Here is a 57,671-nt window from a genome sequence, read left to right on the forward strand (position 1 = left end):
GGCCTCGTCGCCGCCGGCTTCGGCGGCCACAGCGAGTTCGCGGCGGAGGTTGTCGACATACGGCGTGAGGTCCATGACGTCATAGTGGCACCATCATGGCGCCATATGCAAGTCCGGATGGCACCTCGCATGGGGCGAGCTCAGGAACGGCCGCCCTACCTGCGGAAACGCGAAGAGGGCACCCCGAGTCAGAATGGCACCACGCGTGTTCATGCCCTTCCGGGAGCGCGGAATAGCACTGAGCAGCACCGGGCGACACCGGATGGCGCCGAGCGACACCAGATAGCGCCAAGTGGTGCCGCCCGGCGTCATGTGACGCCATGCGATGTCGCGAGGAGGTGACCCGGCCTCGCCTCACGGTCCGCCTCCGGACCCAGCCCACCCGAGGCGGCACCGTCACCCGGACACACACGGCCGGTCGGGGGGCAGAGCGGGGCTCGCGGGAAAAAGCGCAGCCGGCCGGAGCTGGGCGCTCCGGCCGGTGCGGGGGGCCTCTCGCGGAGGGGGACCGAGGGTCAAGCCCTCCGCTTCAGGGGCCTGTTCAGTTGAGGACGACCACATCCGTGCGGATACGGAGCGGGCTGTTCCAGGCAATGTTGATCTTGACCGTCACGATTCCGGAGCCGGGGGCGATCCCCGTCACCGTGATGGGGGCGGCCCCGATGAACCGGACACCGTTGGCGTCGACCTCGGAGGCCGTGATGACGACCGTCGAGTTCGGGTTGATGACATTCCAGGTGACGGGGAAGTTGACCCAGCCGTTGTACGCGCCCCAGACGACCCAGCCTCGCCACAGATCGGCGACATTGCCGCCGGTCACCGCGAGCCCGTCGGTCTGGGCCGCCAGCTCTACATTGGTTTCCGGCGCGTTGGATGTGGACACAGCGGTCCCCTCTCTCATTCTGAGCGGGCCCGGGATGTCGATCGGATCGTCCGACCGAGAGAGTCCGTCGCTCTCAGTGTCCGGTCGGTCACATGCCGCTACAACCCCTCGTAAGGGTGAACTCGCCCAGCTCGCACGCGTCCTGACGGACAGTCCCGTCGCAGGGTGATAACGGTCTCCGGCCCCGGTGGACGTTGGAGGAACGCCCACCGAGGCCGGAGCCTTCACCGTACCGTTCTACTCGGTGGCGATCGCGTTCAGCACATTCATCCGACCGGCCCGGAAGGCCGGGACCAGCGCGGCGAAGAGTCCGACGAAAGCCGAGGCCACGAAGACCGTCAGGATCGTCGGCCACGGTATCTCCAGGACGCCGAGCCCCTCCAGGGCCAGCAGCTTCTGGGCCGACGTGCCCCAGCCCATGCCGAGCCCGAGTCCGAGCAGGGCGCCGAAGAGGGCGATGACCACCGACTCCAGCCGGATCATGCGGCGCAGTTGGCGACGGGAGAGCCCGATCGCCCGCAGCAGACCGATCTCACGGGTCCGCTCCACCACCGACAGCGCCAGAGTGTTCACCACGCCCAGCACCGCGACGATGATCGCGAGGGCCAGCAGGCCGTAGACGATATTGAGGAGTTGGCCTATCTGGTCCTTCAAGTCCTGCTTGAAGTCGGTCTGGTTCTGCACCTTGTACTGCGGGTAGGCCGCGAGCGAGTCCTTGAGGGCCGCGTACGCCTCCTTCTCCTTGCCCTCCTCGGCCGCCGCGAACATGATCAAGTTCTTGGGCATCTTGTCGGCCGGCACATACCGCTGGGCGGTGGTGATGTTGGTGTACATCGCGCCCTTGTCGACATTCGTGTCGTCCGAGGTGATCGCCGCGACCGTCAGCTCGGCGCTCTTCCCGCCCGGGAAAACGACCGACATCCGGTCACCGACCTTGACGCCGTGCTTCGTGGCGTAGTCGTCGCCCACCGACATCGCGTCCTTGCCATACGCGGCGGACAGCTCCCCCGCGACGGTCTCGCGGCGCAGATCCTCGGCATAGGTCGGGTCGGCGGCGACGATGCCGTCGGACTCCGTCTTTCCGTCCGGGGCGGTCAGCTTGACATCGACCCACTTGTACTCGGTGACATGCGCGATGTCCGGCGCCTTCTCCAGGGCCGCCTGGGCCTGCGGCATGATCGGCTGGCCGTTGTCGGACTGGACGATGAAGTCCGCGCCGACCGACTTGTCCAACTCGTCGGTCGCGGAGGCGACCATCGAGGACCCGACCACCGACAGACAGGCCACCAGCGCGAGCCCGATCATCAGCGCGGCGCCCGTCGCTCCCGTACGCCGTGGATTGCGCAGCGCGTTGCGCTCGGCCATCCGGCCGACCGGGCCGAACATCCGCAGCACGACCGCGCTGAGCACCCGGACCAGACCGCCGGCGAGCAGCGGACCGATCACGACGAACCCGATCAGCGTGCAGACCACGCCCGCCCCGAGGAAGACCGAGCCCTCAGCGGCCTCGTCGGCCCGCGTCGATATGAGGAGCGCGGCACCGCCCGCCCCGGTGAGCACCAGACCGATGGCCGCCCTGATCCATCCGGCCCGGCCGTCGGCGGGTGTGCCCGCGTCGCGCAGGGCCGCCATCGGGGAGATCTTCCCGGCCCGACGGGCGGGAACGTAGGCGGAGACGACGGTGACGACGACACCGAGCACCAGCCCGATCACCGGCGTCGTCCACTTCACCGTCAGATCTTCGGTGGACAGATCCATGCCCATGGAGGACATGAGCTTCATCAGACCGACGGCGAGCCCCACCCCGGCGGCGACACCGGCGATCGAGCCGAAGACCCCGAGCAGCACGGCCTCCAGCAGCACCGAGCGGTTGACCTGCTTACGGCTGGAGCCGAGGGCCCGCATCAAACCGATCTCGCGGGTCCGCTGCGCGACCAGCATCGAGAACGTGTTGACGATCAGGAAGATACCGACGAGGAAGGCGATCCCGGCGAAGCCGAGCATCGCGTACTTCATCACATCGAGGAAGGAGCCGACATCCGCGCGGTTCGCGTCCGCGGCTTCCTGCTGCGTCTGCAGCTTGTACGCGCCGCCGTCGAGGGCTGCCGCCACGTCCCGCTTCAGCCGGCTGTCGCTGACCCCCTCGGCCGCGGTGACATTGACATGGGTGAACCGCCCGGTATCCCCGAGCAGTTCACGCTGGGAGGTCGCCGTGTCGAAGAAGATGACCGCCGCACCGGGGTTGGTGACGGTGAACGTGGCGATACCGGAGATCCTCGCCCGGAAGTCACCCGTGACCGCGATGGTGCGCAGCTCGTCGCCCATCGCGAGGTGGTGCTTCTCGGCGGTGTCGGCGTCGACCATCACCTCGGTGGGCCCGCGCGGCGCGTGGCCCGAGGTGATCTCCATCGAACGGAGGTCGTTACGTGACCAGTTGCCGGCGATCGTCGGCGCGCCGCTGCTCGCGCCCACGTTCTTGTTGTCGGCGTCCACGACGGTCACGCTCATGCTGCTGACCGCGCCCTCGGCGGACCTCACTCCGTCCGCCGCCCTCACCGTCTCGACGACCGAGGCGGGCAGCGACTCGGGCCTGCCGGTCTGGGACGTCTCGTCCGCGCCCTTGGCGGCCTTGGGACTGACCGTGACATCCGAGGACGTCGCGGCGAAGAGCTTGTCGAACGTCGTGTTCATCGTGTCCGTGAACACGAGCGTGCCGCTGACGAACGCCACCGACAGCAGGACGGCGACGGCGGAGAGCGCCATCCGCCCCTTGTGCGCGAAGAAGTTGCGCATGGAGGTCCTGAACACGGTCACGACGTACGCCCCCGGGCATCGAAGTCCTTCATGCGGTCGAGCACGGCGTCGGCCGTCGGACGGAACATCTCGTCCACGATCCGGCCGTCCGCGAGATACAGCACCCGGTCCGCGTACGACGCCGCGACCGGGTCGTGCGTCACCATCACGATCGTCTGGCCCAGCTCGTCGACCGACCGGCGCAGGAAGCCCAGCACCTCGGCGCCTGCGCGCGAGTCCAGGTTCCCGGTCGGCTCGTCACCGAAGATGATCTCGGGCCGGGCGGCGAGCGCCCTGGCCACCGCGACCCGCTGCTGCTGACCGCCCGACAGCTGGGTCGGCCGGTGCGAGAGCCTGTCGGCGAGGCCCACGGTCTCCACGACCCGCCGGAGCCACGGGCCGTCCGGCTTACGGCCCGCGATGTCCATGGGCAGCGTGATGTTCTCCAGCGCGTTGAGCGTCGGCAGCAGGTTGAACGCCTGGAAGATGAAGCCGATCCGGTCCCGGCGCAGCTGGGTGAGCCGCTTGTCCTTCAGCTTCGTGATCTCGGTCTCGTCCAGATGGATCTCACCCGAGGTCACCGTGTCAAGACCCGCGAGGCAGTGCATCAGCGTCGACTTGCCGGAGCCGGACGGGCCCATGATCGCGGTGAACTGACCTCGGTCGATGTCCACATCGACATGATCGAGCGCCACGACCCGGGTCTCCCCCGCGCCGTACGCCTTGACGACCTGCCGCGCTCGCGCCGCGACGGCCGTACGCCCTCCAGTACCCCCGTGCCTGGGAATGGTCACAGCCGTTGTCACGGTAAGTCTCCTATATCGCTGGATACACCGACGTGCCGATCAGGTGCTGTTCCGAGTCTGCTGATTCCGGGGCCCCGGCGCGCTGGTGCACAGCGCAGTCTTCGCCTGGGGTTTTCCCCACCCCCCTGCTGCGGTGGGCCCCCTTCGCCGGCCCTCGCCGCGGTAGGACCAACGTAAAGAACCAGCCACCGCGCCCTCATCCTCCGAAGGGACGAACGCCCCCCGGCCAGAAGTAAGGAGGAGCCCCTAGGGGGCTCCATCCCCACTTGGAGCGGAGGGTGGGTGAAGGGGTGGAGTGCGGGCCCCCTCCCCCGGGAGAGACCCGGGTGAGAGGGTGTTCCCCGGAGATACATGCATAGGGAAGGGATCTTGTGAGCGGCGCCGGCGGAAGTACCGAGGACTCCGGACGTACGGAAGCGATACCCGAAGCCCGGGCCACGGCCCCGCCGGCCGGGCCGGGACCCGCGCCCGCACCGCCGACGCCGGAGCTACCGTCCGCACCGCCGACACCCGCCCCGGCGGCGGCGGAGCCACCCCCGACGGCCGCGCCGTCCGGCAAGAGCGGCCGGGCGCGCGGTCGCGGCCCCGTCGTCGCCGCCCTGATGCTCGGCATGGCGCTCGCCGCGCTCGACGGCACCATCGTCTCCACGGCCGTCCCGCAGATCGTCGCCGACCTCGGCGGATTCTCCGTCTTCTCGTGGCTGTTCTCCGGCTATCTGCTCGCCGTGACGGTCACCCTGCCCGTGTACGGAAAGCTCTCCGACACCTTCGGCCGCAAGCCCGTCCTGATCGCGGGCATCATCCTCTTCCTCATCGGCTCACTGCTCTGCGCCACCGCCTGGAACATGGCCTCCCTGATCGCCTTCCGCGTCGTCCAGGGGCTCGGCGGCGGCGCGCTCCAGGGCACGGTCCAGGTCATCGCCGCCGACCTCTACCCCCTCAAGGAACGCCCCAAGATCCAGGCGAAACTGTCCACGGTCTGGGCCACCTCGTCCATCGCCGGCCCCGCTCTCGGCGGACTGCTCGCCGGATACGCGGACTGGCGCTGGATCTTCATGATCAATCTGCCGGTGGGCGCGCTCGCGCTCTGGCTCGTCATCAAGTACCTGCGGGAACCGAACCGGGCCACCTCCGCCAAGAGCGCGGACGCGGCCACGGACCGGGCGCCGCGCCACCGCGTCGACTGGGCGGGCGCGCTGGCCGTCTTCGCCACCGGAGCCCTGCTGGTCACCGCCCTCGTCCAGGGCGGCGTCGCCTGGCCCTGGGTCTCCGCGCCGTCGTTCGCCTTCTTCGGCGGCAGCGCGGTCCTCGCCGCCCTCACCGTCGTCATCGAACGCCGCGCCACGAACCCGATCATCCCGGGCTGGGTCTGGCGCCGCCGTACCATCGCGGCCGTCAACCTCGCCCTCGGCGCCCTCGGCCTGCTGATGGTCGCCCCGACCGTCTTCCTCCCCACATACGCGCAGTCCGTGCTCGGACTCGGCCCGATAGCCGCCGGCTTCGTCCTCTCCGCCATGACGCTGAGCTGGCCCATCAGCGCGGCGCTCTCCAGCCGCGTCTACAACCGCATCGGCTTCCGGCTGACGGCCGTCACCGGGATCTCCCTCGCCCTGCTGGTACTGCTCGCCTTCCCGCTCCTCCCCTATCCCGGCCAGGCCTGGCAACCCGCGCTGATCATGCTGCTGCTGGGTGCCGCACTGGGGATCTTCCAGCTTCCCCTGATCATCGGGGTCCAGTCGACCGTGGGCTGGTCGGAACGGGGGACGGCCACCGCGTCCATACTGTTCTGCCGCCAGGTCGGCCAGAGCGTGGGCGCCGCCCTGTTCGGGGCGGTGGCCAACGGTGTCCTGGCCGCCCGCCTCACCAACGCCCCCACCCCCGGACTCCCCGACGACCTCGACTCCGTCTCCAAAGCCCTGGAGAACCCGGCCACGCTCACCGAGGAGGCGGCGGACTATCTGCGCCGGGCGATGGACTCCGCGGTGGAGTACGTCTTCCTGGGCGCGGCGGGAGCGGCCGCCGTCTCCCTGCTGGTGCTCATCTTCGTGGCCCCACGGCGGTTCCCCGTGCTCAAGGATCCCGAATAACCCTCGTCACCCCTCCGCGTTCACTCCTCCGCGTCCCACCTCCACGTCACTCCTCCGCGTCCCACCTCCACGTCACTCCTCCGCGTCCCACCTCCACGTCACTCCTCCGTGTCTCCCCTCCACGTCACTCCTCCGCGTCCCACCTCCACGTCACTCCTCCGTGTCTCCCCTCCACGTCACTCCTCCGTGTCTCCCCTCCACGTCACTCCTCCGCCGGCAGGCGCCCCGTGAGCGCCGCCAGGGAGTTCCGTACGTGCGCCATGTGCGCCTGCATCTCCTCGCGGATCTCCGCGTGTTCCCGCAGCAGCCGCTCGGTCTCGCGTGCCACGCCGTCCGCGTCCGCGCGCGCCCGTGCGAGCAGTTCCTCGGCCCGCGCCGCAGCGTCCTCCTGGCCGTGCCGGGCCTGTTCGCCCGCCTCGGAGAAGGCGCGCTGCGCCGCCACCAGCTGAAGGTGGGCGTACGCCGTGAGTTCGTCATGCTGGACCAGCGACGTGGCTTCCCGGTCGGCGAATTCGCGCTCCGCCGCTGCCAGTTCCTCGCCCTGCTTCTCCTCCTGTTCGGCGATCACATGCTCGGTACGCCGACGCACCTCCTTCAGCGCGGCGATCACTTCCGCACGGTGCGCCGTGACCTCGCGCCGCGCCTCGGCCCGCGTCGCCTCGGCCGCGCCCTTGGCGGCGCGCAGGACCTGCTCGGCGTACGCCTCCGCCTCCGCCCGTACGGTGTCGGCCCGTTGACGCGCCGCCTCGCGCACCCGCTCGGCCGCCACACGTGCCGTGTCCACGACCGTCCGGGTCTCCTCGCGCACCTCGGCCCGTACCGTCTCCTCCTCCTGACGCGCCAGGGCCAGGATCTGCTGGGCACGGCGGCCGAGTTTCTCGTACGTCTGCGGCGGCAGCGCCGCCACCCGCTCGCGGAGCAACTCCGCCTCGCCCTCCATCTCCTTCGCGAGGACGGTGAGCCGCGCCACGCGTTCCCAGGCGTCGTCACGGTCCCGGAACAGCGCCGTGACCTCCCGCTCGACCTGCTCGGGGCGGTAGCCACGGCCACGTACAGGCACGAAGCCATGAGCCGACAACGGTGCGGCAACCATCCTTGAAGCCCCTCTCCGACACAGACACAGACACAGAACGCCATCCGGCACAATCCTGCTGGAGCGAGCCGAAGTGCCCATAACACGACACTCCGCCCGACCGTCCCGGTCAAGGATGCGGCATCAACCCCGAAAAAGGCGGAAACGCGGAAACCCGGAAAAAGCGGAACGGCCGGAGCGCCCCCCCGCATGTCGCGGTGGGCGCCCCGGCCGTCCGTCAGGCCACGGCGTTCAGAACGTCAGAGAAGTCCGTCCCACATCTGCTCGAGCAGCACCGACCACCAGTTCTCCGGCGACGACAGCGCCGCCGGGTCCAGCGCCGAGAGCTGCGCCTGGAAGTCGACGGTCCAACGACCCGCCTGCTCCGGGTTGAGATGGATCCTCAGCCGCCACATCCGGCCGAGCAACGCCATCGAGCGTGTGAACTCAGGCAGTCCGGTGTTGACGAACTGCGCAGGCACCGGCTGCCCGCCGGGCCCCGCCTCGACCGGTACGGCCATGATGTGCGCCGTGCCGTACTGGACACACAGCGCGCGGCCGAAGTCCGTGCCCATCACCAGATAGGACCCGGCGTCCGCGGCCGGCCGCACCTGCCGCTGCGCGGCCAGTTCGGCCAGCGTCGGCACCACCGGCTGGGCGGGCTGCGCCCAGAAGAACGGCCCGAAGTCGGCCGGCAGACCCGCCCAGACCAGCGTGCGCGCCACGATCTCCGGCACGCCCTGACGGGACACCGCCCGCTGGTCGAACCGGCAGATGCCCTGTGGACCGAACGCGCCGAGCAGTTCCTGCGCGACCCCCTCGGGCGGGATCGGCGGCGCGGTCGGCAGCTGCGGCAGCGGAGCGCGCACCGGCGCGGGCCGGGCGGGACCGTCCGCGACCTGGTGCAACTCACCCTGGTGGGTGAGCAGATGCTGCATACCCTGTTGCCTGCTGGCGTGGTCCTGGCCGTACGGGGCGACGCTGGTGATCCGTACCTGCGGCCAGGTCTCCCGGATCATCCGGGCGCAGTAGCCGCCGGGCAGCTCGCAGGACTCCAGCTCCGTGTGGAGTTCGAGCACCTGCTGCGGCGGCACGTTCATGGCGCGCAGCTCGTGCAGGATCTGCCACTCCGGGTGCGGGGTGCCCGGCGCGGAGCGGCGGATGAGCTGGGCCTCGGAACCGTCGGGCGCGCGGTAGCGCAGCACGGCCTGATAGCCGGGGCCGACGGTGGGCACACCGGACGGCTGCTGCGGATAGCCGTACGCCGGGGGCTGAGCGTGCGGGGCCGAGGGCGGTACGGGACCGCCGGGGCCGGGACCCGCGGGTACGGGACCACCGGGGCCGGGGGGACCACCGGGGCCGGGGCCGGGGCCCCCTGGGGGCATGCCGGGAGGCATGCCCGGCGGACCAGGCGGGTTGGGCGGACCGGGCGGGTTGGGCGGCTGCGGGCCCGTCTGCCCCGCGCCCGCGAGCATGGTCGCCGCGTGGTGCACCCCGCCCGGAGGCGTACCGGGAACCCCGGGCGCACCAGGCGGTTGCGGAGCACCTGGAGGCGTTCCCGGGGCACCCGGTGGCCGTGGCGGCTGCGGCGGCCGGCCGGCCTGGCCCGGGTCCGCGAACACCGTCGCCGCGTGATGCACCCCACCCGGAGGCGTACCGGGAACCCCGGGCGCACCAGGCGCACCAGGCGGACCAGGAGGCTGCGGAGCACCAGGCGCGCCCGGAGGGCCCGGAGGCCGTGGCCCGTTCGAGCCGGCTCCGCCGAGGCTCGGGGCCAGCTGCGTGGGCAGATAGCCACCCGCCGGGACACCGGGCGTGCCGGGACCCGACGGCGGCGGGGTCGCACCCGGCGGACGCGCCCCGGGGACACCGGGCGCACTCGGCGGCGGCGGAGTCGTCGCACCACCACCGCGCGCACCACGCGGCCGTACGGTCGCCTTGCTGGTCGCGGCATCGGCGATGTCGCCGGCCCCCGCACCCGCACCCGGTCCCGGTCCTGCCCCGGACCCGGACGCCGAATCGGCACCCGAACCGGGTCCCGCGGATCCCCCGGGCACCGGCCCCGGAGCCCGTCCCGCCGGCCCGGGAGCGATCGCCGTAGGCGGCAACTGGCTGCCGCCCGACATCAGCGCGGTCGGCGCCTCGGCGGCCACGACCGGCGGCGGTGTGTCCTCGTCGTCCGCCCCCGAGAGCGGCGGCGCGAAGACGGTCGCGGGCAGCGGTACGGACCCGTCCTCCGGCGAAACGGACGAGCCGTTGGTGTCGGTCCCGGCCCAGGGCGTGGCCCCGGTCGGCACACCCGGCGTCGAGGCGGGCACCCCGTCATTGGAGGTGGGCTCGTACCCACCGGACCAGGCGGAGCTGCCCTGCGAGGCATTGCCGCCCCCGAGCGACCCACCCGTCGGCGACCCACTCGTACTCGAAGCAGCGGGAGCGGGCGTAGGAGCAGACGAAGGTGGAACCGAAGGCGAGGACGGAGCCTCCGGCGTCCGCCCGTCCGGAATCCCCAGCTTGTCCGCCGCGTCCTGGAGCCACTCCGGCGGGCTCAACAGGAACGACGTCTGGTTCAGATCGATACGCTGCGGCGTCTCGGGAGCGGCCGGCACCGCCTCCGGCACCCCGTACTCCTCCTCGTACCGGCGGATCACCTCACCCACCGGCAGCCCCGGCCACAGCGTCGCCTCACCGCTGTCCCTGGCGATGACCAGCCGCTGCCGGCCCCCGTCCGATGTCGGACCGCCCTCGCGGTCCTCCGCCCACACCACGAAACCCAGCTCGAACTCCCGTACCCGCACCTCACGATGCTGATAGCCGGGCAGATCGGCGTTGACCCACTCTTCAGCGCGCTCCTGCGCCTGCGCGAAGGTCACCATCGCGCTCACCCCTCCGCCGGGACGGCGCGCGCGAAGCCGCCGTCCACCATCAGGTTCGCCACGGTCTCCAGCTCCGGCGGATTGCCCGCCAGCCGCAGCAGGAAGGCGTCGAAGTCGTCACCGCAGGGCAGCAACAGCCGCTCCACACGCTCCCCCACGCTCCAGCCGTCCTGGTCCCTGGCGTCGTCGTACGCGCAGAACCAGACAGAACCGACCCGGTCGCCCCTGACCTTGACCGCCAGAATGCCGCCCTGAACAAAAGCGACGGCCAGATAATCCTTGGTCAGATGGTCCCGCAGGCACTTGTTGACGTACACCAGATCATTGACCGCGGCCACGTCCCGCACCGTCAGGAACGGCTGGTCCACCAGCAGTCCCAGCTCCGCGTCGAGCGCCGCGCCCACCGGCGCGCAGCCGCCCGCCGCCTTCAGGAACGAGCGGTACGCACCCGGCAGCCGGTAACCGAGATCCTCCTCCACCCCCAGCAACTGCTGCTCGCTGACCGGCAACGAGCCCTTCGGCAGCCCGAAATGGGCCGGCCTGGTCTCCTGGAGAGGACGCGTCCCCCGCTTGCCGTGGTCCACGCGCGCCTTCGCCAGACCACCGTGATGGCGCAGCAGCGCCTTCACCTCGACCGGTACCAGCACCATCCGGCGCGAGGCCGGCAGATGATGCCACGTCCAGCCGTGCGGTGTGGCCACCGACGGGATCGTGTCCCACAGTTCATGCCCCGCGGCGGCCAGCGCGGCATTGGCCGACACATAGTCCGTGAGCCGTAGCTCGTCCACGCCGAACCCCTCGGGGGGCTCGGCTATCTCCGCGGCGGCACGCGCGTACGGCGAGAAGTCCGGATAGCCGTCGTCATCCACCCGCACACCTCTGGGGTGACGGGAGGCCCGGACCGGATCCGGGAAATGCACGACCTGCCCGGCGTAGGCCGCGTTCGGTGGCGCGGCTTGCTGCCCGAGCCGACCTGTCGTCATGGCGGTTGCCCCCTGCTGCGCTTCCGGCTGGTTCCACAGCCCTGGTTGCAGGACAGCCTATGCGGTGGTGCAAGAGGGGATCCGACGCTCCTCCCCCGGCCGTATCCCCGGTCCCGGCGCCCTGCCCGACTCCCTGCTCGCCCCCCCTGCCCCGCCCCCGCCCCGCGCTTGTCCCGTACGCCGATCGGGCGTACTCCGACGAGACCGGCCGACCCCGTAACCAACGGTCACGCAGGTGTGACCCAGTGCCCACGCCACGCCACGATCCACGCCCCAGCTTCCCGACAGCGCGCCGCATTTGGCAGGCTGTGTAGACAAACAGGGGCGTGACAGCGGGAAAACGGGGGCGTGAACGAGCGGCTGCCCGGCCGCCGGCACCGGGAGGGGACAGCACATGCACACCGCACCAACCGACGCGTCCGGGGACCCACGCCTCAGCTGGAGCAGCACCGAACCACACCGTCCACCGGTGCTCCACCGGCGCAGGGACGGCATCCTGCCCGCCGTCGCCGCCGCGCTCTCCGTCCGCGGCCAGACCCTCACCTGCACCGCGGGCAAGGCCGACCAGCCACCCGTACTCCACCCTCTCGTACAGGACTTCCTCGACACCCTCACCAGCGGCCAGCGCGAACGGTTCACCGGCCGCTGCCCCGAGGCGATCCTGCTCTCCCGCCATCTGGCCGCCGCCGAAGAGGGACGCTCCAAACGGGCCAGACGAAAACCCCTGTCCCACAGCGAGGCACGCCGCTCCCTCAAACACGCCAAGCTGACCGCCCGCCGCATCCGTGAGGACGGCGACCCGCAGCACGGCCGCTACGCCCCGCCCTGCCGCTCCTGCGCGCCGCTCCTCGCCCACTTCGGCGTACGGCCCGTCGACCCCACCGAGAACGGCTGAGCATGCGCGACCCGTACCCCACCCGCTTCCCCGTCCCCGTCGACGCCGCGCTGCGCGAGGCCGGCTGGCAGCCAGGACGCTGGGACATAAGGCAGGCCGAGGAGTGGGCCGACGCCCTGCGCGCGTACACCACACCCGCCGGCCACCGGCACGCCGTCTTCCCCGCCGCCGTCGAGGTCTGGGCGGAATTCGGCGGACTGCGCGTCGTCGCGCCCGGCCCCGGCCGGCAGATCGCCCCCGCCGTCGTACGGATCGACCCCATGGCGGGCATCCACCTCGCCCGTACACTCGCCGACCTCGGCCGCTCCCTGGACACGGAGATCAGCCCGCTCGGCGAGGAGGGCGACGGACAGGCCATCCTCGCGATCGACAGCACGGGCCGCGTCTTCAGCATCGACCACACCGGCGACTGGTACCTGGGACCGGACCTCGACCGGGCGCTCGGCACACTGCTCACGGGCCTGGAACCGGCGCGCCTGACCTCAGGGTGACAGCCAGGTCCTGTCCGGCCGGACAGGACCCAGGTCCTACACATAGCCAGGTCCCGCACAGAGGTGGAGCGGCGGCCGGCGGCGTTGCTCGTCAGGCGGCCCGGCGATGCGGCAGCACCGCCGACACGCGGAAACCCCCCGCGTCCGTCTCCCCCGAGACGAACACCCCGCCCAGCGCCGTCACCCGCTCCCGCATCCCCAGCAGACCATTACCGCCGCTCGGCAGCCCCACATCCCCCGCGCCACCGTCCGAAGGCCCGTTCTCCACCTGCATCGCGACCTCCTCCTCGCGGTGCGCCAGCCGGACCATCACCTTCGAGCCCGCCGCGTGCTTCAACACGTTCGTCAGCGCCTCCTGCACCACGCGGTACGCCGTCTGCTCCACCTCGGGCGCGTACGTACGGGACTCGCCCTGCACCGTCAGCTCCACGACCATCCCCGTGTCCCGGGACTCCCCGACCAGCACCTCGATGTCCCCCATACCCGGACCGTCCTCCGCCGCGGCCGCCGCGGCAGCCGCCGCGGCGGCGCCCACAGCCGCCAGCGGCACCGCCGCCGGAGCGTTCGCCGACACCGCGTCCGACGCCTGGCGCGCGGCCACCTGCTCCCCGGCCCGCAGCACCCCGAGCATCTCCCGCAGCTCCGTGAGCGCCTGCCGCCCCATGTCCCCCACCAGCGCGGCGTTCTTCACCGCCTTCGGCGGATCCTTCAGCGCCACCGCCTGGAGCGCCGCCGCGTGCACCACCATCAGACTCACCCGGTGCGCGACGACGTCATGCATCTCACGCGCGATCCGCGTCCGCTCCTCCGTACGCGCCCACTCCGCACGCTGCTCGGCCCGGTCGGCCAGCAGCGACAACTCCTGCTCCAGACTGTCCGCCCGCTCGCGCAGGCTCTCCATCAGCCGCCGCCGCGCCCCGACGTAGAGCCCGAACAGCACCGGCGGCGCCGTCAGCCCCAGCGACATCAGGATCGCGACCAGGGGCACGTACCACCCGGCCGCGTCGAAGCCCGAGTCGCCCATCACGTTCTGTCTCATCCGTACATACGTGACGATCAGCGTCCCGACCAGTGACATACCGGTCAGCGCGCCGATGATCCGGCGCGGCGCCTCCGAGGCGGCGAGCGTGTACAGCCCGACCACCCCCATCAGGAAACCCATCTCCGCCGGAGTGATCGCGATCGCGACAAGCACCACGGCGAACGGCCACCGCCGGCGCACCAGCAGCGCCGCACCGGCCAGCACCCCGAAGACCACCCCCAGCGGTACGGGCAGCGCGGCCGTGTCCGTGAACCTGACCCCCTCAAGCCCGCACTCCAGAGCCGACACCAGCGCCAGCCCCACATCCAGTACGGCACTGCGCCGCCGTTCCCACCACCACCAACCGCGAGCGTTCGCGCCCGCAGCGTCCTGGTGTGCCCCCGTTGTGGTCATGTCTCCCAGCCTACGGGCGCCCGCACCCCAATTTCCGGCGACCGCCGCAGCACGGACCCCGACAGGACACGCGGGGAACGCGCGTCGATCCCTCGAACTGGTGAATCGCCCGCACATTCGAGCCGGACGTCCGCATTCCGGACGACGATCTCCGTATGACAGCGATTCAGGGCGGATACGCCGACTTCGAAGGCCTTCGGGAGCAGGCCGTCGCACTGCGCCGCCAGGGCCTCAGCCGCCGCCAGATACGCGACCGGCTCCACGTACACAACAACGACATCCTCAACCGCCTTCTGGAAGGGGAGCCACCCCCGGACTGGACGAAACGCCCGAACGCGAAGGACGACCTGCGAGCGCAGGCGCGCGAACTGCGCCTGAAAGGGCTCACGTACGACCAGATCCAGGTCGAGCTGGGCTGCTCGAAGAGTTCGATCTCGCTGTGGGTACGAGATCTGCCGAAGCCGGAACGGCGCGAAGCGGCGGAGCAGGCAAGGCTGGCGGCCCGGAAGCGGTGGGACCACGAACTGGCGGTACGGGACGAGAAGCGCCAGCAGACGAAGGCGGCGGCAGTGGCCGAGGTCGGGGCGATGTCCGACCGCGAACTGTTCCTGCTCGGCGTCGGCCTCTACTGGTCGGAAGGGTCCAAGTCCAAGGCCCACCGCCCACAGGAGAGGGTGAGCTTCATCAACAGCGACCCTCACATGATCGAGGTCTTCCTGGCCTGGCTCGGCCTGCTGGGCATCGGCCGCGAGCGATTGCGGTATCAGGTGCAGATCCATGAGTCCGCCGACGTGCCGGCCGCCGAACGCTTCTGGGCGGACGTCGCGGGTATTGACATCGCAGCCCTCGGCAAGACGACGCTCAAGAGGCACAACCCGAAGACCGTCCGCAAGAATGTTGGCGACGACTACCACGGGTGCTTCGCCGTTCGCGTGTTACAAAGCGCCGATATGTACCGTCGCATCGAATGCTGGTGGTACGGCATAGTGGGGGCTGCGCTCGCGTCCGACCCATCAAATCGGACATAGACGGCAAACCATCCCGGGTCGTCTAAAGGCAGGACAAATGGTTTTGGTCCATTGAATGAGGGTTCGATTCCTTCCCCGGGAGCTACGCAGTTCGGGTCCTGACCTCGCCGGTCAGGACCCGTCCTCGCTTCCGTCCCGAAACCCACCGGTATCCTGCGGTTGTCCATCACCCGAAGCCGAAGGGCATCCCCGTGAGCACCAACCGCCCGGCAGCCGTCGTCGTTCTCGCAGCGGGTGAAGGAACCCGCATGAAGTCGAAGACCCCCAAGGTTCTGCACGAGGTCTGCGGACGCTCGCTCGTCGGGCATGTCGTGTCCGCGGCCCGTGAGCTCGGCCCCGAGCAGCTCGTCGTGGTCGTCGGACACGCCCGTGAGCAGGTCGAGGGCCATCTCTCCGCCGAGCACGCCAGCGTCCGCACCGCCTACCAGGCCGAGCAGCACGGGACCGGCCATGCCGTACGGATCGCCCTCCAGGAGCTGGGGTCCACGCCGCACGGAACCGTGATCGTCGCCTGCGGCGACACCCCGCTGCTCTCCGGCGAGACCCTCAACGCGCTGGCCGCGACGCATGCCGCCGACGGCAACGCGGTGACGGTGCTGACCGCCGAGGTCCCGGACTCGACCGGATACGGGCGGATTGTCCGGGACGGGGCGAGCGGCGCGGTCACGGCCATCGTGGAGCACAAGGACGCCACCGACGCGCAGCGCGCGATCCGCGAGATCAACTCGGGCGTCTTCGCGTTCGACGGGCCTCTGCTGGCGGATGCGCTGGGCAAGGTGCGTACGGACAACAGCCAGGGTGAGGAGTACCTCACCGATGTGCTCGGCATCCTGCGGGAGGCGGGTCATCGCGTCGGCGCGTCGGTCGCCGTCGATCACCGCGAGATCCTGGGCATCAACAACCGCGTGCAGCTGGCGGAGGCGCGCCGGCTGCTGAACGGGCGCCTGCTGGAGCGGGCGATGCTGGCGGGGGTGACGGTGGTGGATCCGGCGTCGGTCTTCGTCGATGTGTCGGTCACGTTCGAGCAGGACGCGGTCGTGCATCCCGGTACGCAGTTGCTGGGCGCCACGCATCTTGGCGAGGGTGCCGAGGTGGGGCCGAATTCGCGGCTGAAGGACACGGTGGTCGGCGCGGGCGCCCGGGTGGACAACACGGTGGCGGACGGCGCGGAGATCGGTGCGGCGGCCTCGGTGGGGCCGTACGCGTATCTGCGGCCGGGTACGCGGCTGGGCGTGAAGGCGAAGGCCGGTACGTATGTCGAGATGAAGAACGCGACGATCGGTGAGGGCACGAAGGTCCCGCATCTGTCGTATGTCGGGGATGCGACGATCGGCGAGTACACGAACATCGGCGCCGCGAGCGTGTTCGTGAACTACGACGGCGAGACGAAGCACCACACGACGGTCGGCTCACACTGCAAGACGGGCTCGGACAACATGTTTGTGGCGCCTGTCACGGTGGGGGACGGCGCGTACACGGCGGCCGGGTCGGTCATCACGAAGGACGTACCGCCCGGTTCGCTGGCCGTGGCCCGGGGCCAGCAAAGGAATATCGAGGGTTGGGTGGCCAGGAAGCGGCCGGGGAGTGCCTCCGCCCAGGCGGCCCAGGCGGCCGGGAGCACCTCGGCCGGCGGCGGGAAGGAAAGCTGACCGGAAAGAGATGCGCCAATCTCGGCGTACCGTGATAACTGCACGATTCGGCTGGCTCGCAGGGACGCGCGGGTGCAGCGGCCATCAACACGTCTGAGGAGACAGTGCTGTGACCGGGATCAAGACGACCGGCGAGAAGAAGTTGATGCTCTTCTCCGGCCGCGCCCACCCCGAGCTGGCCGAGGAGGTCGCGCAACAGCTGGGTGTCGGGATTGTGCCGACCAAAGCATTCGATTTCGCCAATGGTGAGATCTATGTGCGCTATCAGGAGTCGGCCCGCGGCGCGGACTGCTTCCTGATCCAGAGCCATACCGCTCCGATCAATAAGTGGATCATGGAACAGCTGATCATGATCGATGCGCTGAAGCGGGCCTCGGCCCGGAGCATCACCGTGATCGTGCCGTTCTACGGCTATGCCAGGCAGGACAAGAAGCACCGTGGCCGGGAGCCGATTTCGGCCCGGCTGGTCGCGGATCTGATGAAGACCGCCGGGGCTGACCGGATCCTGACGGTCGATCTGCACACGGACCAGATCCAGGGCTTCTTCGACGGTCCGGTGGACCATCTCTTCGCGCTGCCGGTGCTGGCGGACTATGTGGCCGGGAAGGTGGACCGGTCGAAGCTGACGGTGGTCTCGCCGGACGCGGGCCGGGTACGGGTCGCGGACCGCTGGTGCGACCGGCTGGGGGCGCCGCTGGCGATCGTGCACAAGCGCCGTGACAAGGATGTCGCCAATCAGGTGACCGTTCACGAGGTCGTCGGAAATGTGGCCGGCCGGGTCTGTGTCCTGGTGGACGACATGATCGACACCGGTGGCACGATCTGCGCGGCGGCGGACGCGCTCTTCGCGCACGGCGCGGAGGACGTCATAGTGACGGCCACGCACGGCGTGCTGTCGGGTCCGGCGGCCGACCGGCTGAAGAACTCGAAGGTCAGCGAGTTCGTCTTCACGAATTCGCTGCCCGACCCCGGGAATCTCGAACTCGACAAGATCACGGTCCTGTCGATCGCGCCGACGATCGCCCGTGCGGTGCGTGAGGTGTTCGAGGACGGTTCGGTGACCAGCCTCTTCGAGGAGCAGGCGTAGCGGTATCTCGGGGCTCCGGGCTCCCGGACTCCCGGGCTACGTGCCCCGGAGCCCACCGCCCGCAAGATCGATTTCTGAGGCGGCCTCCCCGCCGGGTAGACTCACCAAGTTGCTCGGCGAGGGAGGCCGCACTCATGTGCGGCGGTCCGTTATCGACGCGCTCTTCGTAGCAGGCCTGTCGTGGCCGGGTGACGGCCGTTTTCCTGTCACCTACGAGGAGTGCCGTCATGGCTGAAGTGAAGATCAGCGCCGAGGTCCGTTCCGAGTTCGGCAAGGGCGCCGCCCGCCGTACCCGTCGCGCCAACAAGGTCCCCGCCGTCATTTACGGCCACGGTGCCGACACCGTCCACGTGACCCTGCCGGGCCACGACCTGATGATGGCGCTGAAGACGGCGAACGCGCTGATCTCCCTGGACATCGAGGGCCGCGAGGAACTGGTCATCCCGAAGGCCGTCCAGCGCAACGCGATCAGGGGCCACATCGAGCACGTCGACCTGCTCGCGGTGAAGCGCGGCGAGAAGGTCACGGTCGAGGTCGCGGTGCACACCGAGGGCGAGCTGGCCCCGGGCGCCAACCTGCTGGAGAACGTGCTCAACACCCTGACCGTCGAGGCCGAGGCCACCCACATCCCGGAGTCCGTCACGGTCTCCATCGCGGGTCTGGACGCCGGTGACTCGATCGTCGCCAAGGATGTCCCGCTGCCGTCCGGCACCACGCTGGTCACGGACGAGGACGCGGTCGTCATCCAGATCCTGTCCGCGCAGGCCGAGGAGCCGAGCGCGGAGGAGGCCGAGGCCGAGGGCGCCGAGGGCTGATCCGTACGCTGTGCCCCACGGGGTGGCGGGCCGAGGCCCGCCACCCCGTTCGCCTGTCCGTACGCCACCCCGATCCACCTGTTCCACCCCGATCCACCTGATCCAGAGGAGACGCAGCGCGGATGACCACGGATGCCAACGCCCCCTGGCTGATCGTCGGCCTGGGGAATCCCGGGCCCGGTTACGCGGCCAACCGGCACAATGTCGGGTTCATGGTGGCCGATCTGCTGGCGGAGCGTATCGGCGGCTCCTTCAAGCGGGCGCAGAAGGCGCAGGCCCAGGTGATCGAGGGCCGGATCGGGCCGCCGGGCCCGGCCAACCGCCGGGTCGTGCTGGCCAAGCCCACCTCGTACATGAATCTGTCCGGTGGTCCGGTCACCGGGCTGCGCGATTTCTACAAGGTCCCGACGGCGAACATCGTCGCGATCCATGACGAGCTGGACATCGACTACGGCGTACTGCGGCTGAAGCTGGGCGGCGGGGACAACGGCCACAACGGTCTGAAGTCGATGACGAAGGCGATGGGCCCCGACTACCACCGGGTACGGTTCGGGATCGGCCGGCCGCCTGGCCGGATGCAGGTCGCGGACTTCGTCCTGAAGGACTTCTCGTCGACGGAGCGCAAGGAGCTGGGGTACTTCGTGGACCGTGCGGCGGACGCGGTGGAGGCTCTGGTGATCGAGGGGCTGGAGCGCGCGCAAAGCAGGTACAACTCCTGACAAACCCCCCATGCGTCCTCCAGTCTCCGAACAGCTCTCCGACAGCTCTCCGACAGCTCTCCGACGGCCCTGAGTTGACCGGGCGCATATCTATGGCCAAAGATCCCGCCCTATGGGACGGACGACAGGGCGGAAGCGGCGGAAGCGGAACTCCTCCGGCCGCGTACTCTCCTTCGGCCGGCGGGCCGTGATGGGCGGCGTCGCCGCGCTGCTGCTCGTCGCGGCCGTCTGGACCTCCTGGGACTCCGCGCACCATGTGGTGCTCGCCAAGGGCCGTGAGCACGGCACGCTCGCGGTGGCCCGCTGCGCGGACGAGAGCTGCACCGGGCCGTACGATCCCGACGGCCCGGACGGCCCCCGCGCGGGGATGACCATCCAGCAGTCGGTCGCCGTCAAGAAGGGCGAGCGGTTCCCGGTCGTCGTGAAGCCGGGCACCGATGAACTGGTCCGTTCCGACGCGGCGGGGCTGCTGTACGCGTGGGTGCCGCTGGGCGGGGCGTTGCTGCTGGCCTCGCTCGTCGTCGGCGGCGGTCTGCGGATGACCCGGACGGCCTGGGGGACGGCGCTGGCGGGCGCCGCGCTGCTGCTGGCCACGTTCTTCGCACTCTGAGGCGCGACACCGCGCGTACGCGCGAAACCGCCCCCGACCCGGGGTTTCCGGGCCGGGGGCGGTCGTCGCGTACGTACGTGCGTACCTACGTGTCGTGCGTACCGCGATCAGCCGGTGTTGCGCAGCCCCGCCGCGACCCCGTTGACCGTCAGCAGCAACGCCCGCGCCAGCAGCGGATCGGGCGCGTCCTGCCGCTTCGCCGCCGCGCGCTGGCGGGCGAGCAGGGAGACCTGGAGGTAGGAGATCGGGTCGAGGTAGGCGTCCCGGATCGCGAAGGTCTGCTGGAGCACCGGGTTGGAGTCGAGAAGCTTCTCGCCGCCGGTGATCCGCAGCACCTCCTGGACGGTGAGCGCGTGCTCGGCCTCGATGGCGCCGAAGACGTGCTTCAGCTCGTCGGGCACGAGGGTGTCCACGTAGTGGCGTGCGATGCGCAGGTCCGTCTTGGCGAGCGTCATCTCGACGTTCGCGAGGAAGTTCTGGAAGAAGTGCCAGTGCTCGTACATCTCGTCGAGCACTGTGTCGGGTCCGGCCTCGCGCAGGGCCTTCAGGCCCGAGCCGACCCCGTACCAGCCGGGCACGATCTGCCGTGACTGCGTCCAGCCGAAGACCCAGGGGATGGCGCGCAGTCCGTCCAGACCGGCGCCGGAGTCGGGCCGCCGGGAGGGCCGGGAGCCGAGGTGCAGATCGGCGAGCTGGTCGACGGGAGTGGAGGCGAAGAAGTACGCGGGCAGGTCGGGGTCCTCGACCAGCGCGCGGTATGCCGCGTGCGCGGCGTCCGAGACGGTGTCCATCGCCGAGTCCCAGCGGGCCAGTGCCTCGTCGGACTGGCGCGGCGCGGTGTGCAGGGCCGAGGCCTGGAGTGTGGCGGCGACGGTCAGTTCCAGGTTCTCCCTGGCCAGGGAGGGGATCAGATACTTGTCGGAGATGACCTCGCCCTGCTCGGTCACCTTGATCTCGCCCTCCAGCGTGCCCCAGGGCTGGGCGAGGATCGCGTCGTGCGAGGGGCCGCCGCCGCGGCCGACGGTGCCGCCGCGGCCGTGGAAGAGGCGCAGCCGTACGCCGTGCCGGTGGGCGACGTCGCGTAGCCGTCGCTGTGCGCGGTGGATCTCCCACTGCGAGGTGGTGATGCCGCCGAACTTGGACGAGTCGGAGTAGCCGAGCATGACCTCCTGGACGTCGCCGCGCAGCGAGACGAGCCGCCGGTAGGAGGGGTCGGCGAGCATCTCGTCGAGGATGACGTCGGCGGCGCGCAGCTCGTCCGTGGTCTCCAGCAGCGGCACGATACCGATCTTGGCCCAGCCGCCGTGCAGGTCGAGAAGTCCGGCCTCGCGGGCCAGCACGGCCGCGGCGAAGACGTCGTCCGCGCCCTGGCACATGGAGATGATGTACGACTCGATGACCTCGGGCCCGAACCGTTCGAAGGCCTGGCGGACGGTGTGGAAGACGCCGAGGGTCTTCTCGCCGGCGGCGTCGAGCGGCGCGGGGGTGGGGGCGAGCGGCCGGCGGGAGCGCAGTTCCTTGGCGAGGAGCTTCTGCCGGTATTCACGCGGCATGTCGCTGTAACGCCAGGACTCCTCGCCGAGACGGTCGAAGAGCTGTCCGAGCGCGTGGTGGTGGGCGTCGGCGTGCTCGCGTACGTCCATGGTGGCGAGTTGGAGCCCGAAGGCCGCGAGCGTACGGATCGTACGGTCCATGCGGCCGTCGGCGAAGAGGCCGCCGCGGTGCTGGCGCAGCGAGGACTGGATCAGGGTGAGGTCGTCGAGGAGTTCGGCGGTGCCGAGGAAGTCGCGGCCGGGCTGGTGCGGGGTGCCCTTGGCGAGGCGTTCGCGGGTGTTGACGAGCTTCTGGCGGATGCAGGTCGCCTTGAGGCGGTAGGGCTCTTCGGCGTTGAGCCGCTTGTAGCGGGGGCTGATCTCCGGGAGGCGCGCCAGGTCGGTCTGGAGGGAGTCGAGGAGTTCGTCCGTGGCGCCGGTGTAGCGGATGGAGTTGGAGAGCAGGCCGCGCAGGTAGTCGATGAGTTCGAGCGCGTCGGTGATGCCGTGCTCGTGCTGGAGGATCAGTACTTCGCGGGTGACCTCGGGGGTGACGTTGGGGTTGCCGTCGCGGTCGCCGCCGATCCAGGTGCCGAAGGTGAGCGGCCGGGTGCCGTGGGGCAGCTCGACGCCGACGCGCTCCAGTTCGGCGACGAGGTCTTCGAGTACGTCACCGACGGCGCCGACGTGCAGTTCGTCGAGGTAGTAGATGGCATTGCGCGCCTCGTCGGCCGGTTCGGGCCGTACGACGCGCAGTTCGTCGGTCTGCCAGATCAGGTCGATGGACTCGGCGAGCCGCAGATCGTGGCGGCGCCGGTCGGAGGCGATGACGGGTGCTTCGAGCAGTTCGGCGATGCGGCGGAGCTTGTTGAGTACGGAGCGGCGCGCGGCTTCGGTGGGGTGCGCGGTGAACACGGGCCGTACGTTCAGGTTCCTGACGGTTTCGCGCAGATGCTCGGGGTCGGCGTCCTTGAGCCGGTCCGCGGTGCGGGCGAGCAGGCCGCCCTCGGCGGCGCGCCGTTCGCGCATTTCCCTGCCGCGGTGGACCTGTTCGGTGACATTGGCCAGATGGAAGTAGGTGGAGAAGGCGCGCACCAGCTTGGCGGCGGTCTCCAGGTCGGTGTCACCGAGAAGCCGGGCGGCGGCTTCGCCGTTCTCGCGCGTCAACGCGCGTACCCGCTCGACGAGGTCGAGAAGCTCCGGGCCTTCCTGCCGTACGAGGGTCTCGCCCAGGAGGTCACCGAGACGGCGGATGTCTGAACGCAGCTCCGCGCTGGCGGTTGGGGTCTGGTCGGCACTGCTCACAGGTGCGGCTCCTTGCAGTGTTTGAGCACGTCTGGAGGGTTCTGGAGGCGTCAGACCTTCCGGGAGAAGGTCTCGCGGACCGCGCTGTCCGACGACAACAAGGATAGGTGTCCTTCGCTTGGTGTTATCCACAGGCCTCTTGCCGCGCCGTATGGCGCTGCCATACTTACGATGCCGTAGGTTACGCACCCGTATCCAACCTTCTGCCCCATTCGTACTTCTGACCTATTCCTCACCCCAGGGGACCCCTCATGCCCACACCCCCCGACGTGATCGACGATCCCTCCACTCCCCCCACCTCTTCCACCACCGCTTCGGGCGCCGATGGCACCCCGCTCCCCTCCGCCACGCTCGGCGGGGACAGCAAGGGGTCCATCGAGCAGATCGCCCTGCTGCTCTTCATCCTCGTGCCCTTCGTGGCCCTGCTCGCGGCGGTGCCGCTGGCGTGGGCCTGGGGCGGCGTGAGCTGGCTCGATCTGGGCCTGATGGTCGCGATGTACTACATCGGCTGCCACGGCATCACCATCGGCTTCCACCGCTACTTCACCCATGGCTCCTTCAAGGCGAAGCGCCCGCTGCGGATCGTGCTGGCCGTGGCCGGTTCGCTCGCCGTGGAGGGCCCGCTGGTCCGCTGGGTGGCGGACCACCGCAAGCACCACAAATACTCGGACGCGGAGGGCGACCCGCACTCGCCGTGGCGGTTCGGCGAGTCCCTTCCCGCGCTGATGAAGGGCTTGTGGTGGGCGCACATCGGCTGGCTCTTCGACGAGGAGCAGACGCCGCAGCACACATACGCGCCCGATCTGATCAAGGACCCGGCGATTCGCGCGGTCTCGCGCCAGTTCGCGCTCTGGACGGTCGCCTCGCTGGCGATCCCGCCGCTGGTGGGCGGGCTGGTGACGATGTCCTGGTGGGGGGCGTTCACGGCGTTCTTCTGGGGCTCGCTGGTACGGGTGGCGCTGCTGCACCATGTCACGTGGTCGATCAACTCCATCTGTCACGCGGTCGGCAAGCGCCCCTTCAAGTCCCGGGACCGCTCGGGGAATGTCTGGTGGCTCGCGGTGCTGTCCTGCGGCGAGTCCTGGCACAACCTGCACCACGCGGACCCGACCAGCGCGCGGCACGGCGTGCTCAGGGGGCAGCTCGACTCCAGCGCCCGGATCATCCGCTGGTTCGAGCTGCTGGGCTGGGCGTCCGACGTCCGCTGGCCGAACGCTTCCCGACTGGACACCCGCCGCAAGAGCGCACCCGCCAAGGCATGATGGGCACCGTGGCGATCGACGGCAGCACGAGCGGCAAGGGCAGCAGCGACAAGGGCCGGACCACGGGAGGGCGGCGGACGCGCAGGGTCCGGATGACCGGTGCGGAACGGCGCGAACAACTGCTGGACATCGGCCGCACCGTCTTCGCCGAGAAGGGCTTCGAGGCCACGTCGGTCGAGGAGATCGCGGCGAAGGCCGGGGTCTCCAAGCCCGTCGTCTACGAGCACTTCGGCGGCAAGGAGGGCCTGTACGCGGTGGTCGTGGACCGCGAGATGCGCCAGCTACTGGACATGGTCACCAGCGCCCTCACCGCCGGCCACCCCCGTGAGCTGCTGGAACAGGCCGCGTTCGCGCTCCTCGACTACATCGAGACGTATACGGACGGCTTCCGCATCCTGGTCCGCGACTCTCCGGTGGCGCAGTCCACAGGTACGTTCGCCTCGCTGATCAGCGATATCGCCACCCAGGTCGAGGACATTCTCGGCATGGAGTTCAAGGCCCGCGGCTTCGATCCGAAGCTGGCACCGCTGTACGCCCAGGCGCTGGTGGGCATGGTGGCGCTGACCGGCCAGTGGTGGGTGGACGCGCGCCGCCCGAAGAAGTCCGAGGTGGCGGCGCATCTGGTGAACCTGGCCTGGCACGGCCTGGAGAACCTGGAACCGAAGCCGCGGCTCATAGGCCACCGGAAGATCTGAGGGGCGTCGCCGGCCAAGGACATCAGGCCCGGGGGGCACGGTCACTCATTGTGATGACGAGGTCGTATTCCACCGCTACGGTGGAGGAGCAGGGCCGAGCATTCCGTCCATGGGAGGAATCATGACCGCAGAGCCAGTCAAGGCCGCACACCAGTGGCCTGTGCCCCCGCAGGACGGCTACACCGTGGACGATCTGTTCACCCTGCCAGGACTCCCGCCGCACACTGAGCTGATCGACGGGAGCCTTGTTTTCGTGAGTCCGCAGCGCCGTTTTCATGCCCGAATGATCGACTTGCTGGTGACCGGCTTGAGCCGTTCGGCGCCATCGGATGTGGAGGTCGAACGAGAGATGACGGTGATCCTCGATCGCCGCAACGGCCCCGAGCCGGATGTTCTCGTCGTCCAGGCCGACGCGGCCACCGACCTGGAACAGACTCGCTTCCAGGCCGCCGATCTTCTGCTCGCCGTCGAGGTGGTATCCCCGGACTCCGAGGCACGTGACCGTGAGAGCAAACCGCACAAGTACGCCGCGGCGGGCATCCCCAACTTCTGGCTGGTCGAGGTGGCCGGCGCCGACCGGCATCCCGTCGTACGCGTCTACGAGTTGGACCCGCTTGCCAAGTCGTACCAGCTGACGGGCATCCACCATGACCGTCTCAAGCTCAGTGTCCCGTTCACCATTGACCTGGACATCACACTCGACGCCCTGAAGCGTCGGTTCTGAGCCAAGCGAGTCAGCCGAGGGGCTCCAGAAATTCGAGCCGGTTGCCGACCGGGTCCTCGGAGTAGAAGCGCCGGTGGCCCGGGAGGTTGTCGTCCCAGGTCACCGGCGCTCCCGCCGTCCGGATGCGGTGGGCGTACGTCTCGATGCCGGTGACGCGCAGGCCCGAGTGGGCCTTCTTCGGGGGTCGGAAGTCCCCCTCGATCCCGAGATGAAGCTGTACGGATCCGGCCCGGAACCACCGGCCCTGGCCGCGCGCGGCCAGGGCCGGTGGCTTGGGCATCTCGGTCATCCCGAGGACATCCACGTAGTAGCCGCGCAGCGCGTCCTCCGAGCCGGGCGGGGCCGCCAGCAGGACATGGTCGAATGCGGTCAGCACCGGGCCTCACGCTTCCTTGTGGGCGACCGCGAAGATACGGCGGAACGGGAAGACCGTGCCGTGCGGGCCCGGGGGGTAGGCGGCGCGGAGCAGGTCGCGGTACTGGGCGGTGAATTCCTCCGTGGCCGCCTCGTCGCCCTCCAGCGCGGTGAGGACGGGCCGCAGCGCCGTGCCCTTCACCCAGTCGAGCACCGGGTCCTCGCCGGTGAGGAGCTGGAGATACGTCGTCTCCCAGACGTCCGCCGCGCAGCCGAGGTCCGAGAGGCGCGTGAGGTAGTCCGCGGGCTCCAGGACGCGCACGTACCGCAGGGCCGAGAGGTCGAGCCGATCGCGCCAGCGCGGGGTGGCGCACACTTCGGCGAGCAGGGCGTGGCTGGGCTCGGTGAAATTGCCGGGGACCTGGAAGGCGAAGGTGCCGCCGGGGACGAGGGCATCGATCCAGTCGGCGAAGGACTCGGGGTGGTTCGGCACCCACTGGAGGGCCGCGTTGGAGACGATCAGGCCGTACGGTTCGCCGGGCGTCCAGTGCGCGGCGTCACCGTCCCGGAAGTCCAGCGCGCCGCCGCCCGCGGTGGGGCCCTCGTACCCCTCGCGGGCCCGGTCGAGCATCTCCGGCGAGTTGTCGAAGCCGGTGATCCGGGCGGCGGGCCAGCGGTCGGCGAGGAGCGCGGTGACATTGCCGGGGCCGCAGCCGAGGTCGGCGATCCTGACGGTTCCGGCGTCGTCGGCGGGCAGTTCGGGGATACGGGCCAGCAGATCGAGGAACGGACGGCTGCGATGGCCGGCGTGCCTGAGGTACTGCTTCGGGTCCCAGGTCGGAGCGGGCGGCTCGGCGGGAGAGGTGGAAGGGGAGGGTGCGGAGTGCATGGTGGAGCCCCCATCGCGGTCGCGTAGTACACCGCCGGAACGACCCGCGGCGGATACGTCCCACCCTGCACCCGCATATATCTTGACGTCAAGAGACTTCATGTCGAGGCACCCTCTACACTGATCGTCATGGAGGACGAGGTCGACCGACTGGTCGCAGCATGGCGCCGAGAGCGCCCCGACCTCGACGTGGAACCACTCGAGGTGCTCAGTCGTGTGAGCAGGCTGGCCCGCCATCTCGATCGCGCGCGCCGTATCGCGTTCTCGGAGCACGGCCTGGAGCCGTGGGAGTTCGACGTGCTGACCTCGCTGCGGCGCGCGGGCGCCCCGTATCAGCTCTCGCCCGGCCAGCTGCTGACCCAGACCCTGGTCACCTCGGGCACGATGACGAACCGTATCGACCGGCTCGCCAAGAAGGGCCTGGTCGAGCGGTTGCCCGACCCCAGCGACCGGCGGGGGGTGCTGGTCAGGCTCACCGCCGAGGGGCGGGACCGCGCGGATCAGGCGCTCGCCGGGCTGCTCGCCCAGGAGCGCGCGATCCTCGCCGAACTGTCCCGCGCCCAGCGTGGTGAACTGGCGGGGCTGCTACGCCAGTTGACCGCCCCGTTCGACAACGTTCCCTAGCGGCGGCACCAGATCGACCGGTCCGACGCCCGCCCGGCGGGCCAGGGCGACGGCGGCCAGCGTGGAGTGCACGCCCAGCTTCCCGAGCACGTTCTGCATATGCGTACGGACCGTGTGCGGGGAGAGGAAGAGGCGTTCGGCGACGGCCTTGCGCCCGAGCCCCGCGACCATGCAGCGCAGCACCTCGCGCTCGCGCGGCGTCAGCGACTCGACCAGCCGCTCGCTCTCCGTACGGTGTTTGCGCGCGGCCGTCAGCTCGCGCAGGACACCCGTGAGCAGCGCGGGCGGCAGATGTGTCTCGCCCCGCAGGACGCCCCGCATCACGGCGAGCAGCCGTGACAGCGAGCAGTCCTTCGCGACCCATCCGGAGGCGCCCGCCTGGAGCGCCAGGGCGGCGCGGTGCGGGTCGTCCTTCTCGGCGAGCACGACCGTACGGACGGACGGCTGGCCCGAACGGACCCCGGCGACCAGCGAGATGCCGTCGACCAGGGCGACTTCGCCGTGGTCGGGCACGGCACGGGCGACCGGCACCTGATGAGCCGGTCCGCCGGCCGAGCCAGAGCCCGAAGCCGATGCCGGCCCCGGTCCCGGTCCCACCGTCGTCCCGTTGACCGAGCCGTTGACCGAGCCACCCACGGTCCCGCTCAGCGCGCCGTTGACCGCACCGCCGACCGCACCCGGGACCATGCCCAGATCGGCGTCGACGAGCATCACATCGAACCTGCGCCCCTCCGCCGCCGCGCGTTCGAGACAGCGCAGCGCGGCGGGGCCGCTGCCCGCAGCCGACACGTCCACGTCGGACTCGGCCGCGAGTGCGGCGGCGAGCGACTCGGCGAAGATGCGATGGTCGTCCACCACGAGAACCCGGATACGTACCAATGGACACCCCCTGAAGGCGGGTGGCGGACATCGCGGGCACGGCGCCCGGTATACGGGGTGACAGGTCAACGGCACGGCCGCCGCCGCCTGATGACCACTGCCCCACCCCGGGCGTCGTACCCGACTTGTCTCCACCCCTGAACAGCGCCGGCCCCCACCGGTGCTTTTCCCCAGCGTACGGGCGTGGGCCCGAAGCGGAAGGAATTTCGCAGAACTCGTCGGCCGCCCTGTTTATGGTGGGCCCCATGTTTCGTATGGAGACAGAAGTCGACAAGGAACGGCACGCCGCGCTCGGCGAACGGCTGGGCGCGGCCAACTCGCACCGCTCACCTGTACTGCGCGCGCTGCGTACCAGTCCGCTGGGCGAGGAAGTCCCGCTCCAGGTCTGGCTGCTGGACGATACGACGGGCGAACTTGCCGGCGGCCTGGCCGGCCGCACCTGGGCCCGCTGGCTCCACGTGGATCTGCTCTGGGTCGACGACCGCCACCGCGGCGCCCGCCTGGGCAGCCGGCTGCTGGCCGAAGCGGAACGCGTGGCCAGGACGGAACACGCCTGCGCGCGGGCGCGCCTGGAAACCTGGGACTTCCAGGCCCCGGACTTCTACCGCAAGCAGGGCTACCAGGTCATCGGCGAGGTCATGGACTACCCGCCGGGCGTGACGGAGTACATCCTGATCAAGTCGCTGACCTGATCAAGTCACCGACCTGATCAGGACGCGCGCCAACCGGACGGCCCCCGGCACGGGGACGCCGGAGCCGTGCGCGCCGGCCCTCATCGGACCAGCCGGTGCGCCCCCCTCGACGGGATCGCCGGGAAGACCCGCGGGGCCGTGTGGCCCGCTGCCGTGAAGGCTTCCGTGATCGCCTTCGTGACGGCTTCCGCGTCCGGCTCCTCGACCAGGACGATCGCCGAGCCGCCGAAGCCGCCGCCCGTCATCCGGGCGCCGAGCGCACCGGCCGTCGTGGCCGTCTCGACCACCAGGTCCAGTTCGGCGCAGGAGACCCGCAGGTCGTCGCGGAGCGAGGCGTGGCCCTCGACCAGGATCTCGCCGACCGCGCGGACGTCGCCCGCGTCCAGCAGCGCGATGACCCGTTCCACCCGGTAGTCGTCGCTCACGACATGGCGGACGTAGCGGCGGACGGTCTCGCTCTCGCCCGCCGCCGCCAGCCGGTCGAGCGCCCCGGGCAGGTCCTCGTACGCCACATCGCGAAGCGCGCGCACGCCGAGCGCCCGCGCGCCCGCCTCGCAGCCCGCGCGCCGTTCGGCGTACGCGCCGTCGCCGAGCGCGTGCTTGACGCGGGTGTCGACGACCAGCAGCCGCAGGCCGTGGGCCGCCAGGTCGAACGGCACCTGGCGCTGGCAGAGGTCGCGGGTGTCCAGATGGAGCGCGTGTCCGTCGGTGCAGCACGCCGAGGCCATCTGGTCCATGACCCCGCACGGCACGCCGACGAAGTCGTTCTCGGCGCGCTGCGCGAGCACCGCCAGCTCGGGTGCCGACAGACCCAGTTCGTACAGGTCGTTCAGGGCGAGCGCGGTGACGACCTCCAGCGCGGCCGAGGACGAGAGGCCCGCGCCGGTCGGGACGGTCGACGCCAGATGGATGTCGGCGCCGCCGACCGGGTGCCCGGCCTCGCGCAGCGCCCAGACGACGCCGGCCGGATAGGCGGCCCAGCCGGTGTCGGAGAGCGGTACGAGCGCGTCGGCGTCGAGCTGGACGACGCCCTGCGCGACATCCGCGGAGTGCACGCGCAGGACCGGGTCCGTACGGCGGGACACCGCGGCGACCGCCTGGTGCGGCAGCGCCAGCGGCATCACAAAGCCGTCGTTGAAGTCGGTGTACTCGCCGATCAGATTGACTCGGCCGGGGGCCGCCCAGACGCCCTCCGGTCCGGCTCCGTACAGCCGCCGGAACTCCTCGGCCACCGCCTCGCCGACGTCCGCACCACCTGCGCCCGCACCACCCGCGCCCGTACCGCTCTCGCTCACCCTTGGTTCTCCTTCCGGCGTGCGAACGCCCACGCGTCCGTGACGATCCCCGCCAGATCGGCGCGGCTCGGGGTCCAGCCGAGGCGGTCGCGGGCCGCTTCGGCGGAGGCGACCAGAACGGCGGGGTCGCCGCCCCGGCGCGGGGCCACGACCTCGGGGACGGGGTGGCCGGTGACCGCGCGTACGGTCTCGATGACCTCGCGGACCGAGAAGCCCGCGCCGTTGCCGAGGTTGCAGATCAGATGCTCGCCGGCGGTGGCCGCGTCCAGCGCGCGCAGATGGGCCTCGGCGAGATCGGCGACATGGATGTAGTCGCGTACGCAGGTGCCGTCCGGCGTCGGGTAGTCCTCGCCGAACACCGAGATCGCCTCCCGCTTGCCGAGGGCGACCTGGAGGACCAGCGGGATGAGATGCGACTCGGGGTCGTGCCGCTCACCGCAACTGCCGTACGCCCCGGCCACGTTGAAGTACCGCAGCGAGACGGCCGCGAGACCGTGCGCCACGCACTCCCCGCTGATCATATGGTCGACGGCCAGCTTGGTAGCGCCGTACGGGCTGGTGGGCGCTGTCGGGTCGGTCTCCGTGATGGGGGTGGAGACCGGCTCCCCGTAGGTCGCGGCGGTGGACGAGAAGACGAGCGTGCGCACCTCGGCCGAACGCATCGCCGCGAGCAGCGCCATCGAGCCGCCGACGTTGTTGTCCCAGTACTTCTCGGGCTTGGCGACGGATTCGCCCACCTGCGAGGACGCGGCGAAGTGCAGCACCGCGTCGTACGAGGGGTCCAGCCACTTCGCCGCGTCCTGGATCCGGCCCTCGACGAAGTCGGCTCCCGCCGGGACGCCCTCGCGGAATCCGGTGGAGAGGTCGTCCAGCACGGTCACCTCGTGACCGGCCTCCAGCAGATGTGCCGCGACCACGCTGCCGACGTACCCCGCACCGCCTGTGACGAAGTACTTCCGGGGCACGGGGGTCGTCCCCGGGGAAGACGGGGAAGACACAGTCTCACTCACTCGCTCGCTACCTCTCGCAGTCGCTCGGCCGCGGCCTCCGGCGGCACGTCGTTGATGAACACACTCATGCCGGATTCGGAACCCGCGAGGAATTTCAGCTTGCCGGAAGTGCGGCGGATGGTGAAAAGCTCAAGGTGAAGCGCGAAGTCGTGCCGCCCCTCGGCCCGGAAGGGCGCCTGGTGCCAGGCCGAGATGTACGGCGTCCGCGGTTCACCTTCGCCGAAGATCCGGTCGAAGCGTCTCAAGAGTTCCAGATAGATCTGTGGGAACTCTGTGCGCGCCGCGTCGTCGAGCCCCCTCAGGTCGAGGGTCCGCCGTATGGGGTAGAGGTGCACCTCGTACGGCCAGTGCGCCGCGTACGGCACGAACGCCACCCAGTGCCGCCCTTCGAGCACCACCCGGCCGCCCTCGGTCCGCTCCCGCTCGACGAGGTCGTCGAAAAGGTTGCGGCCGGTCGCGGCCCGGTGCTCCCGTATGGAACGGAGCATGAGCGCGGTGCGCGGGGTGACGAAGGGGTACGCGTAGATCTGCCCGTGCGGGTGGCCGAGCGTCACGCCGATCTCCGCGCCGCGGTTCTCGAACGGGAAGACCTGCTCGACCTGCGGCAGCTCGGCCAGTTCGGCGGTGCGGTCGGTCCATGCCTCCAGCACCAGACCGGCCTGTTCTTCGGTGAGGTCCGCGAACGAGGCGTCGTGGTCGGAGGTGAAGCAGACGACCTCGCAGCGTCCCGAGTCCCCGGCGAGGGAGGGGAAGCGGTTCTCGAAGACGGCGACGTCGTAGTCCGGCTCGGGGATCTCGCTGAGCCGGCCGTCCCGCGAGGGGCAGAGCGGGCACTCGTCGGCGGGCGGGTGGTACGTACGGGCCTGGCGGTGCGAGGCGATGGCGACCGCGTCACCGAGCAGCGCGTCCCGGCGGATCTCCGAGCTGGTGGCGACCGGGCCGAGGGGCCTGCGGTCGGGGGCGTCGCGCACCGCGTCGTCCCGCAGGTCGTAGTAGACCAGCTCGCGGCCGTCGGCGAGCCTCGTCACCGTCTTCTTCATCGGTTGCCTCCACGGCCCGCACCCACACACCACCATCAACAGAATCACACACAACAAACCACAAACAAACAGTTGCGTCAATGGAGCGCCTCAGCGGCCGGACAGCGGGGGGCACGAACGAAACACCCTCGCGACATCCGATCAACGGCGCTCCATTGACTCGCGGGAGCAGTGCGCGGGCATATACGCATACATGGCTGAAGCCGCGCCCCATGGCGCCCGCCCCGCCCGCCCCGCCTTCGGAGTAGCAGTCCTTACCGGGGGCCGGACTTCACCCGTGCTGAGCGCGGTGGTCCGGCCCCTTCCGCGTGCCGCTTTCTCCGACGGATCCGCCGGATCCCCCGGACAGCGCGGCCCGGTCCAGCAGCCCCGTACGCGCCGCCAGCGCCGCGGCCTCCAGCCGGGAGCCCACCCCCAGCTTCATCAGCACCCGCTGCACATGCGTCCTGGCCGTGCTCGGTGCGATGCCCATCCCGGCGGCGATCAGCCGGGTGTCCTCGCCCTCCGCGACGCGTACCAGCACCTCCACCTCGCGCGGGGTGAGCATCCGCAGCAGCCGCTGGCCCTCGTCGTCCGGCTGGACCACCGGATTGAGCAGCTCGGTGAACGCGCCCTGGAGCAGCTGGGGCGCCACCGCGGACTCGCCCGCCCGCGCCTTGACCATGGCCCGCTCCACGCCCTCGATGCGTTCGTCGTGCCGTACGTAACCGGAGGCGCCGGCCGCGAAGGCCGCGGCGATCCCGCGCGGGCTGGGCACCGGCCCGAGCACCACCACCGCCACCTGCGGGCGGTCCCGCTTGATCCGTACGATCGGGTCGAACGTCCCCGGTTCGGCGGGCGCCGCGGTGCCCAGCAGACATACCTCGGGCGCTCTGCTCACCACCAGTTCGGCGACGCCCGCCGTGGGCGCCGCCGCCGCGAGCACCCGGTGCCCGCGCAGTTTCAGCGCCGAGGCGAGCGCCTCGGCGAGCAGTCTGTGATCGTCGACCACCATGATTCGCACACCCATGAGCAACCCTCCCCCCGGCCCCCGGTGTCTTGACCCGGCAAGCTACACGCTTGTTCGACATCGCGCGCCCCCTATCGGTCAGAAGCCCCTCGGATTGCCGAATTCCGTGCCATTCGGGACTACTGACCGGCCGGAGCGGATACGAACGGGGCCCCGGCCCGTGGTGTCACCCACGGGCCGGGGCCCGAAATACCGTGCCCGCGGGGCTACTTGACCGAGGCGCTACTTGGTCGTGAAGGACACCGCGAGATACGACTTCTCGTCCAGCGACGAATTCGACGGCTTGCTCAGCGTGGTGTCGGACATGAAGAGCCGGCCGTCCTGATAGATCAGTTCCGCGTAGTCCGGCAGGAAGCCGGTCTCCGCGTCACGCACGGCCTCGTCGGCCGGGTTCTCCATCAGCACCGTCTCCTTGAACGTGCCGCCGTCGATGGAGACGATCTGGCCGCCCTTGTCGTACGGAGGCCGCTTGTACGCGATGATGCTGCCGCCGTCCATGCGCAGCGGCACCATCGTGTAGCGGTCGCCGGCGTCGGCGCGGTCCGAGGTGCCCTTGCCGGTGGCGAGGTCGAACGAGACGATCTCGTTGGTGTCGCCGTACTCCCCGCCTCCCTCGTGCTCCTCGGTCGGCAGATAGAGCCGGCCGTTGCCCACCGCCAGCATCTGGCAGGACTCGACCTCGGTGGAGCGGCACTTCGCCGCGTACTTGTCGGCGTCCGCCGGGATCTTGGCGATCAGCTTGCCGGTCTTCGCGTCGATCGAGAAGAAGTCCGAGATCCCGCTGCCGTCCCCGGCCGTGTCGCCGACGTCGGCGGCCACGACCAGCGGGTTGGTCGAGACGATGCTCGCGTACTCGACGCCGGTCGGCATCTGGAAGGTGGAGATCGGGGCGCCGGAGACCGGGTTCAGGTTCTGGATGGAGACCTGCGGGTCGTCGTACGAGCCGCACTTGCGGGCCGCCACGAGCCCGGCGCCGCCGCCGTACCCCATGTCGTAGCAGCCCTCGGCGCTGACCTCGGGCTTCCACCGGATCGCACCGTCGGCCAGGTTGAAGGCCGCCCCGCCGTCGGTGCCGCCGGCCGCGATGGTCTCGCCGCTGAGGGTGACCTCGCTGAACCGGACCTTCTCGTCACCCACGTTGGAGCCCTTGACGGACTTGGACCAGAGCAGCTTTCCGCCCGTCAGGTCGATCGCGCCGATCTCCGTGCACTGCTGGTAGTTCTCGGCGGCCGTCGTCTTGGCCGCCGCGAAGGCGACCGCCGTCTTGTTGTCCTTGGAGACATGCGGCGACGCCGCGCAGACCTGGCCCGGGAGCGGGATCGACCAGAGCTGGGTGCCCTTGTCCAGGTCGTAGCCGACGATCTCGTTGACGCCGGTCTTCACATACGTGGTGTCGGTGACCCAGGAGCCGGTGACGGTCGTGACGTCGGTGACCTTGGGCACCGGCAGCTGGTAGGCGACCTTGGACCTGGTGTTGCCCGGTGCCTTCTCCTTGCCGGCGCCGTCGGCGGCCTTCTCGCCGCCGGTGCCGCCCGTACCGCCCTCGGTGGAGCCGGACGAACTGCCCTTGGCGTCGTCGCTCTTCTCGCTGTCGCCACCGGAGGCGAGCAGGATGCCGCCGCCGATGATCAGTACGACGGCGACGGACGCGGCGATGATGATCTGCATCTGACGGGTCAGCTTCTTGCCGCCGCCACCGGCACCGGCGCCCTGCGGGGGCGGCGGGTACGGGTACTGCTGCTGGGCCCCCGGCTGCATGGGCTGGGGCGGGTAGCCGTACGGGGGCGGCTGCCCCGGCTGGCCGGGCTGACCCGGCTGCCCCGGATATCCGTACGCCGGCGGCTGGTTCGGGTATCCGTACCCCGGCTGGTGGCCGGGTGGCGGCATCTGCGGCGGCTGGGCCGGCGGGCCTTGCGGCGGTGTCTGCGGATAGCCGTACGGAGGGTTCTCGGGGGGCGGCGTCGGCGCACCGAACCCACCGGGCGGCGGGTCCTGCGGGGCACCGAACCCACCGGCGGGGGGCTCCTGCGGAGCGCCGAACCCTCCCTGCGGGGGCTCGTTGGGTGGCTGGGGCGGCTGCGTCATGGCGTGCGTACCTCGGGAAAGTCGTCGGGGACGAAGAGAACGGGGAGAGCGGGAAGAACGGGAAGCGCGGGAAGAGCGGAGAGGGTCATTTCCCGAAGGCCATCATCGTCTTCGTCTTCAGTTCCTCTTCGTCGTTGCTCGCGCTGACCCGGCCGCTCATCACATAGAAACGGCCGTCCACGTAGGCGTACTTCGGCGAGTAGAAGGAGTTCTCGATCTCCGCCGTGGACGCCGGATGCTGCAACAGCGTGGTCGGGGCGCCACCGCTCGAGGCCACGGTCGCGACCGCGCCGCCCGTGTCGTACGTGGCGTCCAGATAGACCAGGATCTTCGCGCCCTCCATGCGCAGCGGCGTCATCGTCCGGCCCTCGGGCGCCTTGGCGCGCCACGTGGACTTTCCGGTGTCCAGGCTGAAGGCGACGATCTCGTTGGTGCGGGAGGTGCCGGTGTTGTCGGGCGCGGTCGCCATGTAGAAGGTGTTCGCGTCGGCGGCGACACCGACACAGCCCTCCAGATTCTGGCCGAAGACGATGAAACTGCCGCCGCAGTCCGGTGCGAACTTGTCGTTGCCGCCCTGGATCTGCGAGCGCTGGGTGCCGTTCGCGTTGAGCGCGACGACGCTCCAGGTGTCCTTCTCGTCGTTCTTCAGGGAGACGACCAGCGGGTTGATCGAGTAGACCTTGTCGGTGTCCCAGTCGGCGGCCAGCTTGTAGGTCCACTTGGCCTGGCCGGTCGTCGGGTCGAGCTCCTGGATCTGGTTCCCGCCGGAGGTGCAGCTCTCGGCGGCGATCAGCTTGGGGCCGCCCGTGAGCGCGTACGGCTGGCAGTTACCGGGGAGCTTGCCGAAGAGCTCCTTGCCGTCGCTCACCCGGAAGGCGTTGACGGCGCCGGTGCGGGCGGCGGTCACCGTATCGCCGCTGATCGCGATGGTGATGTCGGAGAGCAGGTCGAAGGCGCCCGTCTCGGGTATCTCCTTCTTCCAACCGCCCTTGCCGGTGGCCATATCGATCAGTTGGAGCTGGTTGCAGTCGGCCTTGTCCGTGGTGCCGTTCTTGACGCCGATGACCAGCTTGCCGGTGGCCGAGGGCGCGACGGGCGCCGCGCATATCTCGGTGGGCAGCGACAGCGTCCACTTCTTCTTGCCGTCGGCGACGGAGTACCCCGCGACCTGCCGGTACATGGCTTTGACGACGGTGTCGCCGGCGAACCAGGGGCCGTACACGTCCGAGCCGTTGCGCGGCAGGTCCACGTCGTTGGTCTGGAGCCACTCGACCTTGGCCTCGCCGTCCTTGCGTCCGGCGTTGAGGTCGTCCGCGGCCTCACGGCCACCGCCGCTGCCGTCGCCCTGGTCGACGCTCGGCGAACCGCTCGGCTGCTTGACGTCCCCGCTCTTGCTGACGTTCGGCTTGTCGCCGCTGTCGTCACCGCCGACGGCGAGCCATATCCCGCCGCCGATGACCAGCGCTCCCGCGACGGCCGCCGCGACGATGACGCCGGGCTTGCCCTTGAAGGGGTTCTTGCCGCCACTGCCACCACCGGGGGCGGTGGGCGGGCCGGGGAACTGCTGGGGCGGATAGCCGCCGCCGTAGGGTCCGGGCTGCTGACCATAGGGTCCGGGCTGCTGGCCGTAGGGTCCGGGCTGGTTGTACGGGCCGGGCTGCTGCTGGCCGTACGGCCCTGGCTGGTTGTACGGGCCGGGCTGCTGCTGGTTGTAGGGCCCAGGCTGGCTGTACGGGCCGGGCTGCTGCTGCCCCTGCCCGGCCGGTTCCGCCTGCGGATAGCCGTAACCGGGCTGCGCGGCCGGCGGACCCGGCGGCATCTGCGGCGGAGGCGGCATCTGCGGCGGCTGCGCGGGCGGCGGCGGACTCTGCGGTCCCCCCTGCTCCGGCGGGCCACCGTGCGGCTGGTCCTGCGGAGCTCCGAAGCCCCCCTGCGGCGGTTGCTGACTGGGCGGCTGGCTCATCAGCGCTTTCCCCCTGTTAGTACGGTCCGCGACCCGGTCGGACTCCCCCGCGATTCCGGTGGCCGATAATTACCGGCCACCGGAATGGAGCGAATCGGGCACGGTTTCCGCATCGTCATATCAGTCGAGCGGGGCTTCTTTGTATCACTCGGCCACCTGTACGGGCCGGGCCGGTCCGCCCCTGTTCCCAAGGGAGGACCGGCCCGTGATGCGCTCGTTACGCGCCCTGCACAGCGTCTCTACGCGTCCTCCGCGAGCTCCAGCCAGCGCATTTCCAACTCGTCGCGCTCACCCACCAGTTCGCGCAGCTCCGCATCCAATTTGGCCACTTTCTCGAAGTCTGTGGCATGGTCGGCGATCTGCTGATGGAGGGTCGTCTCACGGCTGGACATCTTGTCCAACTGCCGCTCGATCTTCTGGAGTTCCTTCTTCGCCGCCCGGCCGTCCTTGGCCGATACGGCCCCCGCTCCGGCCCCCGTACCCGCTCCCGCCGACCGCGCCTCGGCGGCGGCCGGCGCGGTGGCCGGCACCGCGGACTCGATCAACTGGCGGCGGCGTTCCAGATACTCGTCGATCCCGCGCGGCAGCATCCGCAGCTTCGTGTCACCGAGCAGTGCCATCACCTTGTCGGTGGTCCGCTCGATGAAGAACCGGTCGTGCGAGATGACGACCATCGAGCCCGGCCAGCCGTCGAGGAGGTCCTCCAGCTGGTTGAGCGTCTCGATGTCGAGATCGTTGGTGGGCTCGTCGAGGAAGAGGACGTTCGGCTCGTCCATCAGCAGCCGCAGCAGCTGAAGGCGGCGCCGCTCACCGCCGGAGAGATCACCGACCGGCGTCCACTGCTTCTCCTTGGTGAAGCCGAACTGCTCGCACAGCTGGCCCGCCGTCATCTCGCGCCCCTTGCCGAGGTCGACGCGGTCCCGTACCTGCTGCACGGCTTCGAGGACCCGCAGCGACGGCTTGAGTTCGGTGACCTCCTGGGACAGATACGCCAGCTTGACGGTCCTGCCGACCACGACCTTCCCGGCGGCGGGCTGGACATCGCCCTGCGAACGGGCGGCCTCGGCGAGCGCCCGCAGCAGCGAGGTCTTGCCCGCGCCGTTCACCCCGACCAGCCCGATCCGGTCCCCCGGGCCGAGCTGCCAGGTGAGATGGGTGAGCAGCACCTTGGGGCCCGCCTGGACGGTCACGTCCTCCATGTCGAAGACGGTCCTGCCGAGCCGGGCGTTGGCGAACTTCATCAGCTCGGAGGTGTCACGGGGCGGCGGCACGTCCGCGATCAGCTCATTGGCCGCCTCGACCCGGAAGCGCGGCTTCGACGTACGCGCGGGAGCACCGCGCCGCAGCCAGGCCAGCTCCTTGCGGACCAGGTTCTGCCGCTTGGCCTCCTCGGTCGCCGCGATGCGCTCGCGCTCGGCGCGCGCGAAGACGTAGTCGGAGTAGCCACCCTCGTACTCGTGCACCGCACCGCGCTGGACGTCCCACATCCGCGTACAGACCTGGTCGAGGAACCACCGGTCGTGCGTCACGCACACGAGCGCGGACCGCCGCGCCCGCAGATGCTCGGCCAGCCAGGCGATGCCCTCGACATCGAGATGGTTGGTGGGCTCGTCCAGCACGATCAGCTCGGGCTCGCCGATCAGCAGCTTGGCGAGCGCGATCCGCCGCCGCTCACCACCGGAGAGCGGCGCGATGACGGTATCGAGCCCCTGCGGAAACCCGGGCAGATCGAGTCCGCCGAAGAGCCCGGTGAGCACATCACGGATCTTGGCGTTCCCGGCCCACTCATGATCGGCGAGATCGCCGATGACCTCGTGTCTGACCGTGGCGGCGGGATCGAGCGAATCATGCTGCGTCAACACCCCGAGCCGCAGCCCGCCACTGTGCGTGACCCGCCCGGTATCGGCCTCCTCCAGCCTGCTGAGCAGCCTGATGAGGGTCGTCTTGCCGTCGCCATTACGCCCGACGACGCCGATCCGGTCCCCCTCGGAGACGCCGAGAGAGACACCGTCGAGCAGCGCACGGGTGCCGTACACCTTGGTGACTGCCTCGACATTGACCAGATTGACGGCCATTTCACTCCTGTACGGGGGGATGGATCGACATCCCAGGGTAATCGCCACCACGGCGGCGCCGTCCTGGCGGACCGCCCCGTGGTCATCCGGGCACCCCGCCCCCGGTCTCCCCCGGCCCGTCCACCGGATCCGCCAAGGGCCGCCGGACGCGCTCGCGCGGGCTCAGGCAGGCATCGATTCCATCGATTCCACGATCCAGAGAGGACCGTCCGCGCACCTCACCTCTACGCCGTCGGCGGGTTCGAGGGAGTCCGCAACACCCGGATCCATTCGTCCGCCACCAACGCGGCCGGACCGGACCTGCCCGAACTGCCAAATCGTGCGGCGCGTACCTGATTGTGGATCCGGCTCCTGGTGTGCTCCCAGTCGATTCGGAAGAAGCTGGGCTCCATCCATCCCGCGTAGGAGGCATGCGCGGCGCACTGCGCGACACCGGGGCTCGATCCCTTGCGGAATCCTGTCGGCGATCTCGCCGATCACCGATCCCGCGCCGGACCTCGTCGGCCCGCCGGGTCTCAGAGATCGTGCGTGCACGTACGCCACCGGCGTGTGCCCGGCCCTTTCACAGACACCTTGCAGGACAGCGAATCCTTGCGCCGAATACGACACCAGGATGACACGCATCGACCCGCCTCATATTTTCACAAGACCGGACACCCGGTGGCGGAAGGTGTCGCGGAGCGGCTCCGCCGTAAGGGCTGTGGGCATGTCGTGCCCCCAAGCTGACGCGTGGTCGTTTTTACGCCGCGTTGCGGGATAACTACGGCGCGTTCCATGAGACTAGGGTGAGATAAGAAACTTCCACAACCTGCATCTGCTGCACACGTGCACGGTTACCTCTATCGTGTGACGTGGCCCCATGGAGCCTTCAGGCGTGCAGACTTGGGTGCGAGCGGAGAGAAAGGCGACACGATGCCCGCAGGTGGTAAGCCGACTGTGCGCAGCCGACGTTTTGGCCGCAGGATGCAGCGGCACAGGGTCGGTGCGGGGTTCGACCAGTCACAGGCGGCCGAGTTCATCCACGGGTCGAGATCCAAGATCAGCCGCATGGAAGACGGAATCACCACCGCCAGACCTGCGGAAGTGCTGCTGTTGCTGGACCGGTACGCCGTCACGGACGAGACGGAGCGCGGACACCTGGTGTGGCTGGCGAAGAACTCCGGTCATCGCGGTTGGTGGCTCAACTTCCCGGAGCTGTCAGAGGGTTACCGCAACCACATCTCTCTGGAAGATGACGCGACATTCATCCGCGAGTGGCAGACGGTACTGGTCCCTGGACTTCTGCAAACAGCGGCGTACGCCGAGCAGACCTCCACGGTCGGCCCCAACCGCATCGCACCCGACGTGGTGGCCCAGTTCGTCAAGGTGCGGGAGGGGCGGCAGGCAAAGATCGAGGAGGGCGGCACCAGTTACGCGACAATCATCTGGGAGCCCATTGTGACCCTCCCGCTCGTTCCTGACGCCGTACACCGGGAGCAGTTGGAGCAACTCCTGAAAGTGGGGAAGCGGAGCAATGTCTCCATTCAGATCCTCCCCGTCTCCGCAGGAGTGAAGGCAGGTATCACCTACCCGTTCTCCTCGTTCTCCTTCGACGGTCAGCCCACTGTTGAAGCAGTCGCCATTGACAATCTACGGGGCGCGTCAGTCCTTGAGGCGGCAGACGATCTGACGGCTTACGCCCATGCGTTCGACCAACTACGATCGGAAGCACTGTCACCGGATGCGAGCGCCCGGCTCATCCGGCGTGTACTGCGGAGCAGCAAGGAAGAAGCGTCGTGACCTCTGAAGTTGTAGGCCCCTACCGGACGTCGTCTTACTCGGGTCAGAACAACAACTGCGTCGAGGTGGCCCCAACCGCCAATGGTGGCCGGGCCGTACGGGACAGCAAGGACCAGACCCGGCCCTCCCTCCACTTCAGCCCTGCCCCGTGGCAGACCTTCCTTGCGGTCGCCAAGGACGTCGCGTCCCGCGACTGAGGCCGCAGCGCCCCATGCGGACGAGGCCCCAGCATCGCCGGGGGCCTCACCCATGAACCGGCCCGCGCGTCGGACCGCGCCGAGCTCTCTCCTGCCCAGCACGGCTACAAGTCCAGCACAGCCCACAGACGTCGGCCGTCCTCCGCCGTGTCCGTGCCACAGCTCGTCGCCCCCAGCTCCGCGAGCCGTGGCAGGACCGTCTCGTCGGCGACAACTGGACCCGGCTGGTGACTCAGGACCACGACGAGAGCCTGCCCGTTCTGGTCGGACAGGTGCAGGCTCACCCGCTTTCCGCCGTCGGCCAAGGCGGTCGACACCAGCAGCGTCACCAGATCGTCGGCCGCCTTGTCGGCGCCGCGGTATCCCCAGTCGTGCAGTTGGCCGACCACGTACGTACGGGCACGTGCCACCGACCACGGCCGCGCCTCCAGCATCCAGTTCGCGCCGCGCCGGTTGGCCATCGTCACCGTCGGGCGGCCCCTCGCGGCCAGAACGCCGGACTTCGGCCTTGCGTCCGGCCCAGGCCGTGGCGGCTGAACCGGCCGCTTCGGGGGCGGCGGGGTCTTCGGCGGATAGTCCGGCTGGTGAGCCGCGTCCGGTGAACCGGGCATACGGACCTCCCTGGATGAGAGACGGGCAGGAGCCCGGCCGTCACCCATCGTAGGGCCGACGTCACACCGGGGGAACGGGCGGCCGTCAGGCAGTGACCCGCTCCACCACCGTCGCCCCCCGCGCCGGGGACGGCGCCACCCGGGTCGTGCGGCAGGTGCCCGAGGCCAGCAGGGCCTGGGCGACCTCTTCCGCCGCGTCGGGATCCTTCGTCAGGAAGGCCGTCGTCGGGCCCGAGCCCGAGACCAGGGCCGCCAGGGCGCCCGCCGTCGTGCCCGCTGTGAGGGTGTCGGCGAGGGAGGGGCGCAGACCGAGGGCCGCGGGCTGGAGGTCGTTGGACAGGGCGCCGGCCAGGGCGGTGGCGTCGCCCGTGCGGAGGGCGTCCAGGAGGGCGGGGTCGGCGGACGGGGCGGGGACGGGCGTGCCTTCCGTACGGCGGTCGAACTCGCGGAACACCGTCGGCGTGGACAGGCCGCCGTCGGCGACCGCGAACACCCAGTGGAACGAGCCGCCGACCTCCAGAGGCGTGAGCTGTTCGCCCCGCCCGGTGCCCAGCGCCGCCCCGCCGATCAGGCTGAACGGCACATCGCTGCCCAACTCGGCGCAGAGGTCGAGGAGTTCGTCCTGCGAGGAGCCCAGCGACCAGAGGGTGTCACAGGCCAGCAGCGCGCCCGCGCCGTCCGCGCTGCCGCCCGCCATGCCGCCCGCGACGGGGATGTCCTTGGCGATATGGATATGGACGCGCGGGTCGATGCCGTGACGTTCCGCCAGGGTCAGCGCCGCGCGGGCCGCGAGGTTGGTGTGGTCGAGGGGGACCTGCGCCGCGTCCGGGCCCGTGCAGGTGATCCGCAGCTCGTCGGCCGGGGTGACCGTGATCTCGTCGTACAGGCCCACGGCGAGGAAGACATTCGCCAGGTCGTGGAAGCCGTCGGGGCGGGCCGCGCCCACCGCCAGCTGTACGTTCACCTTCGCCGGCACCCGTACCCGTACCCGTTCAACCGTGCTCACGCGCCCGCCCCCTTCGACTCCGCGATCCGCGCGAACTCCTCGACTGTCAGTGCCTCGCCGCGCGCCTGCGGCGAGACGCCCGCCGCGACCAGCGCCGCCTCCGCCGCCGCGGCCGAACCCGCCCAGCCCGCCAGCGCGGCGCGCAGCGTCTTGCGGCGCTGCGCGAAGGCCGCGTCGACGACCGCGAAGACCTCGGCCCTGGAGGCCGTGGTCTTCACCGGCTCGGCCCTGCGCACCAGCGAGACCAGGCCCGAGTCCACATTGGGCGCGGGCCAGAAGACGGTACGGCCGATGGCACCGGCCCGCTTGACGTCCGCGTACCAGTTGGCCTTCACGGACGGCACCCCGTACACCTTGTTGCCCGGCGCGGCGGCCAGCCGGTCGGCGACCTCCGCCTGGACCATCACCAGCGTCCGTTCGATCGTCGGGAAGCGTTCCAGCATGTGCAGCAGGACAGGGACGGCCACGTTGTACGGGAGGTTCGCGACCAGCGCGGTCGGCGCCGGGCCCGGCAGTTCCCGGACCCGCATCGCGTCCGAGTGCACGAGCGAGAAGCGCCCGGCGCGCGCCGGCATCCTCGCCTCGATCGTCGCGGGCAGCGCGCCGGCCAGGACGTCGTCGATCTCCACGGCCGTCACCCGGTCCGCCGCCTCCAGCAGCGCCAGCGTCAGCGAGCCGAGCCCGGGGCCGATCTCCACGACGACGTCGTCCGGGCGCACCTCGGCGGTGCGGACGATCCTGCGGACGGTGTTGGCGTCGATGACGAAGTTCTGTCCGCGCTGTTTGGTCGGGCGTACGCCCAGCGCCGCGGCCAGTTCGCGGATGTCCGCCGGGCCCAGAAGGCCATCAGAGCCATCCGGTACATCCGGTACATCGGAAGTATCCGGCGCATCGGAAGTATCTGGTGCATCGAGCTCAGCGGCGTGGGGCTCAGGGGCATCGGGCTCAGTGGTGCTCACCCCGTCAGCCTACGGCCGCAGTGGGGCGAGGGACTCGCCCCCCGCTGCACGTAGAGCTTCTTCGCGCGGTACGTCTGTTCCTCGGCCGGTGCGTCCTGCGGGCGTCCGCTGCCGCCGAGGGCATGCCAGGTGCGGGTGTCGAACTGGTACAGCCCGCCGTAGTTCCCCGACGCGTCGACCGCCCCCGGCCGCCCGCCCGACTCGCAGGCGGCGAGCCCGGCCCAGTTGAGCCCGTCCGCGCCGGACACGGAGGCCGGCGCCGTCTTCGTACCCACCCTCACCCGCTGGGTGACCGCCCGGCGCACCACCTCTTCGTGGATCTTCCGCGGCTTCCTCTTGACGCCGTTGACCGTGCGCAGGGCGTACGTGACCCGGCGCGCGCCGGGCCTGCCCTGCTGGTCGACGACCTCGGTTCCCCGGAAGAGGCCGGGGTCCTGGGTCCGTACGGTGTCGTACGGGATGGGCTCGTCGCGAACCCGCTCACCGGCGGTGATCCGCATGACGGTGATCGTCGAGCCGTCGCGCGGAAAGGTGTCGGGCGGTACGGACGTGGTGTCCCGCCCGTGCAGCGCGAGACCGGCCTGCGTCAGGGCCTCGGCGACGGTCACCGCGTTGGTACGGATCGTGTGCTCGCGGCCGTCCGCCATGAAGGTGACGGTGCGCTCGGTCCGTACGTCCAGGGCCAGTCCCGAACGGGAGATCTCGGCGGAGCGCGAGACGGAGAGGAACGCGCCCTTCGCGCGCACCCCGAGCTGGCGCACGCAGCGCGCCCTCGACGGTGCGGGCCGTCGTCCACACCTGGCGCTGGTGTCCGTCGAGGGTGAGCAGGACGGGCCGCCCGTAGCGGACGACGATCTCGTCGCCGTTGGCGAGCTCCGCGCCGGGCGCCGGGGCGACGATGTCGTGCGCGCCGACCGACACGCTCTCGTGCGCGAGCAGCTCCTCCACCTCCCCGGCGAAGGTGTGCAGGGTGCGCTGCTCACCACCGTCGACGGTGAGTTTCACGGCCTTGTCGTTGACGAGGAACGCCGAGGTGTCACCGGCGAGGAAGGCGACGACGAGCGCCTGCGGGACGAGCCGGCGCAGCGCCTCGGGGGAGGCGGCGGGCCTGGGCAGGGGGACCTCGGGCAGGACGACTCGGGGCGCCGGGGCGGCTCCTGGCAGCGCAGCCTCCGGCGGGGCGGCTCCGGGCGAGGCGGGTTTACGGCGACCGAACCCGCCCCGTGCGGCACGGTGACTGCCCTGCGCGTTGCCCACGACGCTCCATGAGATCCGGTCCGGTCCGCCGCGGCCCGGATGCCCATGACCGCGGTGCCCCCGGAGACTAATGGAGGCGCCGTCACTCTCCAAAGCGACTCGACTACGCAGCGTGCCCGATGCCACTCTCCGCTCCCGGCCGGCACCGCCCGCACAGCCCGCACCGCCGGCACCACCCGCACCCCCCGGTCCACCCCCGGTCCGTTGTGCGTCAGTAACCGAACGCACGGGCCGTATTGCGGGAAATCGCCTCAGCCATGGCGTCCTCGCCGATCCCCCGCACCTCGGCCATCGCGCGCAGCGTCACCGGAATGAGGTAAGGCGCATTGGGCCGGCCTCGGTAGGGCGCCGGCGTGAGAAAGGGCGCGTCCGTCTCGACGAGAACAAGCTCCAATGGCGCTATTGTGAGCGCGTCACGCAACGGCTGAGCGTTTTTGAATGTGACATTGCCCGCAAAGGACATGTAATAGCCGGCCGCCGCACATACCGCGGCCATTTCCGCGTCACCGGAATAGCAATGGAACACCGTGCGTTCCGGAGCGCCTTCTTCCGCAAGAATACGCAGCACATCGGCGTGCGCCTCGCGATCGTGGATCATGAGCGCCTTGCCGTGGCGTTTGGCGATCTCGATATGAGCGCGGAAGGAGCGCTCCTGGGCGGCCACGCCCTCGGGGCCCGTACGGAAGTAATCGAGCCCCGTCTCGCCGACGGCCCGTACCGGCTCCAGCGCAGCCAGCCGGTCGATCTCGGCCAGCGCGTCGTCCAGCGCCGGGTCGCCGCCGCCCTCACGGGCCCCTTGCCGCGACCAGCCGTCGGGGTCGCCGTGCACGATCCGGGGCGCTTCGTTGGGGTGCAGCGCGACGGCCGCGTGGACGTTCTCGTACGCCGCCGCCGTCTCCGCGGCCCATCGCGAGCCCTTGAGGTCGCACCCCACCTGGACCACCGTCGTCACACCGACCGAGGCAGCCTTGGCGAGACCGTCCTCGACCGTGCCGTCCTGCATGTCCAGGTGGGTGTGCGCGTCCGCGACCGGCACCCGAAGGGGCTCGGGCAGCGGTGGCGGGGCTTGTTTCGAACTCATGGGCGCGATCCTACGAGGGCCGCGCCCGGGAGATCACATGCGGTGGTGCGGGTGACGTACGGGTGACTCGGGGTGGCTCACGTGCGGTGGTGGTGCTGGAAGGGGTGCAGGAGGTCGGAGAGATGCCAGTGGTGCTGCCTGGCCGCTTTTCCGGCCCCGGTCGCCCCGCCCTCCCCCGACAGAGCGGCGCCGCCGACTCCGTCGGCTCCCTCGGGTATCTCCTCGCCCGCCGGCGCCGGTATCTCCTCGGACGCCGCCGAGCGCTTGCTTTTCGCCGGGTGGTGCGGCTCCGCCATGAGCGCCCGTACCGACGAGACCTGGCCGGAACGCATGATGCGGACGATATGCCCCCCGCAGTTGACGCAGTTCGGGCTGGACAGCGGGGAAGCCACCCGCACCCCCTCGGTCTTGTAGACGACGAATTGGTGGCCCGAGCCGTCGACGTGATGCTCTATGTCGTACGCCTGCTCCCAGCCGTGCCCACAACGCATACAACAAAAGGCATATGCCTCGTGAGCGGCGGCTGTACCAGTGATCTCACTCATGCCAGCTCCTCTCCACTGACCAAGTGGACGCCTTTGACAGCGGGAGCGCATCAGCCCTGTCGATTAATGGATTGGTCTTGGCCTTCTCATGCCCAAAGGGCCCGGCACACGGTCTGCGCTTTACATTTCACGATAGTCCTTTGCCGTCCGCGGGGGACGTGCGCCCAGGGGGCGTTCCGGCGACCGTCCCGGAGACCGTTCGGGGCGCCGTTCCGGGCGCCGCGCGCGCCGCGTTCTTCGCCGCGACGACCGCGTCGAACACCTCGCGCTTGGGCAGGCCCGCCTCGGCGGCGACGGCGGCGATCGCCTCCTTGCGCCGTTCCCCCGCCTCCTCCCGCACCCGCACCCGCCGCACCAGCTCCTCTGGGTCCAGCTCGCCGGGCACCGGCTCCGGGGCGCCCTCCACGACCACGGTGATCTCTCCCCGTACGCCCTCGGCCGCCCAGGCCGCCAGCTCGCCGAGCCCGCCGCGCCGCACCTCTTCGTACGTCTTGGTCAGTTCGCGGCAGACGGCCGCCCTGCGGTCGGCGCCGAAGACCTCGGCCATCGCGGCGAGGGTGTCGTCCAGGCGGTGCGGCGCCTCGAAGTAGACAAGTGTGCGCCGCTCGGCCGCGGCCTCCCGCAGTCGGCCGAGCCGTTCGCCCGCCTTGCGGGGCAGGAAACCCTCGAAGCAGAAACGGTCCACCGGAAGGCCGGAGAGCGCCAGCGCGGTCAGCACGGCCGACGGGCCCGGCACGGCCGTGACCTTGATGTCCCGTTCGACGGCCGCCGCCACCAGCCGGTAGCCGGGGTCGGAGACGGACGGCATGCCCGCGTCCGTGACCAGCAGCACCCGGGCCCCGCCCGTCAGCGCTTCGACCAGCTCCGGCGTGCGCGCGGACTCATTGCCCTCGAAGTACGACACGACCCGGCCGCGGGTCTGCACGCCGAGCGCCTGGGTGAGCCTGCGCAGCCGCCGCGTGTCCTCCGCGGCGATCACATCGGCGGTCTCCAGCTCGGTGGAGAGCCGGGGCGGCGCGTCCGTGACATCACCGATGGGCGTCCCTGCGAGTACCAACGTTCCAATCACATCCGCCATCCTCGCAGGGCGCGACGCACCCCACGCACAGCGGCGTTCCCTACGATGGCGCGGTGACCAGTACTGCGCCAGAAGCCCTCCACGGGCACGACGCCGGCGACAAGCCGCCCTCATGGCCTCAGCGGCTGCGCCGATTCGGCCATGTGCCCCGGCGGGTGACCGGGCTGCGCGAGCGGCTGGTGCCGCCGTACACCCGGCCCTCGGAGCGGCTGTGGGCCGTGCTCGGCGTGCCTCCCCGGCTCGCGGACCGAATGATCCGCTGGTCCGCGTGGGGCGGGCCGCTGCTCGTGGCGCTGGTCGCCGGAGTGCTGCGGTTCTGGAACCTGGGCAGCCCCAAGGCGGTGATATTCGATGAGACGTACTACGCGAAGGACGCGTGGGCGCTCATCAACCAGGGGTACGAGGGCAGCTGGCCGAAGGATATCGACAAGTCGATCCTGAAGGATCCGTCCTCGGTCCCGGTGCCCACCGATCCCGGCTATGTGGTGCACCCGCCGGTGGGCAAGTGGGTCATCGGCCTCGGCGAGCACTTCTTCGGGTTCAACCCCTTCGGCTGGCGCTTCATGGTGGCCGTGCTCGGCACGCTCTCGGTGCTGATGCTGTGCCGGATCGGGCGGCGGCTGTTCCGTTCCACGTTCCTGGGGTGCCTGGCGGGCGCGCTGCTCGCGGTGGACGGCCTGCACTTCGTGATGAGCCGCACGGCCCTGCTCGACCTCGTGCTGATGTTCTTCGTGCTGGCGGCCTTCGGCTGTCTGCTGATCGACCGCGACTGGGCACGGCGGAGACTGGCGGCGGCGCTCCCGCCGGACGAGGAGGAGGGCGTCCTGCGCCCTGACCTCGCCGTCGCCGAGAATCTGCGCCTCGGCCTGCGACCCTGGCGGCTCGCGGCCGGGCTGATGCTGGGCCTGGCCTTCGCGACGAAGTGGAACGGGCTCTACATCCTGGCCGCCTTCGCGCTGATGGCGGTGCTCTGGGACGTGGGCGCGCGTCGCACGGCGGGCGCGGTGCGGCCGTACCGCGCGGTGCTGCGCCACGATGTCGTCCCCGCCTTCTTCTCGACGGTCCCGGTCGCGATCGTCACGTACGTCGCCACCTGGACCGGCTGGATCGTCAGCGACAAGGGCTACTTCAGGGACTGGGCCGAGAAGGCGGGCAAGGGCGGCAACTGGACCTGGCTGCCCGACTGGCTGCGCAGCCTCTGGCACTACGAGAACGAGGTCTACAGCTTCCACGTCAATCTGACGTCGGGCCACACCTACCAGTCGAACCCGTGGAGCTGGATCGTCCTGGGCCGTCCGGTCTCGTACTTCTACGAGGACCCGGCGGCCGGCACCGACGGCTGCCCGGCGTCCACGACCGGCAAATGCGCCCGCGAGGTGCTGGCGATCGGCACCCCGCTGCTGTGGTGGGCGGGGGCCTTCGCGCTCTGCTACGTCCTGTACCGCTGGTTCTTCCGCCGCGACTGGCGCGCGGGCGCGATCGCCTGCGCGGTGGCGGCGGGCTGGGCGCCCTGGTTCCTGTACCAGGAGCGGACGATCTTCCTCTTCTACGCGGTCGTCTTCGTCCCCTTCCTCTGTCTCGCGGTGGCGATGATGGTCGGCGCGATCGTCGGGCCCGCGGGCTCCGACGAGAGACGCAGGACGATCGGCGCGGTCGGCGCCGGGGTACTGGTCCTGCTGATCATCTGGAACTTCATCTATTTCTGGCCGCTGTACACGGGCACGGCGATCCCGCTGGACTCCTGGCGCAACAGGATGTGGCTCGACACCTGGGTCTGACCACGGCGGGCAGGACCACGGCGGGCACGGGACCCACGGTCGGGGCAAGGTCGCGCGTCAGTCCGATAACACTCACCGGCGCTCGCCCCCTGTGACGCACCAGTCCCGTAGGGTGCACATGTCGCCCCCTTGAACGCGTTCAGAAGTTCAGGGGGCTCCTGGGGAGGGGGACTGCACTCATGCGCAGTGGAGCCAAGATCGCCGTGATAGGCGGCGTGTTCGCCGTGTTCGCGGGCGGGGTCGGGTACGGCGCCTACAACGTCTACGGCGGGCTGACCGGCGGCAACGGATCATCGGGCGGCGACACCACCACGACGCGCGAGATCAGTACCGGGCCGCTGAGCGCCACCGAGATCGACAAGGCCGCGAAGGACTTCCTGACGGGGTGGGCGAAGGGGGCCGACCCGGCGGCGGTCGCCCGGCTGACCAATGACCCGACCACCGCCGCGACCGTCATCGGCGGCTTCCGCGACTCCGCCGGTGTCACCTCCGCGGTGATCACCCCGGGTCGGGCGGTCGGCGCGAAGGTCCCGTTCACCGTGAAGGCCACCGTCTCGTTCGACGGGAAGACAAAGCCCTGGTCGTACGCCTCGGAGCTGACCGTGGTGCGCGGGCTGAGCACTGGTCGTCCGCTGGTCGACTGGGCGCCCACGGTGATCCATCCGAAGCTGACGAAGGACACCCACCTCGTCACCGGCGAGGCTTCCGCGCCCCCGATCAAGGCCGTCGACCGCAACGGCACGGAGCTGACGAAGGAGAAGTACCCCTCGCTCCGGCCGGTCCTCGACGAGCTGCGCAAGCGGTACGGCGCCGACGCGGGCGGCTCGCCCGGTGTCGAGCTGGTGCTCAAGAGCGACACCGGGAGCGTGCCCGACGAGACGCTGCTCACGCTCTCCAAGGGCTCCGCCGGCCGGCTGACGACCACGCTGGACGCGAACGTCCAGGCCGCCGCCGAGAAAGCGGTGAAGAGATACAGCGAGGCGTCGGTCGCCGCCGTCAAGCCGAGTATGGGCGAGATCCTGGCGGTCGCCAACAACCGCAAGGACGGCTGGAACGCGGCGATGCTCGGCAGGCAGGCACCGGGCTCCACCATGAAGATCGTGACCGCGGCGATGCTGCTGGAGAAGGGCCTCGTGGCCGCCGACCGGGCGGCCGAGTGCCCCAAGGAAGCGATGTACCAGGGCCGTACGTTCACGAACCTGGACGGTTTCTCCATCGCGGGCGGCACGTTCACACAGAGCTTCGCCCGCTCCTGCAACACCGCCTTCATCAAGCTGATCGACGACACCAAGGACGACGCCGCGCTGAAGGCCGAGACCGAGGAGGTCTTCGGCATCGGCCTGGACAACTGGAAGACGGGTGTCGCGTCCTTCGACGGCAGCGTGCCGGCCGCGACCGGCGGCGAGGCGGCGGCACAGTACATCGGGCAGGGCACGGTCCAGATGAACGTCCTCAACATGGCGTCCATCACGGCCACCGCCAAGAACGGTTCGTTCAAGCAGCCCGTGATCGTGCCGCGTTCGCTGGACGACCGGGAACTGGCCACCGCCACGCGCTCGCTGCCGTCCGGCGTGGCACGCCAGCTGCGCGACATGATGCGGGTCACGGCCACGAGCGGTACGGCCGCGAACGCGATGTCCGGGCTGGGCGGCGACAAGGGCGCGAAGACCGGTTCCGCGGAGGTCGACGGCCAGGCCAGCTCCAACAGCTGGTTCACGGGCTACCAGAACGATCTCGCCGCCGCGGCGGTCGTCCAGGCGGGCGGCCACGGCGGCGACGCGGCGGGCCCGGTGGTGGCGTCGGTGCTGGCCGCGGGGTGACAGCGGGGCGAAAGTCGTACGCCGCCGGCACGCCGGAGGACGTCCGCGAGCACACGGCGTGACGCCGCTCGTCGCCGTCGCGGTCCTCATCGCCGCGCTCACCCACGCCAGTTGGAACGCCCTCGCGCACATGATCAATGACCAGCTGGTCGCCTTCACCCTGATCGGCGGGGGCGCGGCGGTGATCGGCGCCGCGCTCGCCTGCTTCACACCCCTGCCGCACGCGGCGGCCTGGCCGTATCTGATCGTCTCCGCGCTGCTGCACATCGGCTACCAGGTGCTGCTGATGCGCTCGTTCAGCCTGGGCGACTTCGGCCAGATGTACCCGATCGCGCGCGGTACGGCGCCGCTCGTGGTGACCGTACTGGCCGCCGTCTTCGTCGGGGAGTCACTGGACGCCTGGCAGGCGGCGGGCGTCGCCGTCGCCTCGGCGGGGCTGGTCGGTCTCGCGCTCTGGGGCATCAGGGGCTCGGGGAGCACACCCCACTGGCCGGCGCTGCTCGCCGCGGTCGCGACGGGGCTGTCGATCGCCGCGTACACGGTGGTGGACGGTGTGGGGGTACGCGAATCGGGCTCGCCGCTCGCCTATATCGCCTGGCTGATGATCCTGGAGGGCCTCACGATCCCGGCGTACGCCCTGTACGCGCGCGGGGGCCGGCTCCTCGCCCAGCTGCGGCCCCACGCGGCGCGGGGGCTGCTCGGCGCGGTCCTCTCCACGCTGGCGTACGGCCTGGTCCTGTGGGCCCAGACCCACGCCCCGCTCGCCCCGGTAGCCGCGCTCAGGGAGTCGTCGATCATCGCCGGCGCCGCCATAGGGGCGGTCTTCTTCAAGGAACGCTTCGGTACGCCGCGCATCGCGGCGGCGGGTCTGATGGTGGTGGGTATCGGGCTGATGCTGCACACCAGTTGATACGCGCGGGTGCCCTTTCCGTCGCAGGCCGGGCGGGACTCTCGCAACACGCCCCAGTCTGGGCCCATGCCACCGGACGCCGGCGCCACTGGAGCCGCCTGCTGGAAGCGGCCACCGCTGAATTCGCCCGGTACGGACCGGCGGGCGCCCGGGCGGACCGGATCGCCGAGCAGGCGAAGGCCGACAAGCGCCTGATCTTGGTCATCGTCACCGCGGCGCGGGCCGTGACCGCCCGACTGAGGGCATACAACCCCTCCGTACGCGGCCCTTGGTCCGGACGGTGCCCCTTTGGCAACACTCGCCGGACAGCTCCCGACAGATCCTGCTTTATCCGTCCGCTCGTGTTCTCCTTCCGTCACGGAGGTATCAATGTGATGAGCGGACAACCACATGAAGACGCGGACAACCACGACACACCTGACAGCGACCAGGACCGGGACCAGGACCAGGACGGGAACCAGGACCAGGACCGGGACACGGACCACCGACCAGCGACGCCGCGGCGGCTCCTGCTGACCACGGCCGCGCTGGCGCCACTGCTGGCCGGGATCGGCACCCCCGCCGCCCGCGCCCAGTCGCCGGATCCGGCCCCCGCCACGGTGGCGGGCGGCGGCCACCAGCACGAGCCGGTCCAGCCGGTGACCACCACCCCGGCCGACTGGAAGCAGGTCGCTCAGGCGCTGGGCCGGCCGGGCTCCATGGCCGGCGACAAGGCGTACACCACCCACTTTCCGCGCGGGGACCTCGATGTCGTCTCCTACGGAGTCTCGGTCTCACCCGAACTCGCCCTGGGATCGCACGTGGCCTTTGTCCGCTACGCCGACGGCAACGTGCTGGTCATGGGCGATCTCACGGTGACCGAGGGTGAGCTGCCGGAGGTGACGGATGCCCTCCAGGAGCACGGCATCGAGCAGACCGCGCTGCACAAGCATCTGCTCGCCCACTCCCCCGACGTCTGGTGGACCCATGTCCACGCGCACGGACGTGACCCGGTGGCCATCGCCCGCGGTCTGCGCGCGGCGCTCGACCGCACCGCGTCCCCGCCCGCGGAACCGTTGGGGCCACTGGCACCCCTCGATCTGGACACCGACGGCATCGATGGCGCGCTGGGCGTGAAGGGCTCGAACGACGGCGGGGTCTACAAAGCCACCTTCGCGCGCCGTGAGGTCATCATCGAGAGAGGCATGGCGCTGCCCCGCGGCCTGGGCGCCATCTCGGCCTTCCTCTTCCAGCCCCTGGGCGACGGCAAGGCCGCGCTCAACGGCGATGTGGTGATGGTCGCCGAGGAGGTCCAGAACGTCATCAAGATCCTGCGACGCGGCGGGATCGGTCTGGTCGAGCTGCACAACCACGGCCTCCGGGACGAGCCCCGCCTGTTCTTCATCCACCTCTGGGCCGTGGACGACGCCGTCGAACTGGCCAAGACCCTGCGCAAGGTGGTGGACGCCACGAACGTCGTCACGATCCGGCGCGGGCGCGGGGTATAGCCGGGCCTGCCCGCGCGCAGAGCCGCCGGGGTGGGGCTCGTAGCGCCGCGGCAGCCCGAGCCTCACCTCGTCCCGCCGCACCCGTCCCGCCGCACCCGCCGCACCCGTCCCGCCGCGCCCGGTACACCGCTCCCCTCCGCCCCTCTCTACGCCTCGCCCGCGATCGCCCTCCGCAGCCCCAGGTTGCTCGTCAGGATCCCGCCGTCGACCGGCAGCGTCACTCCCGTGATCCAGGAGGCGTCGGCGGAGGCCAGGAACGCGACCGCCGCGGCGATATCGGCCGGCGTACCCACCCGTCCCATCGGGTAGTGGGCGGCGGCGCGGTCCAGTTCCGCCTCGCGGCCCGCCCAGGCGCCGGTGTGGATCGTGCCGGGCTCCACGAGGTTGACGCGGACGCCGCGCGGGGCCGCGTGGCCCGCGAGCGTGCGGGTCAGGCTCGTCAGGCCCGCCTTGGCTGCGCTGTAGGCGTGGTTGCCGAAGTCCTGTTCGCCGTTGACCGAGCCGATCGAGACGATCGCGCCCCGGCCCGAGGCCGCCAGATGCGGCAGCGCCGCGCGGGCGCAGCGGAAGGCGCCTGTCAGGGTGATGTCGAGATCCAGCGCCCAGACCTCGTCCGGTTCGTCCTCGAACAGCGGGGCGTCCCGCGTGCACGAGTACGCGTTGTTCACCAGCACGTCCAGCGAGCCGAAGGTCTCGGCCGCGTACGCCACCGCCGCCTCCACCGACGCCCGGTCCGCCACGTCGCAGCCGAGCGCGACCGCGCCCGGGATGGACTCGGCGGCCGTCACCGCCCGCTTCTCGTCCAGGTCCGTCACCAGGACGCGCGCGCCCTCCACCGCCAGCCTGCGCGCGGTCGCCTCGCCGATGCCCCGGCCCGCTCCGGTGATCAGAACTCCGTATCCGTCAAATCGCCTCATCCGGCGATGATGTCGCCGATCGCACCGCGCGCACCAGAGCCTGTGCGCGGGGGTCCGCCGTCACTCCCTTGCGCATCCCGTTCGTCACATACCCCATCGCGATGCCCGACTCCGGATCGGCGAAGCCCAGCGAGCCGCCGCGCCCCGGGTGTCCGAAGGAACCGGGGCCCAGCAGCGGGGCGGCCGGGCCGTGCAGCATGAAGCCCAGGCCGAAGCGGGTGGCGACGACCAGGACCCGGTCCGGGCCCACCGATTCCTCCGTACGCGCGAGCGTCAGCGTCGCCGGGGCGAACAGCCGGTGGCCGTCGACGGGGCCGATCATCGCGGCGTAGCAGCGGGCCAGCGCGCGGGCGGTCGAGATGCCCCCGGAGGCGGGGAGTTCAGCGGCGCGGTAGGCCGGGGCGTTCTCGTCGGGCCGGGGTTCGATGACGCCGAACGCGCGCCGCGTCAGGGACTCCGCGTCGCGGTACGCCTCCGACACGGACCGTTTCGGCCGCAGCCTGAGCGCGCCGCCGACCGCCGTCGGCTCCTCGACCGGACCGATCCGGCCGACCCGGTGGGCCTCCTCGGCGGGCAGTCCGACCCAGAAGTCCAGCCCCAGCGGCCGGGCGATCTCCTCGGCGATCCACCGGCCCACGCTGCGGCCGGTGACCCGTCTGACCAGTTCGGCGATCAGCCAGCTGTAGGTGTGCGCGTGATAGCCGTGGTCGGTGCCCGGCTCCCACTCCGGCCGCTGGGCGGCCAGGGCCCGCGCGCCCGACTCCCCGTCGATGGCCTCGGCCGGGGTGAGCGGCCGGTCGAGCACCGGCACCCCGGCGCGGTGCGACAGGAGGTGGCGTACGAGCGCCCGCTCCTTGCCCGCCGACTTGAACTCCGGCCAGTACGTGCCGACCGGGGCGTCGAGGTCGATCTGCCCGCGCTGGTACAGCAGCAGCGGTACGGCGGCGGCGACGCCCTTCGTGGCGGAGCGGACGACCTGTGCCGTGTCGACGGCCCACGGCGCCGCGTCCGCGCCCCCGTCGGCCGGCTCCTGTCCGGTGACATCACGGGTGCCCGCCCACAGATCGACGACCTTGCGCCCGTCCCGGTACACGGCGACGGCCGCGCCCCGTTCTCCCCGCCGCTCGAAGTTCCGTACGAACGCGTCCCTGACCGGCTCGAAGCCCGCCTCCACCGTGCCCTGGACGTCCACGCCCGCACTCCCGCCCGTCGGTACCCACGCCTCGTACCGCTCGTCGTCCCGCCACGCCCCGGCGGCGCGACCCCTCTATGGTGCAACGTGTCCCGACGACACGGAACGCGGGTCGAAACCGAACGGCAGCTCCAACCGGTGCGCGCCCATCAGCTTCTCGTCGCCGAGGAGTTGCCCCGTGGGCCCGTCCGCCACGATGACGCCCTCGCTCAGGATCACCGCACGCGGACAGAGTTCGAGAGCGTACGGCAGATCGTGCGTCACCATCAGTACGGTGATGTCCAGCGCCCGCAGGATGTCGGCCAGTTCACGCCGGGACGCCGGGTCGAGATTGGACGAGGGCTCGTCGAGGACGAGGATCTCCGGCTCCATGGCCAGCACGGTCGCCACCGCGACCCGGCGGCGCTGGCCGAAGGAGAGATGGTGCGGCGGCCGGTCCGCGTACTCCGCCATCCCGACCTGGCCGAGCGCGGTGGTGACCCGGGCCTCCAGTTCGGGGCCGCGCAGCCCGGAGGCCGCCGGGCCGAAGGCCACGTCCTCGCGCACCGTCGGCATGAACAGCTGGTCGTCCGGGTCCTGGAAGACGATGCCGACCCGGCGGCGGATCTCGGCCAGATTCCGTTTCGCCACCGGCACCCCGGCGACCGCGACCGAACCGGCCCCGGCGGTCAGGATGCCGTTGAGATGCAGGACGAGCGTGGTCTTTCCGGCGCCGTTGGGCCCCAGCAGCGCCACCCGCTCACCGCGTCCGACGGTCAGATCGACACCGAAGAGGGCCTGATGGCCGTCGGGATAGGCGTACGCGAGCCCGCTGACCTCAAGAGAGGCGGGCGCGGTGGGGACGGGAAGCTCGGTCATAGGGTCCAGCCAAGCAGACAGACGGCGAGCGCCGTCACGGGGAGGGTGGCGGCGTACGTCCACTGCGCCCGGGACGCGGTCACCTCGTCGATGACCGGCATGGTGCCCGCGTACCCTCTGCTGACCATCGCCAGATGCACCCGCTCACCGCGCTCGTAGGAGCGGATGAAGAGCGCGCCGGCGGACTTGGCGAGGACGCCCCAGTGCCGGACGCCCCGGGCCTCGAAGCCGCGCGAGCGCCGGGCGACCGACATCCGTCGCATCTCGTCGGTGATGACATCGCCGTAGCGGATCATGAAGGACGCGATCTGCACCAGCATCGGCGGCAGCCGCAGCCGTTGGAGCCCGAGCAGCAGGGAGCGCAGCTCGGTCGTGGAGGCGAGGATCACGGACGCGGCGACGCCCAGCGTCCCCTTCGCGAGGACGTTCCAGGCGCCCCAGAGCCCGGGGACGCTCAACGACAGCCCCAGGAAACGGACTTGATCGCCGGGGACCACGAAGGGCATGAGGAACGCGAAGGCCACGAACGGGATCTCG

At 70.5% G+C, this 57,671-nt stretch carries 48 protein-coding genes, 1 tRNA gene and 1 pseudogene (1 of these 50 running past the window's edge); 21 read left to right on the plus strand and 29 right to left on the minus strand.

Features of this window, described 5'->3' with window-relative positions; translation table 11 throughout:
* Positions 1–541: 541 nt before the first annotated feature.
* The 3 genes from ACIRQP_RS10335 to ACIRQP_RS10345 form a co-directional block, all read right to left on the minus strand.
* Complete coding sequence (locus tag ACIRQP_RS10335; protein ID WP_403886396.1) at positions 542–883, minus strand: hypothetical protein; 342 nt, start codon at positions 881–883, stop codon at positions 542–544.
* 237 nt (positions 884–1,120) lie between these two features.
* Positions 1,121–3,697, minus strand: a complete 2,577-nt coding sequence (locus ACIRQP_RS10340) for an ABC transporter permease (RefSeq protein WP_403886398.1) — start codon at positions 3,695–3,697, stop codon at positions 1,121–1,123.
* A complete protein-coding gene (locus ACIRQP_RS10345; RefSeq protein ID WP_326611917.1) occupies positions 3,694–4,482 on the minus strand; it encodes an ABC transporter ATP-binding protein in 789 nt (262 codons plus the stop codon). Before ACIRQP_RS10345 ends, ACIRQP_RS10340 begins: the two co-directional genes overlap by 4 nt.
* A 602-nt stretch (positions 4,483–5,084) precedes the next feature.
* On the opposite strand from ACIRQP_RS10345, the gene ACIRQP_RS10350 reads away from it, so the two are divergent.
* Positions 5,085–6,569, plus strand: coding sequence for an MFS transporter (locus ACIRQP_RS10350; RefSeq protein WP_403887126.1), 1,485 nt, complete (start codon positions 5,085–5,087; stop codon positions 6,567–6,569).
* 202 nt (positions 6,570–6,771) lie between these two features.
* Here the strand turns inward: ACIRQP_RS10350 and ACIRQP_RS10355 are convergent, their stop codons facing one another.
* The 3 genes from ACIRQP_RS10355 to ACIRQP_RS10365 all read right to left on the minus strand — a co-directional run bounded on the left by ACIRQP_RS10355 (position 6,772) and on the right by ACIRQP_RS10365 (position 11,497).
* Complete coding sequence (locus ACIRQP_RS10355; RefSeq protein ID WP_403886401.1) at positions 6,772–7,629, minus strand: cellulose-binding protein; 858 nt, start codon at positions 7,627–7,629, stop codon at positions 6,772–6,774.
* A gap of 272 nt (positions 7,630–7,901) precedes the next feature.
* Positions 7,902–10,514 carry an SUKH-4 family immunity protein gene (locus ACIRQP_RS10360; RefSeq protein ID WP_403886404.1) on the minus strand — a complete coding sequence of 871 codons (2,613 nt, stop codon included), beginning with the start codon at positions 10,512–10,514 and terminating at the stop codon, positions 7,902–7,904.
* Positions 10,515–10,519: 5 nt separating this feature from the next.
* On the minus strand, positions 10,520–11,497 hold the full coding sequence (locus ACIRQP_RS10365) for an SMI1/KNR4 family protein (RefSeq protein WP_403886407.1): 978 nt from the start codon (positions 11,495–11,497) through the stop codon (positions 10,520–10,522).
* 394 nt (positions 11,498–11,891) lie between these two features.
* On the opposite strand from ACIRQP_RS10365, the gene ACIRQP_RS10370 reads away from it, so the two are divergent.
* Complete coding sequence (locus ACIRQP_RS10370; protein ID WP_403886410.1) at positions 11,892–12,392, plus strand: YwqJ-related putative deaminase; 501 nt, start codon at positions 11,892–11,894, stop codon at positions 12,390–12,392.
* A 2-nt stretch (positions 12,393–12,394) separates the two neighbouring features.
* Entirely contained in the window at positions 12,395–12,883 is a 489-nt protein-coding gene (locus ACIRQP_RS10375; protein ID WP_403886413.1) for an SUKH-3 domain-containing protein, read from the plus strand.
* Positions 12,884–12,974: 91 nt separating this feature from the next.
* Here the strand turns inward: ACIRQP_RS10375 and ACIRQP_RS10380 are convergent, their stop codons facing one another.
* Complete coding sequence (locus tag ACIRQP_RS10380; RefSeq protein WP_403886416.1) at positions 12,975–14,318, minus strand: sensor histidine kinase; 1,344 nt, start codon at positions 14,316–14,318, stop codon at positions 12,975–12,977.
* Between the two features lie 155 nt (positions 14,319–14,473).
* Between ACIRQP_RS10380 and ACIRQP_RS10385 the strand changes: the two genes are divergently transcribed.
* The 7 genes from ACIRQP_RS10385 to ACIRQP_RS10415 all read left to right on the plus strand — a co-directional run bounded on the left by ACIRQP_RS10385 (position 14,474) and on the right by ACIRQP_RS10415 (position 20,226).
* The gene (locus ACIRQP_RS10385) at positions 14,474–15,346 is read left to right on the plus strand and encodes a hypothetical protein (protein ID WP_403886418.1); all 873 of its coding nucleotides are present in this window, start codon (positions 14,474–14,476) and stop codon (positions 15,344–15,346) included.
* 11 nt (positions 15,347–15,357) lie between these two features.
* Positions 15,358–15,428 (plus strand) — tRNA-Gln (locus ACIRQP_RS10390).
* A 109-nt stretch (positions 15,429–15,537) separates the two neighbouring features.
* On the plus strand, positions 15,538–16,995 hold the full coding sequence (gene glmU / locus ACIRQP_RS10395) for a bifunctional UDP-N-acetylglucosamine diphosphorylase/glucosamine-1-phosphate N-acetyltransferase GlmU (protein WP_403886421.1): 1,458 nt from the start codon (positions 15,538–15,540) through the stop codon (positions 16,993–16,995).
* A 109-nt stretch (positions 16,996–17,104) separates the two neighbouring features.
* Positions 17,105–18,082 (plus strand): ribose-phosphate diphosphokinase, encoded by a 978-nt coding sequence (locus tag ACIRQP_RS10400; protein WP_403886423.1) that lies wholly within the window; start codon positions 17,105–17,107, stop codon positions 18,080–18,082.
* Between the two features lie 227 nt (positions 18,083–18,309).
* The gene (locus ACIRQP_RS10405) at positions 18,310–18,897 is read left to right on the plus strand and encodes a 50S ribosomal protein L25/general stress protein Ctc (RefSeq protein ID WP_403886426.1); all 588 of its coding nucleotides are present in this window, start codon (positions 18,310–18,312) and stop codon (positions 18,895–18,897) included.
* Positions 18,898–19,019: 122 nt separating this feature from the next.
* Positions 19,020–19,616, plus strand: a complete 597-nt coding sequence (gene pth, locus ACIRQP_RS10410; RefSeq protein ID WP_403886429.1) for an aminoacyl-tRNA hydrolase — start codon at positions 19,020–19,022, stop codon at positions 19,614–19,616.
* Positions 19,617–19,728: 112 nt separating this feature from the next.
* Positions 19,729–20,226, plus strand: a complete 498-nt coding sequence (locus tag ACIRQP_RS10415; RefSeq protein ID WP_403886431.1) for a hypothetical protein — start codon at positions 19,729–19,731, stop codon at positions 20,224–20,226.
* A gap of 107 nt (positions 20,227–20,333) precedes the next feature.
* On the opposite strand, the gene ppc is transcribed toward ACIRQP_RS10415, so the two are convergent.
* Positions 20,334–23,063, minus strand: coding sequence for a phosphoenolpyruvate carboxylase (ppc, locus tag ACIRQP_RS10420; protein WP_403886434.1), 2,730 nt, complete (start codon positions 23,061–23,063; stop codon positions 20,334–20,336).
* A 251-nt stretch (positions 23,064–23,314) separates the two neighbouring features.
* Here ppc and ACIRQP_RS10425 point away from each other — a divergent pair, with 251 nt between their 5' ends.
* From ACIRQP_RS10425 to ACIRQP_RS10435, 3 genes are all read left to right on the plus strand, one after another.
* Positions 23,315–24,325, plus strand: coding sequence for an acyl-CoA desaturase (locus ACIRQP_RS10425; protein ID WP_403886437.1), 1,011 nt, complete (start codon positions 23,315–23,317; stop codon positions 24,323–24,325).
* Positions 24,322–25,020, plus strand: coding sequence for a TetR/AcrR family transcriptional regulator (locus ACIRQP_RS10430; RefSeq protein ID WP_403886440.1), 699 nt, complete (start codon positions 24,322–24,324; stop codon positions 25,018–25,020). The genes ACIRQP_RS10425 and ACIRQP_RS10430 overlap by 4 nt, the downstream gene beginning before the upstream one ends.
* A gap of 121 nt (positions 25,021–25,141) precedes the next feature.
* Positions 25,142–25,744, plus strand: coding sequence for a Uma2 family endonuclease (locus tag ACIRQP_RS10435; RefSeq protein ID WP_403886443.1), 603 nt, complete (start codon positions 25,142–25,144; stop codon positions 25,742–25,744).
* Positions 25,745–25,754: 10 nt separating this feature from the next.
* Here the strand turns inward: ACIRQP_RS10435 and ACIRQP_RS10440 are convergent, their stop codons facing one another.
* Both ACIRQP_RS10440 and ACIRQP_RS10445 read right to left on the minus strand, forming a co-directional pair.
* On the minus strand, positions 25,755–26,120 hold the full coding sequence (locus ACIRQP_RS10440; RefSeq protein WP_403886446.1) for a glyoxalase: 366 nt from the start codon (positions 26,118–26,120) through the stop codon (positions 25,755–25,757).
* Positions 26,121–26,126: 6 nt separating this feature from the next.
* The gene (locus ACIRQP_RS10445; RefSeq protein ID WP_403886448.1) at positions 26,127–26,987 is read right to left on the minus strand and encodes a trans-aconitate 2-methyltransferase; all 861 of its coding nucleotides are present in this window, start codon (positions 26,985–26,987) and stop codon (positions 26,127–26,129) included.
* A gap of 129 nt (positions 26,988–27,116) precedes the next feature.
* Between ACIRQP_RS10445 and ACIRQP_RS10450 the strand changes: the two genes are divergently transcribed.
* Positions 27,117–27,611: a MarR family winged helix-turn-helix transcriptional regulator gene (locus ACIRQP_RS10450; RefSeq protein ID WP_129766999.1), complete on the plus strand. Its 495-nt coding sequence runs from the start codon at positions 27,117–27,119 to the stop codon at positions 27,609–27,611.
* On the opposite strand, the gene ACIRQP_RS10455 is transcribed toward ACIRQP_RS10450, so the two are convergent.
* The gene (locus ACIRQP_RS10455; RefSeq protein ID WP_403886451.1) at positions 27,573–28,490 is read right to left on the minus strand and encodes a LuxR C-terminal-related transcriptional regulator; all 918 of its coding nucleotides are present in this window, start codon (positions 28,488–28,490) and stop codon (positions 27,573–27,575) included. The two genes, ACIRQP_RS10450 and ACIRQP_RS10455, sit on opposite strands and share 39 nt — an antisense overlap.
* Positions 28,491–28,735: 245 nt before the next feature.
* Between ACIRQP_RS10455 and ACIRQP_RS10460 the strand changes: the two genes are divergently transcribed.
* Complete coding sequence (locus ACIRQP_RS10460) at positions 28,736–29,182, plus strand: GNAT family N-acetyltransferase (protein ID WP_403886454.1); 447 nt, start codon at positions 28,736–28,738, stop codon at positions 29,180–29,182.
* Between the two features lie 80 nt (positions 29,183–29,262).
* Here the strand turns inward: ACIRQP_RS10460 and galK are convergent, their stop codons facing one another.
* The 7 genes from galK to ACIRQP_RS10495 all read right to left on the minus strand — a co-directional run bounded on the left by galK (position 29,263) and on the right by ACIRQP_RS10495 (position 39,659).
* The gene (gene galK, locus ACIRQP_RS10465) at positions 29,263–30,414 is read right to left on the minus strand and encodes a galactokinase (protein ID WP_403887129.1); all 1,152 of its coding nucleotides are present in this window, start codon (positions 30,412–30,414) and stop codon (positions 29,263–29,265) included.
* Between the two features lie 59 nt (positions 30,415–30,473).
* Positions 30,474–31,442, minus strand: a complete 969-nt coding sequence (gene galE, locus ACIRQP_RS10470) for a UDP-glucose 4-epimerase GalE (RefSeq protein WP_403886457.1) — start codon at positions 31,440–31,442, stop codon at positions 30,474–30,476.
* Between the two features lie 41 nt (positions 31,443–31,483).
* Positions 31,484–32,527 carry a galactose-1-phosphate uridylyltransferase gene (gene galT, locus ACIRQP_RS10475; protein WP_403886460.1) on the minus strand — a complete coding sequence of 348 codons (1,044 nt, stop codon included), beginning with the start codon at positions 32,525–32,527 and terminating at the stop codon, positions 31,484–31,486.
* Between the two features lie 271 nt (positions 32,528–32,798).
* Entirely contained in the window at positions 32,799–33,536 is a 738-nt protein-coding gene (locus ACIRQP_RS10480; RefSeq protein ID WP_403886463.1) for a LuxR C-terminal-related transcriptional regulator, read from the minus strand.
* A 222-nt stretch (positions 33,537–33,758) separates the two neighbouring features.
* A complete protein-coding gene (locus ACIRQP_RS10485; RefSeq protein ID WP_403886466.1) occupies positions 33,759–35,621 on the minus strand; it encodes a PQQ-binding-like beta-propeller repeat protein in 1,863 nt (620 codons plus the stop codon).
* Between the two features lie 85 nt (positions 35,622–35,706).
* Positions 35,707–37,584, minus strand: a complete 1,878-nt coding sequence (locus ACIRQP_RS10490; RefSeq protein ID WP_403886469.1) for a PQQ-binding-like beta-propeller repeat protein — start codon at positions 37,582–37,584, stop codon at positions 35,707–35,709.
* A 239-nt stretch (positions 37,585–37,823) separates the two neighbouring features.
* On the minus strand, positions 37,824–39,659 hold the full coding sequence (locus ACIRQP_RS10495; RefSeq protein WP_403886472.1) for an ABC-F family ATP-binding cassette domain-containing protein: 1,836 nt from the start codon (positions 39,657–39,659) through the stop codon (positions 37,824–37,826).
* Between the two features lie 912 nt (positions 39,660–40,571).
* Between ACIRQP_RS10495 and ACIRQP_RS10500 the strand changes: the two genes are divergently transcribed.
* Together ACIRQP_RS10500 and ACIRQP_RS10505 are read left to right on the plus strand one after the other, a co-directional pair.
* Entirely contained in the window at positions 40,572–41,438 is an 867-nt protein-coding gene (locus tag ACIRQP_RS10500) for a helix-turn-helix domain-containing protein (protein ID WP_403886475.1), read from the plus strand.
* Entirely contained in the window at positions 41,435–41,635 is a 201-nt protein-coding gene (locus tag ACIRQP_RS10505) for a DUF397 domain-containing protein (protein ID WP_403886478.1), read from the plus strand. Before ACIRQP_RS10500 ends, ACIRQP_RS10505 begins: the two co-directional genes overlap by 4 nt.
* A 104-nt stretch (positions 41,636–41,739) precedes the next feature.
* On the opposite strand, the gene ACIRQP_RS10510 is transcribed toward ACIRQP_RS10505, so the two are convergent.
* From ACIRQP_RS10510 to rsmI, 7 genes and pseudogenes are all read right to left on the minus strand, one after another.
* The gene (locus tag ACIRQP_RS10510; protein WP_403887131.1) at positions 41,740–42,096 is read right to left on the minus strand and encodes a hypothetical protein; all 357 of its coding nucleotides are present in this window, start codon (positions 42,094–42,096) and stop codon (positions 41,740–41,742) included.
* A 235-nt stretch (positions 42,097–42,331) separates the two neighbouring features.
* A complete protein-coding gene (locus tag ACIRQP_RS10515; protein WP_403886481.1) occupies positions 42,332–43,252 on the minus strand; it encodes a 4-(cytidine 5'-diphospho)-2-C-methyl-D-erythritol kinase in 921 nt (306 codons plus the stop codon).
* Positions 43,249–44,091, minus strand: coding sequence for a 16S rRNA (adenine(1518)-N(6)/adenine(1519)-N(6))-dimethyltransferase RsmA (rsmA, locus tag ACIRQP_RS10520; RefSeq protein ID WP_403887134.1), 843 nt, complete (start codon positions 44,089–44,091; stop codon positions 43,249–43,251). Before rsmA ends, ACIRQP_RS10515 begins: the two co-directional genes overlap by 4 nt.
* Before the next feature lie 116 nt (positions 44,092–44,207).
* A pseudogene (locus ACIRQP_RS10525) lies at positions 44,208–45,375 on the minus strand (ubiquitin-like domain-containing protein).
* Between the two features lie 304 nt (positions 45,376–45,679).
* On the minus strand, positions 45,680–46,549 hold the full coding sequence (locus ACIRQP_RS10530; protein ID WP_403886484.1) for a TatD family hydrolase: 870 nt from the start codon (positions 46,547–46,549) through the stop codon (positions 45,680–45,682).
* A gap of 77 nt (positions 46,550–46,626) precedes the next feature.
* On the minus strand, positions 46,627–47,094 hold the full coding sequence (locus ACIRQP_RS10535) for a hypothetical protein (protein WP_403886487.1): 468 nt from the start codon (positions 47,092–47,094) through the stop codon (positions 46,627–46,629).
* A gap of 127 nt (positions 47,095–47,221) precedes the next feature.
* Entirely contained in the window at positions 47,222–48,163 is a 942-nt protein-coding gene (rsmI, locus tag ACIRQP_RS10540; RefSeq protein ID WP_403887137.1) for a 16S rRNA (cytidine(1402)-2'-O)-methyltransferase, read from the minus strand.
* A 62-nt stretch (positions 48,164–48,225) separates the two neighbouring features.
* On the opposite strand from rsmI, the gene ACIRQP_RS10545 reads away from it, so the two are divergent.
* The 4 genes from ACIRQP_RS10545 to ACIRQP_RS10560 all read left to right on the plus strand — a co-directional run bounded on the left by ACIRQP_RS10545 (position 48,226) and on the right by ACIRQP_RS10560 (position 54,167).
* A complete protein-coding gene (locus tag ACIRQP_RS10545; protein ID WP_403886490.1) occupies positions 48,226–49,950 on the plus strand; it encodes a dolichyl-phosphate-mannose--protein mannosyltransferase in 1,725 nt (574 codons plus the stop codon).
* A 179-nt stretch (positions 49,951–50,129) separates the two neighbouring features.
* Positions 50,130–51,770 carry a penicillin-binding transpeptidase domain-containing protein gene (locus ACIRQP_RS10550; protein ID WP_403886493.1) on the plus strand — a complete coding sequence of 547 codons (1,641 nt, stop codon included), beginning with the start codon at positions 50,130–50,132 and terminating at the stop codon, positions 51,768–51,770.
* A gap of 58 nt (positions 51,771–51,828) precedes the next feature.
* Positions 51,829–52,680: an EamA family transporter gene (locus ACIRQP_RS10555; protein ID WP_403886497.1), complete on the plus strand. Its 852-nt coding sequence runs from the start codon at positions 51,829–51,831 to the stop codon at positions 52,678–52,680.
* A gap of 374 nt (positions 52,681–53,054) precedes the next feature.
* The gene (locus ACIRQP_RS10560; protein WP_403886500.1) at positions 53,055–54,167 is read left to right on the plus strand and encodes a DUF1259 domain-containing protein; all 1,113 of its coding nucleotides are present in this window, start codon (positions 53,055–53,057) and stop codon (positions 54,165–54,167) included.
* 146 nt (positions 54,168–54,313) lie between these two features.
* Here ACIRQP_RS10560 and ACIRQP_RS10565 read toward each other — a convergent pair whose 3' ends face one another.
* The 4 genes from ACIRQP_RS10565 to cbiQ form a co-directional block, all read right to left on the minus strand.
* Positions 54,314–55,084, minus strand: a complete 771-nt coding sequence (locus tag ACIRQP_RS10565; protein WP_403886503.1) for an SDR family NAD(P)-dependent oxidoreductase — start codon at positions 55,082–55,084, stop codon at positions 54,314–54,316.
* Positions 55,071–56,276, minus strand: coding sequence for a serine hydrolase domain-containing protein (locus ACIRQP_RS10570; RefSeq protein ID WP_403886506.1), 1,206 nt, complete (start codon positions 56,274–56,276; stop codon positions 55,071–55,073). Before ACIRQP_RS10570 ends, ACIRQP_RS10565 begins: the two co-directional genes overlap by 14 nt.
* Positions 56,277–56,351: 75 nt before the next feature.
* Positions 56,352–57,134: an energy-coupling factor ABC transporter ATP-binding protein gene (locus ACIRQP_RS10575; RefSeq protein WP_403886509.1), complete on the minus strand. Its 783-nt coding sequence runs from the start codon at positions 57,132–57,134 to the stop codon at positions 56,352–56,354.
* On the minus strand, positions 57,131–57,671 hold the 3' portion of the coding sequence (cbiQ, locus tag ACIRQP_RS10580) for a cobalt ECF transporter T component CbiQ (RefSeq protein ID WP_403886512.1). The gene runs 221 nt beyond the window's last position; 541 of the gene's 762 nt are visible here — the last part of the coding sequence; the start codon falls outside the window, past its right edge — the gene reads right to left on this strand; the stop codon is at positions 57,131–57,133. Before cbiQ ends, ACIRQP_RS10575 begins: the two co-directional genes overlap by 4 nt.

This window comes from Streptomyces sp. NPDC102274, assembly GCF_044766385.1.
In the GTDB taxonomy this organism is placed as follows: Bacteria; Actinomycetota; Actinomycetes; order Streptomycetales; family Streptomycetaceae; genus Streptomyces.

What these genes read in the sequence shown, in the direction of transcription:
- ACIRQP_RS10385 (WP_403886418.1), top strand. Translation starts at nt 14,474, where the DNA reads ATGACAGCGATTCAGGGCGGATACGCCGACTTCGAAGGCCTTCGGGAG.
- ACIRQP_RS10430 (WP_403886440.1), top strand. Translation starts at nt 24,322, where the DNA reads ATGATGGGCACCGTGGCGATCGACGGCAGCACGAGCGGCAAGGGCAGC.
- ACIRQP_RS10495 (WP_403886472.1), bottom strand. Translation starts at nt 39,659, where the DNA reads ATGGCCGTCAATCTGGTCAATGTCGAGGCAGTCACCAAGGTGTACGGC.
- ACIRQP_RS10350 (WP_403887126.1), top strand. Translation starts at nt 5,085, where the DNA reads ATGCTCGGCATGGCGCTCGCCGCGCTCGACGGCACCATCGTCTCCACG.
- ACIRQP_RS10375 (WP_403886413.1), top strand. Translation starts at nt 12,395, where the DNA reads ATGCGCGACCCGTACCCCACCCGCTTCCCCGTCCCCGTCGACGCCGCG.
- ACIRQP_RS10445 (WP_403886448.1), bottom strand. Translation starts at nt 26,987, where the DNA reads ATGCACTCCGCACCCTCCCCTTCCACCTCTCCCGCCGAGCCGCCCGCT.
- ACIRQP_RS10360 (WP_403886404.1), bottom strand. Translation starts at nt 10,514, where the DNA reads ATGGTGACCTTCGCGCAGGCGCAGGAGCGCGCTGAAGAGTGGGTCAAC.
- ACIRQP_RS10550 (WP_403886493.1), top strand. Translation starts at nt 50,130, where the DNA reads ATGCGCAGTGGAGCCAAGATCGCCGTGATAGGCGGCGTGTTCGCCGTG.
- ACIRQP_RS10480 (WP_403886463.1), bottom strand. Translation starts at nt 33,536, where the DNA reads ATGGGTGTGCGAATCATGGTGGTCGACGATCACAGACTGCTCGCCGAG.
- ACIRQP_RS10405 (WP_403886426.1), top strand. Translation starts at nt 18,310, where the DNA reads ATGGCTGAAGTGAAGATCAGCGCCGAGGTCCGTTCCGAGTTCGGCAAG.
- galT (WP_403886460.1), bottom strand. Translation starts at nt 32,527, where the DNA reads ATGAAGAAGACGGTGACGAGGCTCGCCGACGGCCGCGAGCTGGTCTAC.
- ACIRQP_RS10370 (WP_403886410.1), top strand. Translation starts at nt 11,892, where the DNA reads ATGCACACCGCACCAACCGACGCGTCCGGGGACCCACGCCTCAGCTGG.
- ACIRQP_RS10560 (WP_403886500.1), top strand. Translation starts at nt 53,055, where the DNA reads ATGAGCGGACAACCACATGAAGACGCGGACAACCACGACACACCTGAC.
- ACIRQP_RS10450 (WP_129766999.1), top strand. Translation starts at nt 27,117, where the DNA reads ATGGAGGACGAGGTCGACCGACTGGTCGCAGCATGGCGCCGAGAGCGC.
- ACIRQP_RS10565 (WP_403886503.1), bottom strand. Translation starts at nt 55,084, where the DNA reads ATGAGGCGATTTGACGGATACGGAGTTCTGATCACCGGAGCGGGCCGG.
- ACIRQP_RS10530 (WP_403886484.1), bottom strand. Translation starts at nt 46,549, where the DNA reads ATGAGTTCGAAACAAGCCCCGCCACCGCTGCCCGAGCCCCTTCGGGTG.
- ACIRQP_RS10460 (WP_403886454.1), top strand. Translation starts at nt 28,736, where the DNA reads ATGTTTCGTATGGAGACAGAAGTCGACAAGGAACGGCACGCCGCGCTC.
- ACIRQP_RS10500 (WP_403886475.1), top strand. Translation starts at nt 40,572, where the DNA reads ATGCCCGCAGGTGGTAAGCCGACTGTGCGCAGCCGACGTTTTGGCCGC.
- ACIRQP_RS10425 (WP_403886437.1), top strand. Translation starts at nt 23,315, where the DNA reads ATGCCCACACCCCCCGACGTGATCGACGATCCCTCCACTCCCCCCACC.
- ACIRQP_RS10380 (WP_403886416.1), bottom strand. Translation starts at nt 14,318, where the DNA reads ATGACCACAACGGGGGCACACCAGGACGCTGCGGGCGCGAACGCTCGC.
- ACIRQP_RS10535 (WP_403886487.1), bottom strand. Translation starts at nt 47,094, where the DNA reads ATGAGTGAGATCACTGGTACAGCCGCCGCTCACGAGGCATATGCCTTT.
- ACIRQP_RS10435 (WP_403886443.1), top strand. Translation starts at nt 25,142, where the DNA reads ATGACCGCAGAGCCAGTCAAGGCCGCACACCAGTGGCCTGTGCCCCCG.
- ACIRQP_RS10510 (WP_403887131.1), bottom strand. Translation starts at nt 42,096, where the DNA reads ATGGCCAACCGGCGCGGCGCGAACTGGATGCTGGAGGCGCGGCCGTGG.
- pth (WP_403886429.1), top strand. Translation starts at nt 19,020, where the DNA reads ATGACCACGGATGCCAACGCCCCCTGGCTGATCGTCGGCCTGGGGAAT.
- ACIRQP_RS10490 (WP_403886469.1), bottom strand. Translation starts at nt 37,584, where the DNA reads ATGAGCCAGCCGCCCAGTCAGCAACCGCCGCAGGGGGGCTTCGGAGCT.
- ACIRQP_RS10415 (WP_403886431.1), top strand. Translation starts at nt 19,729, where the DNA reads ATGGGACGGACGACAGGGCGGAAGCGGCGGAAGCGGAACTCCTCCGGC.
- ACIRQP_RS10365 (WP_403886407.1), bottom strand. Translation starts at nt 11,497, where the DNA reads ATGACGACAGGTCGGCTCGGGCAGCAAGCCGCGCCACCGAACGCGGCC.
- ACIRQP_RS10575 (WP_403886509.1), bottom strand. Translation starts at nt 57,134, where the DNA reads ATGACCGAGCTTCCCGTCCCCACCGCGCCCGCCTCTCTTGAGGTCAGC.
- ACIRQP_RS10485 (WP_403886466.1), bottom strand. Translation starts at nt 35,621, where the DNA reads ATGACGCAGCCGCCCCAGCCACCCAACGAGCCCCCGCAGGGAGGGTTC.